The 56631-nt window shown below is 62.3% G+C and carries 52 protein-coding genes and 1 pseudogene (2 of these 53 running past the window's edge); 34 read left to right on the top strand and 19 right to left on the bottom strand.

Annotation, left to right across the window (positions count from 1 at the left end; translation table 11 throughout):
• The 8 genes and pseudogenes from EZI54_RS06430 to glsB form a co-directional block, all read left to right on the top strand.
• A protein-coding gene (locus EZI54_RS06430; RefSeq protein ID WP_131480188.1) for a TRAP transporter large permease crosses the window boundary here: on the top strand, positions 1-630 show its 3' portion. It extends 708 nt beyond the left edge of the window; the window shows 630 of its 1338 coding nt (coding positions 709-1338); its start codon lies off the left edge, out of view; the stop codon is at positions 628-630.
• A 22-nt stretch (positions 631-652) separates the two neighbouring features.
• On the top strand, positions 653-2014 hold the full coding sequence (locus EZI54_RS06435) for a malonyl-CoA decarboxylase (RefSeq protein ID WP_131480190.1): 1362 nt from the start codon (positions 653-655) through the stop codon (positions 2012-2014).
• The gene (locus EZI54_RS06440; RefSeq protein ID WP_131480192.1) at positions 2011-3540 is read left to right on the top strand and encodes a malonate--CoA ligase; all 1530 of its coding nucleotides are present in this window, start codon (positions 2011-2013) and stop codon (positions 3538-3540) included. Before EZI54_RS06435 ends, EZI54_RS06440 begins: the two co-directional genes overlap by 4 nt.
• A gap of 39 nt (positions 3541-3579) precedes the next feature.
• Positions 3580-3654, top strand: a pseudogene (locus EZI54_RS25040) (Asp/Glu racemase); the annotation flags it as partial.
• A gap of 244 nt (positions 3655-3898) precedes the next feature.
• Positions 3899-5644 (top strand): transporter substrate-binding domain-containing protein, encoded by a 1746-nt coding sequence (locus EZI54_RS06445; RefSeq protein ID WP_131480193.1) that lies wholly within the window; start codon positions 3899-3901, stop codon positions 5642-5644.
• Positions 5645-5683: 39 nt separating this feature from the next.
• A complete protein-coding gene (locus tag EZI54_RS06450) occupies positions 5684-7093 on the top strand; it encodes a sigma-54-dependent transcriptional regulator (RefSeq protein ID WP_131480195.1) in 1410 nt (469 codons plus the stop codon).
• A gap of 322 nt (positions 7094-7415) precedes the next feature.
• Positions 7416-8894, top strand: coding sequence for an alanine/glycine:cation symporter family protein (locus tag EZI54_RS06455; RefSeq protein WP_131480197.1), 1479 nt, complete (start codon positions 7416-7418; stop codon positions 8892-8894).
• A gap of 117 nt (positions 8895-9011) precedes the next feature.
• Positions 9012-9944, top strand: coding sequence for a glutaminase B (gene glsB / locus EZI54_RS06460; RefSeq protein ID WP_423226990.1), 933 nt, complete (start codon positions 9012-9014; stop codon positions 9942-9944).
• A gap of 16 nt (positions 9945-9960) precedes the next feature.
• On the opposite strand, the gene EZI54_RS06465 is transcribed toward glsB, so the two are convergent.
• Entirely contained in the window at positions 9961-10197 is a 237-nt protein-coding gene (locus tag EZI54_RS06465; RefSeq protein WP_242674364.1) for a LysR substrate-binding domain-containing protein, read from the bottom strand.
• A 30-nt stretch (positions 10198-10227) separates the two neighbouring features.
• Here EZI54_RS06465 and EZI54_RS06470 point away from each other — a divergent pair, with 30 nt between their 5' ends.
• Complete coding sequence (locus EZI54_RS06470) at positions 10228-10446, top strand: tautomerase family protein (protein WP_131480203.1); 219 nt, start codon at positions 10228-10230, stop codon at positions 10444-10446.
• Positions 10447-10494: 48 nt separating this feature from the next.
• Here the strand turns inward: EZI54_RS06470 and EZI54_RS06475 are convergent, their stop codons facing one another.
• Positions 10495-11850 (bottom strand): MFS transporter, encoded by a 1356-nt coding sequence (locus tag EZI54_RS06475; protein ID WP_131480205.1) that lies wholly within the window; start codon positions 11848-11850, stop codon positions 10495-10497.
• Positions 11851-12170: 320 nt separating this feature from the next.
• Between EZI54_RS06475 and EZI54_RS06480 the strand changes: the two genes are divergently transcribed.
• Positions 12171-12377: a YjfB family protein gene (locus EZI54_RS06480; RefSeq protein ID WP_165495696.1), complete on the top strand. Its 207-nt coding sequence runs from the start codon at positions 12171-12173 to the stop codon at positions 12375-12377.
• 69 nt (positions 12378-12446) lie between these two features.
• Here EZI54_RS06480 and putP read toward each other — a convergent pair whose 3' ends face one another.
• From putP to EZI54_RS06500, 4 genes are all read right to left on the bottom strand, one after another.
• Positions 12447-13940: a sodium/proline symporter PutP gene (gene putP, locus EZI54_RS06485; protein ID WP_131480209.1), complete on the bottom strand. Its 1494-nt coding sequence runs from the start codon at positions 13938-13940 to the stop codon at positions 12447-12449.
• 396 nt (positions 13941-14336) lie between these two features.
• Positions 14337-15182 (bottom strand): DUF72 domain-containing protein, encoded by an 846-nt coding sequence (locus EZI54_RS06490; RefSeq protein ID WP_131480211.1) that lies wholly within the window; start codon positions 15180-15182, stop codon positions 14337-14339.
• 79 nt (positions 15183-15261) lie between these two features.
• Positions 15262-15732: a DUF6942 family protein gene (locus tag EZI54_RS06495; RefSeq protein ID WP_131480213.1), complete on the bottom strand. Its 471-nt coding sequence runs from the start codon at positions 15730-15732 to the stop codon at positions 15262-15264.
• A 108-nt stretch (positions 15733-15840) separates the two neighbouring features.
• Entirely contained in the window at positions 15841-16758 is a 918-nt protein-coding gene (locus tag EZI54_RS06500) for a LysR family transcriptional regulator (protein ID WP_131480215.1), read from the bottom strand.
• Between the two features lie 110 nt (positions 16759-16868).
• On the opposite strand from EZI54_RS06500, the gene EZI54_RS06505 reads away from it, so the two are divergent.
• Positions 16869-17765 (top strand): DMT family transporter, encoded by an 897-nt coding sequence (locus EZI54_RS06505; RefSeq protein WP_131480217.1) that lies wholly within the window; start codon positions 16869-16871, stop codon positions 17763-17765.
• Between the two features lie 109 nt (positions 17766-17874).
• Positions 17875-19131: a dicarboxylate/amino acid:cation symporter gene (locus tag EZI54_RS06510; RefSeq protein ID WP_131480219.1), complete on the top strand. Its 1257-nt coding sequence runs from the start codon at positions 17875-17877 to the stop codon at positions 19129-19131.
• 114 nt (positions 19132-19245) lie between these two features.
• On the opposite strand, the gene EZI54_RS06515 is transcribed toward EZI54_RS06510, so the two are convergent.
• From EZI54_RS06515 to EZI54_RS06525, 3 genes are all read right to left on the bottom strand, one after another.
• Positions 19246-20706, bottom strand: a complete 1461-nt coding sequence (locus EZI54_RS06515) for an SLC13 family permease (RefSeq protein ID WP_131480221.1) — start codon at positions 20704-20706, stop codon at positions 19246-19248.
• A 128-nt stretch (positions 20707-20834) separates the two neighbouring features.
• Positions 20835-22370, bottom strand: coding sequence for a flavin-containing monooxygenase (locus EZI54_RS06520; protein ID WP_131480223.1), 1536 nt, complete (start codon positions 22368-22370; stop codon positions 20835-20837).
• 56 nt (positions 22371-22426) lie between these two features.
• Positions 22427-23344 carry a metal-dependent hydrolase gene (locus EZI54_RS06525; RefSeq protein ID WP_207389165.1) on the bottom strand — a complete coding sequence of 306 codons (918 nt, stop codon included), beginning with the start codon at positions 23342-23344 and terminating at the stop codon, positions 22427-22429.
• A gap of 291 nt (positions 23345-23635) precedes the next feature.
• Here EZI54_RS06525 and EZI54_RS06530 point away from each other — a divergent pair, with 291 nt between their 5' ends.
• On the top strand, positions 23636-24730 hold the full coding sequence (locus EZI54_RS06530; RefSeq protein ID WP_131480226.1) for a mechanosensitive ion channel family protein: 1095 nt from the start codon (positions 23636-23638) through the stop codon (positions 24728-24730).
• 187 nt (positions 24731-24917) lie between these two features.
• Here the strand turns inward: EZI54_RS06530 and EZI54_RS06535 are convergent, their stop codons facing one another.
• Positions 24918-25814, bottom strand: coding sequence for a ribokinase (locus tag EZI54_RS06535; protein WP_131480228.1), 897 nt, complete (start codon positions 25812-25814; stop codon positions 24918-24920).
• 197 nt (positions 25815-26011) lie between these two features.
• Between EZI54_RS06535 and efpL the strand changes: the two genes are divergently transcribed.
• The 7 genes from efpL to EZI54_RS06570 all read left to right on the top strand — a co-directional run bounded on the left by efpL (position 26012) and on the right by EZI54_RS06570 (position 33033).
• Entirely contained in the window at positions 26012-26578 is a 567-nt protein-coding gene (gene efpL / locus EZI54_RS06540) for an elongation factor P-like protein EfpL (protein WP_131480229.1), read from the top strand.
• Positions 26579-26853: 275 nt separating this feature from the next.
• Entirely contained in the window at positions 26854-27918 is a 1065-nt protein-coding gene (gene pstS / locus EZI54_RS06545; RefSeq protein ID WP_131480231.1) for a phosphate ABC transporter substrate-binding protein PstS, read from the top strand.
• A gap of 171 nt (positions 27919-28089) precedes the next feature.
• Positions 28090-29082, top strand: a complete 993-nt coding sequence (gene pstC / locus EZI54_RS06550; protein WP_423226988.1) for a phosphate ABC transporter permease subunit PstC — start codon at positions 28090-28092, stop codon at positions 29080-29082.
• A gap of 3 nt (positions 29083-29085) precedes the next feature.
• Entirely contained in the window at positions 29086-29925 is an 840-nt protein-coding gene (pstA, locus tag EZI54_RS06555; RefSeq protein ID WP_131480233.1) for a phosphate ABC transporter permease PstA, read from the top strand.
• 141 nt (positions 29926-30066) lie between these two features.
• Entirely contained in the window at positions 30067-30828 is a 762-nt protein-coding gene (pstB, locus tag EZI54_RS06560; RefSeq protein WP_242674369.1) for a phosphate ABC transporter ATP-binding protein PstB, read from the top strand.
• Positions 30829-30935: 107 nt separating this feature from the next.
• The gene (locus tag EZI54_RS06565) at positions 30936-31274 is read left to right on the top strand and encodes a zinc ribbon domain-containing protein YjdM (RefSeq protein WP_131480235.1); all 339 of its coding nucleotides are present in this window, start codon (positions 30936-30938) and stop codon (positions 31272-31274) included.
• 175 nt (positions 31275-31449) lie between these two features.
• The gene (locus EZI54_RS06570) at positions 31450-33033 is read left to right on the top strand and encodes a methyl-accepting chemotaxis protein (RefSeq protein ID WP_131480237.1); all 1584 of its coding nucleotides are present in this window, start codon (positions 31450-31452) and stop codon (positions 33031-33033) included.
• 114 nt (positions 33034-33147) lie between these two features.
• Here EZI54_RS06570 and EZI54_RS06575 read toward each other — a convergent pair whose 3' ends face one another.
• Positions 33148-35283 (bottom strand): PhoX family protein, encoded by a 2136-nt coding sequence (locus EZI54_RS06575; RefSeq protein WP_131480239.1) that lies wholly within the window; start codon positions 35281-35283, stop codon positions 33148-33150.
• Positions 35284-35674: 391 nt separating this feature from the next.
• Between EZI54_RS06575 and ftsH the strand changes: the two genes are divergently transcribed.
• Positions 35675-37558: an ATP-dependent zinc metalloprotease FtsH gene (gene ftsH / locus EZI54_RS06580; protein ID WP_131480241.1), complete on the top strand. Its 1884-nt coding sequence runs from the start codon at positions 35675-35677 to the stop codon at positions 37556-37558.
• A gap of 47 nt (positions 37559-37605) precedes the next feature.
• Here the strand turns inward: ftsH and idi are convergent, their stop codons facing one another.
• Positions 37606-38160 carry an isopentenyl-diphosphate Delta-isomerase gene (idi, locus tag EZI54_RS06585; protein ID WP_131480242.1) on the bottom strand — a complete coding sequence of 185 codons (555 nt, stop codon included), beginning with the start codon at positions 38158-38160 and terminating at the stop codon, positions 37606-37608.
• A gap of 359 nt (positions 38161-38519) precedes the next feature.
• Here idi and EZI54_RS06590 point away from each other — a divergent pair, with 359 nt between their 5' ends.
• The 3 genes from EZI54_RS06590 to EZI54_RS06600 are packed head-to-tail and all read left to right on the top strand — an operon-like array spanning position 38520 to position 41713.
• On the top strand, positions 38520-38726 hold the full coding sequence (locus EZI54_RS06590) for a DUF1656 domain-containing protein (RefSeq protein ID WP_131480244.1): 207 nt from the start codon (positions 38520-38522) through the stop codon (positions 38724-38726).
• A gap of 3 nt (positions 38727-38729) precedes the next feature.
• The gene (locus tag EZI54_RS06595) at positions 38730-39593 is read left to right on the top strand and encodes an efflux RND transporter periplasmic adaptor subunit (RefSeq protein ID WP_131480246.1); all 864 of its coding nucleotides are present in this window, start codon (positions 38730-38732) and stop codon (positions 39591-39593) included.
• An 11-nt stretch (positions 39594-39604) separates the two neighbouring features.
• Positions 39605-41713, top strand: a complete 2109-nt coding sequence (locus EZI54_RS06600) for an FUSC family protein (RefSeq protein ID WP_131480248.1) — start codon at positions 39605-39607, stop codon at positions 41711-41713.
• Positions 41714-41726: 13 nt separating this feature from the next.
• Here EZI54_RS06600 and EZI54_RS06605 read toward each other — a convergent pair whose 3' ends face one another.
• Complete coding sequence (locus EZI54_RS06605) at positions 41727-42434, bottom strand: lytic transglycosylase domain-containing protein (protein WP_131480250.1); 708 nt, start codon at positions 42432-42434, stop codon at positions 41727-41729.
• A 144-nt stretch (positions 42435-42578) separates the two neighbouring features.
• Between EZI54_RS06605 and EZI54_RS06610 the strand changes: the two genes are divergently transcribed.
• Positions 42579-43457, top strand: coding sequence for an AraC family transcriptional regulator (locus tag EZI54_RS06610; protein WP_131480252.1), 879 nt, complete (start codon positions 42579-42581; stop codon positions 43455-43457).
• Here EZI54_RS06610 and EZI54_RS06615 read toward each other — a convergent pair.
• Positions 43419-44006, bottom strand: a complete 588-nt coding sequence (locus tag EZI54_RS06615) for a LysE family translocator (RefSeq protein WP_131480314.1) — start codon at positions 44004-44006, stop codon at positions 43419-43421. The genes EZI54_RS06610 and EZI54_RS06615 overlap by 39 nt on opposite strands.
• 247 nt (positions 44007-44253) lie before the next feature.
• Between EZI54_RS06615 and EZI54_RS06620 the strand changes: the two genes are divergently transcribed.
• The 3 genes from EZI54_RS06620 to EZI54_RS06630 all read left to right on the top strand — a co-directional run bounded on the left by EZI54_RS06620 (position 44254) and on the right by EZI54_RS06630 (position 46276).
• Positions 44254-44682 (top strand): host attachment protein, encoded by a 429-nt coding sequence (locus EZI54_RS06620; protein WP_131480254.1) that lies wholly within the window; start codon positions 44254-44256, stop codon positions 44680-44682.
• Between the two features lie 154 nt (positions 44683-44836).
• On the top strand, positions 44837-45472 hold the full coding sequence (locus tag EZI54_RS06625; RefSeq protein ID WP_131480256.1) for a DUF1326 domain-containing protein: 636 nt from the start codon (positions 44837-44839) through the stop codon (positions 45470-45472).
• Positions 45473-45484: 12 nt separating this feature from the next.
• Positions 45485-46276, top strand: coding sequence for a DUF2182 domain-containing protein (locus tag EZI54_RS06630; protein ID WP_131480258.1), 792 nt, complete (start codon positions 45485-45487; stop codon positions 46274-46276).
• A 34-nt stretch (positions 46277-46310) separates the two neighbouring features.
• Here EZI54_RS06630 and nfsA read toward each other — a convergent pair whose 3' ends face one another.
• Positions 46311-47048: an oxygen-insensitive NADPH nitroreductase gene (gene nfsA, locus EZI54_RS06635; RefSeq protein WP_131480260.1), complete on the bottom strand. Its 738-nt coding sequence runs from the start codon at positions 47046-47048 to the stop codon at positions 46311-46313.
• A gap of 432 nt (positions 47049-47480) precedes the next feature.
• On the opposite strand from nfsA, the gene EZI54_RS06640 reads away from it, so the two are divergent.
• The 3 genes from EZI54_RS06640 to EZI54_RS06650 all read left to right on the top strand — a co-directional run bounded on the left by EZI54_RS06640 (position 47481) and on the right by EZI54_RS06650 (position 50083).
• A complete protein-coding gene (locus tag EZI54_RS06640; RefSeq protein ID WP_242674365.1) occupies positions 47481-49256 on the top strand; it encodes a methyl-accepting chemotaxis protein in 1776 nt (591 codons plus the stop codon).
• Positions 49257-49402: 146 nt separating this feature from the next.
• Positions 49403-49783, top strand: a complete 381-nt coding sequence (locus EZI54_RS06645) for a SpoIIAA family protein (protein ID WP_131480262.1) — start codon at positions 49403-49405, stop codon at positions 49781-49783.
• A gap of 120 nt (positions 49784-49903) precedes the next feature.
• The gene (locus EZI54_RS06650) at positions 49904-50083 is read left to right on the top strand and encodes a hypothetical protein (RefSeq protein ID WP_123635657.1); all 180 of its coding nucleotides are present in this window, start codon (positions 49904-49906) and stop codon (positions 50081-50083) included.
• On the opposite strand, the gene EZI54_RS06655 is transcribed toward EZI54_RS06650, so the two are convergent.
• The 4 genes from EZI54_RS06655 to EZI54_RS06670 all read right to left on the bottom strand — a co-directional run bounded on the left by EZI54_RS06655 (position 50071) and on the right by EZI54_RS06670 (position 55250).
• The gene (locus EZI54_RS06655) at positions 50071-51924 is read right to left on the bottom strand and encodes an ABCB family ABC transporter ATP-binding protein/permease (protein WP_131480264.1); all 1854 of its coding nucleotides are present in this window, start codon (positions 51922-51924) and stop codon (positions 50071-50073) included. The genes EZI54_RS06650 and EZI54_RS06655 overlap by 13 nt on opposite strands.
• A gap of 63 nt (positions 51925-51987) precedes the next feature.
• On the bottom strand, positions 51988-52422 hold the full coding sequence (locus EZI54_RS06660; protein WP_131480266.1) for a VOC family protein: 435 nt from the start codon (positions 52420-52422) through the stop codon (positions 51988-51990).
• A gap of 128 nt (positions 52423-52550) precedes the next feature.
• Complete coding sequence (locus tag EZI54_RS06665; protein WP_131480268.1) at positions 52551-54830, bottom strand: CehA/McbA family metallohydrolase; 2280 nt, start codon at positions 54828-54830, stop codon at positions 52551-52553.
• 219 nt (positions 54831-55049) lie between these two features.
• Positions 55050-55250 (bottom strand): hypothetical protein, encoded by a 201-nt coding sequence (locus EZI54_RS06670; RefSeq protein WP_131480270.1) that lies wholly within the window; start codon positions 55248-55250, stop codon positions 55050-55052.
• A 130-nt stretch (positions 55251-55380) separates the two neighbouring features.
• Between EZI54_RS06670 and EZI54_RS06675 the strand changes: the two genes are divergently transcribed.
• The 3 genes in view from EZI54_RS06675 to EZI54_RS06685 are tightly spaced (at most 6 nt apart) and all read left to right on the top strand, a layout consistent with a single transcriptional unit that may run on beyond the window.
• Positions 55381-55770 carry an encapsulin-associated ferritin-like protein gene (locus EZI54_RS06675; protein ID WP_131480272.1) on the top strand — a complete coding sequence of 130 codons (390 nt, stop codon included), beginning with the start codon at positions 55381-55383 and terminating at the stop codon, positions 55768-55770.
• 3 nt (positions 55771-55773) lie between these two features.
• Positions 55774-56580 carry a family 1 encapsulin nanocompartment shell protein gene (locus EZI54_RS06680; protein ID WP_131480274.1) on the top strand — a complete coding sequence of 269 codons (807 nt, stop codon included), beginning with the start codon at positions 55774-55776 and terminating at the stop codon, positions 56578-56580.
• A gap of 6 nt (positions 56581-56586) precedes the next feature.
• Positions 56587-56631 carry the beginning of an FAD-binding oxidoreductase gene (locus EZI54_RS06685; protein ID WP_131480276.1) on the top strand. 915 nt of this gene lie beyond the right edge of the window, so the window shows 45 of its 960 coding nt (coding positions 1-45); the start codon lies at positions 56587-56589; its stop codon lies off the right edge, out of view.

Consider the following 56631-nt stretch of genomic DNA (forward strand, 5'->3'; position numbering starts at 1 on the left):
GTGGTGTTTGGCATTCTGTTCGCGCTGTATGGGGGGATTGCAACGCCGTCTGAAGCTGCCGGCGTCGGGGCCTTCCTCTGTCTGCTGCTGGCCGTTCTGGTTTATCGCATGTGGCAGGCTGGGCCGATTGGCACCATCATGCGCGATGCCCTGCGCGAGAGCGTGATGATCATGCTGATCATCGCCACAGCTGAAATCTTTGCATTTGCGCTGTCGTCACTGTTTATCACGCAGACGGTGGCGCAGGCCATTGCCGACCTGGAAGTGAATCGCTGGCTGTTGATGGGCATCATCAACCTGTTCCTGCTGGTGGCCGGCTTCTTCCTGCCGCCGGTGGCCGTCATCGTGATGGCGGCGCCGATCCTGTTGCCGATCATCCTGGCTGCCAACTTCGACCCGTACTGGTTCGCCGTGATCCTGACAATCAACCTGGAGATCGGCCTGATTACCCCGCCGGTGGGTCTGAACCTCTTTATCATCAAGGGCATTGCGCCCGCTATCGCGCTGCGGGACATCCTGTTGGGCAGCTTGCCGTACGCCCTGTGCATGATTCTGGGCATCGTGCTGCTGTGCTTCTTCCCTGAGATTGCTCTGTGGCTGCCGAACCTGATCATGGGGCCCGGTTCCTGAGAACTTTGCAAAGGTCAGTCCAATGAATATGAGCTTCCTGCAAGAGCTTTTTACCAGCATCACCCAGCGTGATGCCCTCCAACGAAGGCTCGGGGCGAAGAAAAACCACAGTGATCATCACGACCTTGTCGCGGCTTGTGAGGAATTGCTGAACAGCGACGGCGAGGCGGCGAGCATTGTGTTGGCCAGTCGGGCGCTGGAGATTTACAGGGGTCTCTCCGGTGATGAGAAGAAGGCCTTCTTCGAGTGTCTGGCCAGACAGTTTGCGGCCGACCCCGACGCCATCGACCGGGCCTACCGGTTTTACCGGAAGGATCGGTCGAACCGGAACCTGGCGACGCTGTTTGAGGTTGCGGAGCCGCGGCGCCAGGAATTGCTGCGCCGCTTGAACCTGGCCCAGGGGGCAACCTACGAGCTGGTCCTGATGCGCCAGGACTTCCTCACGCTGATGAAGGAACACCCGGACTTCAAACCCCTCAATGCGGATTTCGTGCATCTGTTCGGCTCCTGGTTCAACCGGGGGTTCCTGGTGCTGAAACGCATCGACTGGAACACGCCAGCAGCCATCCTGGAAAAGATCATCCGCTATGAAGCTGTGCACAAGATCGAGGGTTGGGAGGATCTGAGGCGTCGCCTGGATGCCCGGGACCGGCGTTGTTTCGGGTTTTTCCACCCGGCGATCGGCGACGAGCCACTGATCTTCGTGGAGGTGGCCCTGACCAAGGGCCTGCCGGACAGGATCCAGCCGATCCTGGCGAATGATCAGTACGACATCGAGGACCCGGTACTGGCGGATTCCGCCGCTTTCTTCGGCATCAGCAACTGTCAGGTGGGACTGCGGGGCATTTCGTTCGGCAACTTCCTGATCAAGCAGGTGGTCCAGGAGTTGAAGCAGGAACTGCCGAATCTGAAGAACTTCGTCACCCTGTCGCCGTTGCCGATGTTCCGTGACTGGTTGGAAAAAACGTACCGGCAGGACCCGACCCAACTGACACCGGAAGCGCAAGCCGCACTCGCTCAGCTCGACGATCCCGACTGGGCCTCCGATGAGGCCAGGGCCGATCAGCTGAATGAAGTCATCCGGCCCCTGGCGGCGCGCTACCTGCTGAAGGAAAAGAACAGCGCCGGTCTGCCGCTGAACCCGGTGGCCCGTTTCCACCTTGGCAACGGCGCGGAGCTGCACCGGATCAATTGGCTGGGTGACGTTTCGGATCACGGCATGAGCCAGTCCGCGGGTCTGATGGTCAACTACCTGTACGTGATCGAGAACATCGAACGCAACAACGAGAAGTTTACGTCGAATGGCGAAATTGTCTGCTCATCCAGTGTCCGTGAGCTGAGTCGAAATGGCCGGAAACTGTTTCAGGGAGAACCGGAAAAATGAACCACAATCTCTTCGCTACCTTTGACGCCAAGATGCGGGCACGGGGCGGCTCCAATTTCATTACCACGCCGGATGGGAAAACCTATTCCTACGCCGAGGCCTTGGCCACGAGCGAACGGATTGCCGGCGCGCTGAAAGCATTGGGCGTCGAGCCCGGAGACCGGGTCGCTGTCCAGGTAGACAAAAGCCCGGAAGTGATCCTGCTGTATCTCGCCTGCCTGCGGGTTGGGGGCGTCTATCTCCCGCTGAACACGGGATACACCGCCGAAGAGGTGGGCTATTTCCTGGGGGACGCCGAGCCGGCCCTGTTTGTCTGTCGTCCCGAGGCACTGGCGGACGCACAGGCCATTGCGGACAAAACCGGCTGCCCCTGTGTGAAAACGCTGGGAACCGATGCGGACGGCTCGCTGATGGAAGAGGTTGCCCGGGCCGAGCCCTATTCGGGCATCGAACCCCGCGGGGAGGATGACCTGGCCGCCATCCTGTATACCTCCGGCACCACCGGGCGTTCCAAGGGCGCGATGCTGACTCACCGGAATCTGGGGTCCAATTGCGAGAGCCTGGCTGAGGCCTGGCGCTTCACCGATGCAGACCGGCTCATCCACGCGTTGCCGATCTTCCACACCCACGGCCTGTTCGTGGCGTGCAATGTGATCCTGATCTCCGGGGGCCGCCTGTATTTCATGCCGAAGTTCGACATCGACCAGATCATCGAAGCCATGCCGGACGGCACGGCGCTGATGGGGGTGCCGACGTTCTACACCCGGCTGCTGCAGGATGACCGGCTGACGCCTGAGCTGACCCGCAACATGCGGCTGTTCACATCGGGGTCGGCTCCGTTGACGGCAGAAACCCACCAGAAGTTCCAGCAGCGCACCGGTCACGCCATCCTGGAGCGTTACGGCATGACCGAGACCAACATGAATACGTCGAATCCCTACGACGGGCCCCGCATTGCGGGCACGGTGGGCATGCCGCTGCCCGGCGTCAGGATTCGCATCACCGACCCGGAGTCGGGCACCCACGAGCCGTTGCCGCAAGGCGAAATCGGGATGCTGGAGGTCAGTGGTCCCAACGTGTTCAAAGGGTACTGGCGGATGCCCGAGAAAACCCGGGCCGAGCTGCTTGATGACGGCTACTTCGTCACCGGCGACCTGGCCCTGATCGACGACCGGGGTTACGTGCAGATCGTCGGCCGGGACAAGGATCTGGTGATCTCCGGCGGTTTCAACGTCTATCCCAAAGAGGTGGAACAGGTCATCGACGAGATGGACGGCGTTGTGGAATCGGCGGTCATCGGAGTGCCGCATCCGGACTTCGGCGAAGGGGTAACGGCGGTGGTTGTGCTGGAGCCCAATGCCAGCGTGTCGGAAGCGGATGTGATCAGGAACCTGTCCGGTCACCTGGCCAAGTACAAACTGCCCAAGCTTGTGTTCTTTGTCGATGCCCTGCCGCGAAACACCATGGGCAAGGTGCAGAAGAAACAGCTTCGTGACGAGTACAAAGACATCTACACGAATGCCTGAGCGCGGTTATCGGGGATGAGCATGGTAAAAACCCGTTGAATCGGCCAGATCGTGCCGAGCTCCAATACCACCATGGAAGCTGAGGTGCCCGCCATGTTGCGGGCCCGTGCCGCTTCGATGGCCGTATTCGGGGCCGGCAGGTTGGTCTGCCCGGAGATCCCGCAACGCTGCCGTTGGTATCGTGTAGCGGACAGGACAGCGCAGCCGCTCTCACATTGACGTAAAGACTTCCCGTTGGTGTCGTCAGGCGATACCCTGCACAGCCTGTTGCGTCGGGGCGCCACGTTTAAGCCCGTTTCCGGGTGTCCCGCTCCATTTGTCGTAGACTGGCTGTTGTTTCGAAAGGGTGAGTGAACGGATGAGAGGCTTCTGTGGGAGGCGCGTTGCTGGTAGGTGGTCCTGGCTGCTGGCGGTGGTGTTGTTGGTCGCCCCGGCTCTCTCTGCCGGGGCCAGCCCGCTCGAGCGAAGCAAGCAGCCGATCGTGGTCGGCGGCGATCACTATCATCCACCCTATGAGTTCATTGACGAGAACGGCGAGCCGGCCGGTTACAACGTGGAACTGACTCGCGCCATTGCCGAAGTGATGGGTATCGATGTCCGGATTGAGCTGGGTGAATGGTCCGAGATGCGGAAGAAGCTGGCCAACGGCGACATCGATGTGCTGCAGGGCATGTCCTATTCCGAGGAGCGCGCCAAGACGTTCGACTTCTCGCCACCCCATGCGATCGTGAATCAGTCGATTTTTGCGCGACGCGGCGATCCGGCGGTGGATGTCGACGGTCTGCGGGGGAAGACGGTGATCGTCCAGCGGGGCGACATCATGGAAGACTACCTCAAGGAACATCATGTCGGCGCGCACCTCGTTCCGGTCGACACCCATGCCGACGCGCTGCGCATGCTGGCTTCCGGCAAGGGGGACTATGCGCTCGTGGCGAACCTGCCGGCCCTTTACCTGACCCGTCAACTGGGGCTTTCGAACATCGTGCCGGTCGCCCGGCCGTTTTCGCTGTGGTACGGCTACGCCGTCCGTAAGGGGAATTCCGATCTTCTGGCCCAGTTTTCCGAAGGGCTGGCCATTCTCAAGAATACCGGACGGTACCAGGAGATCTACGATAAGTGGCTCGGGCCGCTGGAGGATGCCGGCCAGTTCCCCTGGAAGCGTGTCGGTCTCATTGGGGCCGCCGTGTCCGGTGCGTTGCTGCTCATCCTCGGCACGATCGTGATCTGGAACCGGACGCTCCGACGCGAGGTCGAAAGTCGTTCCCAGGCCCTGCGTGAGCAACAGCAGCAGCTCATCCAGGCCGACAAGATGGCCTCCCTGGGCATCCTGGTTTCGGGCGTCGCCCATGAGATCAACAACCCCAGTAGCCTGCTGTTACTGAACCTGCCGGCCCTGCGAGATATCTATGCCGATTGTCTCGAAGTGCTTGACGCCCACTACCACGAGCACGGTGACTTCACGGTGGGTGGGCTCGACTACTCCCGGATGCGGGACGAGATCCCATTGATGCTTGACGAGATGCTCGAAGGCAGTCAGCGCATCAAGCGGATTGTCGGCGATCTCAAGGATTTCTCCCGCCAGGGCTCGGCCGAACTCAGGGAAACACTGGATCTCAACGCGGTGGTCCATACCGCCATACGGCTTGTGGAGAACTCGATCCGCAAGGCAACGGACCATTTTGATACCCGCTACGAAGCCGACCTGCCTTCGGTGACCGGCAATACCCAGCGCATCGAGCAGGTCGTGATCAACCTGGTCCTCAATGCCTGCCAGGCGCTTGAAAGCACGCAGCAGGGTATTCGCATAAGGACGTTTCGGCAGGTGGATGACGCGGGGCATGTGTGGGTGTGCCTGGAGGTGGCGGATCAGGGGTGCGGGATGGACCCCGATGTGGTCGGACGCGTGACCGATCCCTTCTTCACGACGAAGCGCGATCAGGGAGGCACCGGGCTAGGCCTGTCCGTGTCGGCCGGTATCGTGCTGGAGCATCAGGGGACCCTGACCTTTGACTCGACGCCGGGCGGCGGAACGACAGCCCGGGTGTCCCTGCCGGCCGCCGACCGGCATGCTGGCGCCGCGGTCGCTCCCCCGGCACCGCGATAGACTTCCCCACTGGACTAACAGCCACCGGAGCTGCATTTGATGACGAAGAACCTGTACCCCTCATTCGGTATCCTGCTGGTGGATGACGAGCCGTCCTTCCTGCGCAGTCTTGGCATCGCGCTGGAACGGGGAGGCGGCATCAACAACGTCTTCCGCTGCCAGGACAGCCGCGATGTGCTGGGCATACTCGAGCGGGAGCGCATCGGCCTGGTGACTCTTGACCTGACAATGCCCCATGTGAGCGGTGAGAAGCTGCTCATGCGGATCGTCGAGGACCATCCCGATGTCGGCGTCATTGTCATCAGCGGACTCAACCAGGTGGAGACGGCGGTCCGGTGCATCAAGCAGGGAGCGTTCGACTATTTCGTCAAGACGGACGAGCAGGATCGCCTGATCGAGGGCATCCGGCGGGCCATCCGGTTGCAGGAGTTGCGCGAGGAGAACCAGGCGCTCCGACAGCGGGTGCTCTCGGATACCCTGGAGCATCCCGAGGTATTTGCACCGATCGTCACCGACGACAAGGGCATGCGGGCGTTGTTCAAGTACCTGGAGTCGGTGGCCTCCAGCAGCGAACCGGTCCTGATCTGTGGGGAGAGCGGCACCGGCAAGGAACTCTTCGCGCAGGCGGTTCATACGTTGAGCCGGCGCAAGGGGCCGCTCGTCAGCGTCAATGTCGCCGGGCTCGATGACAACATGTTTGCCGATACCCTGTTTGGCCACCAGCGGGGTGCCTTTACCGGGGCCGAAAATGCGCGGGCGGGTATGATCGAACAGGCGGCCGAAGGGACCCTGTTCCTGGACGAAATAGGCGATCTGAGCGTCGCATCGCAGGTCAAGCTGTTACGGCTGTTGCAGGAGGGGGAATATTATCCGTTGGGGAGTGATCGTCCCAAGCGCCTGCGTGCCCGGGTCGTGGTCGCGACGCACCAGGATCTGGCGCAGAAACAGTCGAGCGGCGAGTTTCGCAAGGATCTCTACTATCGTCTGCGCACCCACCCGGTCCATGTGCCACCGCTGCGCCAGCGTAAACGGGACATTCCGCTCCTGCTGGAGCATTTCCTGGAGGAAGCCGCCGAGGCCCTGGGCAAGGTCAAACCCACCGTGCCCCGCCAACTGCCCGTGTTGCTGTCGAACTATGATTTTCCCGGGAATGTCCGGGAGCTCCGGGCGATCGTGTATGACGCCATGAGCGTCCACCAATCGCGGATGCTGTCGATGGAGGTGTTCAAGCGGGCGATTCACTTCAATAGCGATGAGTCGGCAACCGGCGTCATCGAACCTCAATCCGTCTTCGTAGCCGATGCGCCACTGCCAACGCTCGACAGTGTGGCTGACCTGCTGGTCGATGAAGCGATGGCCCGGGCCGAGGGCAACCAGTCGATCGCTTCGCGACTGCTTGGCATCTCACAGCCCGCGTTGAGCAAACGGCTCCGGAAACGGCGTTCCTGACCCGGCTGCGCGAACCCCTATAACCCGGTTAACGCCTATAACCTTTGCGCTGTTTTTAATGCTTTGATTTTAAAGGGTAAATATAGGGGTGGTGGCTGGCGCTGTCCGCAGGTTATAACACTTCCTTCCCGCTTCTGGCGGCCTTCCATGTCATCTTTTCTTTGAAATACAAAAGGTTGGGATCTATCTGGCTGGGTGGCATCGTGCTTGCTACCCACCCCGGACTCTCTGGCAGCGGTCACCGGTAGGGCTAACGCCCCGGACCCGGATGTTTCGCTGGCGGGGAGCACACGCTGACAACAACAAAACGTGGAGACTCCTGATGTTGGAATTGCTCAACGATATTCTCTGGGGCAAGGTGCTCATCGCCATGCTGATCGCCGTGGGCATTGGCTTTACGGTTGAATCGCGCTTCGTACAGTTTCGCTACTTTGGACGGATGTTCCGCATCCTCGGGTCGAGCCAGGCCTTCAGTCGGGGAAAGGACGGCCATCTCAGTTCTTTCCAGGCACTGCTGCTGTCGGTCGCCGGTCGTGTGGGCGGAGGCAATATCGCCGGTGTCGCCGTCGCCATTACCCTGGGTGGCCCCGGGGCGGTCTTCTGGATGTGGCTCGTGGGCCTGATGGGCATGGCCACCAGCTTTCTCGAATGCACACTGGCCCAGACCTATAAACAGGCGGAGCCGGATGGCTCGTACCGTGGTGGGCCGGCCTATTACATCGTCAAGGGCATGGGCAAGCGCTGGACCTGGCTCGCCGTCCTGTACTCCATCCTGCTGCTGGTGACGTTCGGCTTTGGCTTCACCGCCCTGCAGTCCTACTCCATTGCCGTCTCCTTCGAGGATGCGTTCGGCATACCGGCGCTGTTTACCGGTATCGGCATGGCAATCCTGGTTGGCCTCATTATCTTCGGCGGGGTCAAGCGCATCGCCAGGGTTGCCGAGGTACTGGTCCCGGTGATGGCCCTGGGTTACCTGATGATTGCCGTGGTCGTGCTGGCCACGAACATCGCCGACGTACCGGCCATGCTGCTGCTGATCGTCAAGAGTGCGTTCGGGTTACAGCCGGCGGTGGGTGGCGGCATCGGCGCCGCGATTCTGATGGGCGTCAAGCGCGGCCTGTTCTCCAACGAGGCCGGCCTGGGGAGTGCGCCGAACGTGGCCGCCGTGGCCCATGTCCCGCACCCGGCAAACCAGGGTGGGGTCCAGGCCTTCTCGGTGTTCATCGACACCCTGGTCCTGTGCACATGCACCGCATTGATCATCCTGCTGGGCACGACCTATGACCCTGGCCATGGCGCCGACATTGGCGGCATAGCGCTGACCCAGGCCTCCCTGGCCAGCCACGTGGGCGAATGGGGCCGGGATTTCGTCAGTATCGCGCTGCTGCTGTTTGGCTTCAGCACCATCCTCTACAACTATTACCTGGGGGAAAACAGCCTGAACTTCTTCAGTCCGGAGAACCGTAAGCTTTTCAATGTGTTCCGGGTGGCTGTCATCGTGCTGTGTGGCTGGGGTGCCACCACGGACCTGCATACCGTGTTCGGTTTCGCCGACGTCACCATGGGGCTCCTGGCACTGGTCAACCTGTTCGCCCTGATCATGCTGATGCGGCCTGGGCTGCGGATCATGCGGGACTTTGACCGTCAATCACGCTCCGGCGAGTCGGAGCCGGTTTTCGAAGCCTCTCAGTTTGCCGATCTGGACCTGGATCCCAAGGCCTGGCCTGCCGACAACGGCCGTGGCCGTCGATCTGAATCCGGATATGCGCCCGGTGACGCCGCCGCGCTGGACTACCGATAAGGGACGCGCGCCCCGCTTGCCAGTCGGCTGGCGGGGCAGGCGTTCGCCTGTGGCGGGTAAGGTCGATGACTTGGGGCCGGACGGTAAGGAGTGGTGATGACGGGAGCATCAGACAACGTGCAGGCGTGGCTGGACGAGATCAATCACGCGGCGCGGACCCGACTCGGTCAGGGACAGGTGGCGGATTACATCCCCGCATTGGCCGAGCGTGATGCCAACCGTTTCGGCATCGCGGTCTGCACCAATGATGGCCGGGTTTTCGCGGCGGGCGATGCGCGCATGCCCTTTTCCGTGCAGAGCATTTCGAAAATCTTCCTGCTGACCCTGGCATTGCAGGTGTACGGCAACCGGCTCTGGGAGCGGGTGGGGATGAACCCATCCGGCATGCCCTTCAATTCCCTGACGCAACTGGAGGCGGAGAAGGGGATTCCCCGTAACCCGTTCATCAATGCCGGGGCGCTGGTCGTTGCGGATCACTTTGTCAGTGCCTATGCGACGCCTGCACAGCATATCCAGGATGTGGCCCGGAGCCTTTCGGGCAATGCCGGCATCCTGATTGACCAGCGTGTGCTGGCGTCGGAGTGGAAGCACCGGTCCAGGAACGCCGCAACCGCCTACCTGATGAAGTCATTCGGCAACATCGCCAACGAGGTGGACGATGTCCTCCGGGCCTACTTCGCGTGCTGTGCGCTCGAGATGAGTTGCGTGGACCTGGCGCGGGCACTGAACTACCTCGCGGCAGGCGGATACGCCCACTGCCTGCAACAGCAACTGATCGCACCGGACCTGGCCCGCAGGATGAACTCCCTGCTTTTTACGTCGGGTATGTACGACGCCGCCGGTGAGTTTGCCTATCGCGTCGGTCTGCCCGCCAAGAGCGGCGTGGGTGGTGGCATCGTCGCCGTGGTGCCGGGGCGGTTTTCCGTCTGCGCCTGGTCCCCGGCGCTCGATCGGAACGGCAATTCGATAGCGGCGCAGTATGCGTTGGAGCGATTGTCGGACTACCTGCCGTCGTCCGCGGTCGTTACCGGGGCGCCGCTGACGGTGTAATGGATTCAAGCTCCTGTCATGGGGCCTGCCTTCGATCGCCGCTCCCGGAACGATCCTCATAGACCGTGACCAGCCAGTCCACGAAAACCCTCACACGCGGTGACAGCTGTCGGCGGTGGGGGTAGACCGCGTGGATCGGCATGGCCGGTTTCTCCCACCCTGTCAGGACTTCGACCAGTTCTCCCTTTGCCAGCGTCTGCTCGACATGGAAGCGGGGAAGCTGGATGAGGCCGCACCCGCGCAGGCCACTCACCACGTAGTCTCGAAACCGAAGGAGATGACCATGCCGTTTGCCAACTATAAGTTCCCCGAAGGCATTCTCGATCATGCCCGCAAGGAGGAAATCATCCATCGCACGACCGATCTGTTTGTCGAGTATTTCGGCGAGGAGGTTCGACCCTACACGATGGTGCTCGTGGAAGAGGTCAATGACGGCGGCTGGGGTCGCGCCGACGAGACCCTGACCCTTGAGAAGATGGGAATGGCGCCCCCGGTATCCTGACCCGATAGCGGTAATCCGGAGGCAGGTGTACGCCTGCCTCCGGCCGAATCAGCTTCGGTGCCGGCCGCTTTTATGTCCATGACGGGGCTTGGAACCCAGCAACGGCGCATTGGCCGATTCGCGCAACTGCACCAGTGGAATCAACGCTATCCCGGCGGCGATCATCAGGTAGAACGCCGGAATATAATTGTTGTCGGTGACTGAAATCAGCCAGGTAATGAGAAACGGGGCCGTGCCACCGAACAGGGCCGTCGACAGGTTATAGGAAATGGTGAAGCCCCCGTTACGGACGTTGGTCCGGAAGATCGCGGGCAGCGTCGAAGGCATGACGCCTGACAGGAACACCACGAAGAAGCCCACAATGGCAAGACCGGCGAACGCCAGCCAGAGGCTATTCAGCGACATCAGGTAGAATGCCGGTATCGCGAACACGATCAGGCCGCCACACGCCACGTAAAGCAGCGGTTTGCGCCCGATCCGGTCGGACAGCCGGCCAAGCGGGGTGACCAGTACCAGCATTCCCAGCAGGATACCCAGTGACAGCAACACGGAGTTGAATTCGCTGATGCCGAGTTGCGAGGTAAAGTAACTCGGCATGTATTTAAGGACCGTGTAGTAGGCGACGTTCAGCACGACCACCAGGCCCAGGCAGAGCAGCATGGTGCGCCAGTGATGCCGGAACAGTGACCGGAACGGCGTTTTCTCCACTTCCCCGGAATCCTGGAGTTCCCGGAAAGCCGGGCTGTCCTCCAGTCTCAGGCGCAGCCAGAGACCAAAGATCCCCAGGGGCGCGGCCATCAGGAAGGGGACGCGCCAGCCCCAGCTGTGCATGGCTTCCTCGCTCAGGGTCCCGTCCAGCACCAGCGCCAGGAGGGCGGCGAAGGAATAGCCCGTCAGCGTGCCAAACTCCAGGAAACTGGCCAGGAAACCGCGTCGATTATCCGGCGCGTACTCGACGATAAAGGTCGCGGCGCTGCCATATTCGCCCCCGGTGGAGAAACCCTGGATCATACGCAGGGCGACCAGCAGCACCGGCGACCAGATGCCGACGGACTCGTAGCTCGGCAAAACGCCGACCAGGGCCGTGCCCACCGACATGAGCAGGATCGTGGCAATCAGGACACCGCTACGCCCGATCCGGTCCCCGAGGGGACCAAAGAAGAGGCTGCCGAAAGGACGCGCCACAAAGGCGGAAGCAAATACGGCAAACGAGGACAGCAGTGCCGCGGTCGAACTCTCCGTGGGGAAAAAGACATGCCCGATGGTTGTCGCAAAATATCCGTAGACGCCGAAATCGAACCACTCCAGCGCGTTACCGGTGGCGGCCCCGGCAATCGCCCGGCGCATCACGGAATCGTCAATTTCACTGCTTAGGTCTTCCTCCAGAACCTCTGACTCGCTCATGCGGAATCCCTCCCGAAAGGTCGCCTGCTCACAGCGCAACACATCACTCCGGGGCGTGCAAATTACCATTGATGGCTTGAGTTCGCCTCGCTCAAGTTGCGGCTTAAAACCTGCCGCTCCTGGCGTCCTGAACCGGCGTAGGAAAGGCCGATTCCCAAAAAATGCGGTCATCGGGGAGTCATGCCGTCCATATCGATATAGCGATCGCTGAGGCAGTCGATGTGTCGGACCGACCTATGATCGGGGTGTGTACGGTGATAGCTTGAGTGTCTCAAGGGCGTGACACACGATGGTGCGAGATGGAATCAGGAGGGCCAGTTATGGACGTTGCTTCCATGGCCAGTTTCAGTACACAGCTTAGCCAGAGCCGGTTGCAGGAGCAGGTGCAGATCAGCGTACTGAAGTCCGCCCAGGATATGGCTCAGGCCGGTGCGCTTCAGCTACTGGAGAGTGTAACGGCCAGTGCGCCGGTGATGGCGACCAGCGCCAATCCGAATATCGGGCGCCGGATCGATATTCGTGTCTAGCGCACCCGTCAACCCGGATAGAAAAAGCCCCATGGCGCTTGCGCGCCATGGGGCTTCCTTACGCCGGGATTATCGGCTCTCGAGAGGCCGGAACTCGCCTTCGGTCTGGGTCACCAGGCTCACCACGTAGATGGCGATCCAGGCGGCAATGAAGCCCGGAATGATCTCGTAGACGCCGGGGCCGCCCATGAAGCTGCCGTTCAGGCCCAGGGAAATCCAGATGATGACCGTCACCGCGCCGACGATCAGACCGGCCACCGCGCCGGCGCCAGACATGCGCTTCCAGGTCAGTGACAGGATCATCAGCGGACCGAAGGCGGCACCGAAGCCGGCCCAGGCGTTACTGACCAGTCCCAGGACCTTGGAGTTCGGGTCACCAGCGATGAAGGCGGCGACAATACCCACCAGCAGGACGCACACACGGCCCACCAGGACGCTTTCCTTCTCGGAAGCCTCCTTGTGCAGGAACAGGCGGTAGAAGTCCTCGGTCAGCGAAGAGGACGACACCAGCAACTGACTGGAAATGGTACTCATGATGGCTGCCAGCAGGGCGGCGTAGAGGAAACCGGTAACCAGCGGATGGAACAGCAGGTCGGCCAGGACGATGAAGATGGTTTCGGCATCCCCAACATCCAGGCCGTTACGAACCGCATAGGCGCGGCCAAAAATACCCAGGCTGATGGCGCCGATCAGGGAAATGGCCATCCAGGTCATGCCGATATTCCGTGCCTTGGGGACTTCCTCGACCGAGCGTACGGCCATGAAGCGCACGATGATGTGGGGCTGGCCGAAATAACCCAGTCCCCACGTCACCGCCGACAGGAAGCCGACGAACGTAAGCCCGTGTGTCCACGACAGGAAGTTCGGGTCGACCGTGGCCAGGGTTTCCGAGGCCTGGCTGAAACCGCCGCCACCGCTGCCGAAGAGAACCACCGCGGGCATGATGATCAGCGCCAGCATCATGATGCAGCCCTGGACGAAGTCGGTGAGGCTCACGGCGAGGAAGCCGCCAACCACCGTATAGGTCAGTACGATACCCAGGGTCAGCCAGATACCGATGGAGTAGTCGCTGATGGCCGACGAATCGACGAGAGAGCCGAACGCACTCATGAACAGCTTGCCGCCAGCCACCAGACCGGATGCCGTATACACCGCAAAGAAAACCACGATGACGATGGCCGACACGGTCCGCAGCGCCATGGCTTTGGTGGGAAAACGGTTGGCGAGGAACTCCGGGATGGTCAGGCTGTTGTCGTAGCGCTCGGTTTGTTCGCGCAGCCGGGGGGCGACCACAATCCAGTTGATGAAGGCCCCCACGAACAGGCCAATACCGATCCAGGCCTCAACCAGACCTGTCGCGTACAGTGCCCCCGGCAGACCCAGGAGCAGCCAGCCACTCATATCCGAGGCGCCGGCCGACAGGGCCGCGACGGCGGGGCTGAGCTGTCGCCCGCCCAGCATGTATTCTTCTGATGACGATGTGGATTTGCGCCAGGCATAAAAGCCAATGGCGAGCATGAGGACAAAATAGAGTAGCAGACTGATCCATACGCCTATTGCCATGGGGTTCCTCCAGTTATTATTCGGCCGGTCCGCCCCGGCCCCGTGGGTGCGCCCGCTTTCTACCGGAAGCCTGTCTCCCATTCAAGAGGTACGTTGCGCGACGATGATGGGGGCAAAGCTGGCGACATTGCGCGGCTTGCGAAACTGCCCGGGCGGGTGCTAATTCGTTTCCGGGAAGCATCGGTAAATGATTGTTCCTACTTAGTTGTAGTCGCCCGACGCCATTAGCTCAACACGAAATGGCGCGGGAGTATGGTCCAAACGGTCTGTTTGATGGACGATGAACTGTTGTTGGTGGGAAAGGATGCCCGGGCAGTGCGCCATGCCCGGCTTGGCTGGCATATGGCAGGCACACCTACCTGGGCACCGGCATGACGCCGTCAGCCTGTCGCCGGGCTAGAACAGGCCCATCTGGGGCTGTTCGCCTCCAAGCTCCAACGCGTCCAACTGCGGCAGGCGCCGTTTGAGAAGGTCGCTCCAGAGCGCGGCCAGGGAAAGGGCGTCGCCATTATCCGGCATGTGCATGAAGACGTAAGGTCGCTGACCGTCCTCGATCCAGCCGGCCACCTTCTCCACCCAGGGCGCCAGGAACGGACGGTTGGCCTCCAGGTCCGGATGGCCGACATAGCGGATCACCGGCGGCGCGTCGACCGGCAGCACGTGCACCGGCAGGCGCGGTTTCTTGCGCTGGGCATGCACGATGGTCTCGTTCTCCGGCTGGGCGCTGAACAGGGCCCGGCTGTCCAGGCAGACGCGGGCAAGCCGGCGCTCCCGCAGTCCCCGGTTCAGGGTCTTTTCGGCGTCTCCCTTGCTGAAGAACGCCATATGGCGCACCTCGACCGCGCAGGTCAGCGGTTCGGGCAGGCCGTCGATAAAATGCCATAGCCGGTCCAGATGCTCCGGCCCGAAGGCGGCGGGCAGTTGCAGGAGAAACGGGCCCAACACATCCTCCAGTGGTGCGATGATCTCCAGGAAGCTGCGTATTTCGGCAGTCGGGCCGGCGAGGAGCTGGTCGTGGCTGATCGCCTTCGGAAACTTGAACAGGAACCGGAAATCGTCCGGAACCTGCGCCCGCCACTGGGCACACTGGGCCAGGCTGGGCGTGGCGTAAAAAGAGGTGTTGCCTTCCACCGTGTTGAGGACCTGACTGTAGCGCTCAAGCGGACTGCCTCCGGGTGGAAGCTGGGTGTTCCACTTGGGATCAGACCATTGGGGACTGCCGAGGTAATACGGGCGTGTCATGGTACAGGTGTCATGAAGGTGGCCGGGGTTGAGGGGCTATTCTACCGATGTGGCCGGCAGGATCGACCCGGGAAGCGATTCATCGTTCGTAGAATGCCTGCTCGCTCAGTGCGGCGCGGATCTGTCCCACCACGGCATTGCTGAGTTGGCGGTAATCCGGGTAGGGCGTCAGCAGGAGCTTCCTGCCGGGATCAAGGGCCACTTCCGGGCAACCCGCGAGCGGTTCGGCGTTGTGGACCAGTGTCCCGAACCGCAGCAGGTTGTCTTTCCCGCCAATCCAGTGCCAGGTGTGTCCGTCGATCAGTTCGGGGGCAAAGCACAGAGCGGTCTGCCGGAACAGGCCGGTGTCCCGGAACGCTCGCCAGTCTCCGGCGGTGGGGCTGGCAATCTTGGCCAGCAGGGTGACGATCTTGCGCCAGTGATTGGAGTTGGCGGCGATGAGATCGCCCGCGTTCGGATCAACGGCCAACTGCTCCAGCCCATTCGGTCGATGAGGCAAGTAGAGGACCAGGCGCGGTTGGGTTGTTCCCAGGTAATCAGCGTTGGTCATGTTGCGTCCAGTCCTTCGATAAACCGATGCAGGCAGGGATTGGGGTTGTTGGCGTTCCAGTAGACCCCCTGTTCAGCAGCGTCCTGTTGTCGACGATCGGTTCGGTGGTCACGCTGTCCCTCTGTCTGTACTGGCTGGGGTGAGGCGAGCGACCGCCAGGTGATCGATCAGCGCCTGGGCAAAGGGTGAGGGTGTGGCACGCGGATTGGTGCAGATTTTCAGATCCCGTTGGGCCCAGTCTTCCTTCACTTCGATGAGCGAGAGTGGTTGGTGGCCAAACAGCCTCACCGCTTCCCGCGGCACCAGCCCGATCCCCACGCCGGCTGCGACCATGCGGCAAACCGCCTCGAAACTCTTCACCTGCACCCGGACGTTCAGGTGCGCACCGAGGCTTGAAGCCATGTTCATGGTGAACGTATGAATGGCCGACCCGGCATGCAGCATGACGAACGGTTCAGACAACACGTCCGCGAATGACAGTGTACGGGCGCCGCCCAGACTGTGTCGCTGCGCCGTGATCAGCACCAACCGGTCTTCCCGATAGGGCACCAGGGTGACGTCCTGGTGATCGTCGTGCTCCGCCACGATGCCGATCTCGGCGTCGCCCCGGGCTACGCCCGCGAGGATATCGCCGCTGGTCTGCTCCTCCAGGTTCACGCTGATCTGCGGGTGCTGGCTGAGAAACGCGGCCAGATCGTTGGGCAGGTAGCTGTGGATGGCGTGGGTGTTGGCCCATAGCCGCACATGCCCCTGGATGCCTTCGGCATAGGGCGCCAGGTCGGAGTGCATCTGCTCAAGCTTGGCGAACACTTGGCGGGCATGGCGCAGGAAAATCTCGCCGGCCCGGGTCAACTGCACGCCCCGGGCCTTGCGTTGCAGCAGTGTGGTACCCAGCGACCCTTCCAGAATCTTGATCCGGTGGCTCGCCGACGAAGGGGCCAGGAACACACGTTCGGCACCGTGGGTGAGGCTCTGGCATTCGGCCACCGCGATGAACAGCCGTAGATCGGTCAGGTTGTATTTCATGATGATAATTCGAAATAAACGAAGGGACGTGTGCTGAAAACGCAATTCTATCAGGCTTTGACGCGGCATAAGATTCAATTTCTTGAATCTTTGAAGGGCGAGTGGTTTTGATGCGTAGGCAGGTTTCGCCCCGGCAACTGGGTGTCGGGCTGGCGGTGTTGGCCGCTTTCTGTTTTTCGTTCAAGGCGATTTTCGTCAAACTCGCCTATCAGGCGGCGCCCGTCGACGCGGTGACACTGCTGTCATTGCGGATGATCTTCTCACTGCCGCTGTTTCTGATCAGTGGCTGGGCCTACCTGCGCAATGGTCCGAAGCTGGGCATCCGGGACTGGATGCTGCTGATTTTTCTCGGGCTGGCAGGCTATTACGGCGCCTCGATCCTGGACTTCCTGGGGTTACAGTACATCTCGGCCGGGTTGGAGCGGGTCATCCTATTTACCTACCCGACCATCACCATCCTGATCGGCCTGCTGTTCCTGAACAAACACGTCAGTGCCAGACTGATCGCCGCCCTGGTGCTGTGCTATGCCGGCGTCAGCCTGGTGTTTGTCAGCGACACGCAACTGGCGGAAGACAGCCGTGCACCCTGGATCGGCGCGGGTCTGGTGTTCGCCTCGGCGCTGTCATACGCCTGCTACAATGCTTTTGCGGAAGCGTCCATCGCCAAGCTGGGGGCGGCCCGGTTCTCGGTTTTGGCGCTGGTGGTGTCGATCCTTGCGGCGCAGGTCCATTTCCTGGCCACGAACCCGGTAAGCGACCTGGTCCAGCCGTGGTCCATCTATGGTTATTGTGCCGCGATGGCGGTTTTCTCGACGGTCATGCCGATCTTCTTCCAGTCCGGGGCGATCCAGCGCATCGGGGCCGGGCCCACGGTCCTGGTGGGCATGTTGGGGCCGGTGATGACGATCTTCTTCAGCTGGCTGCTGCTGGCCGAGCCCATCACCGGCGTGCAGATGGGCGGGACGGTCCTGGTGCTGCTGGGCGTGTACCTGATCCGACGGGCGTAAGCCCGACGACTTCAGGGCGCTGCGGTTTACGCTATTGGGCGTATCCCTCAGAATCAGGGCAGGCCAGCGATGCCGCCGATCCTCCATCCACTCTTGACCGGAGACCCGAATGAGAGCCCTGCTCAACGCGTACCTGACCTCCTCGCTGATTCTTCGCGTCAGTATTGCGCTTGTGCTGGGTCTTGTTGTCGGGCTGGTGGGTGGTCAACCAGTGGCGGAGTGGCTGGCGCCGCTGGGGGAGTTACTGCTGCGCCTGTTGAAGTTCCTGATCGTGCCGATCGTCCTGTTCACCCTGATGACGGGCATCAACCAGGCCAACATTGGCAGCATGGGACGCATTGGCCGCAAACTGCTTGGCTACTATGTGGTGACGTCGGCCCTGGCCATCGTGGTTGGATTGATTGTTGCCTCGATATTGGCACCTGGAAGCGGCATGACACTGGATGAGAATGCCAGCGTGGACGTGCCGGAAAACCCGGGGTTCGTGAAGGTGCTGCTGGGTATCGTGCCGACCAATATCGTGAGCGCGTTCAGCGAGCCGAACCTGCTGGGGATCATCTTTACGGCGATCGTATTCGGGATCGCATTGCTGAAACTTCGCGAGAGCCGGGATCATGCGGACCTGGGTAACCAGCTCTATCGCGTGATCGAGGCGCTCAATGCCGTGACACTGAAGGTGATGGCCGGGGTGCTCCAGTATGTGCCGATCGGCGTTTTTGCCATCGTGGCGAAGACGGCGGGTGCCCAGGGCATCAACACCATCCTGGCGCTGGGGGATATGGTGCTGGTGCTGTACATCGCGCTGGCCGTGCATCTTGTGTTCTATTGCGGTCTGATGCGGGTGTTTGGCGTGCGGTTGGCCGGCTTCTTCCGCGAGGCCCGCACACCGATGGCCACGGCCTTTGCCACCCAGAGCAGTTCCGGCACCTTGCCCCTGACCCTCGACGCGGCGCGTCGGATGGGCGTTCCCCAGAACATCTACGGGTTCAGCCTGCCCCTCGGCGCCACCATCAACATGGACGGCGCCGCCATCCGGATCGCCATTTCCGCCGTGTTTGCGGCCAATGTGGTCGGCGTGCCCCTCGACCTGATGCCCATGATCGAGATCGTACTGATCGGCACCCTGACCTCCATCGGGACGGCCGGTGTTCCCGGCGCGGGGATCGTCATGATTGCGACGGTGTTTTCCCAGGTGGGACTGCCGATTGAAACCGTCGCCCTGCTGGCCTCGATTGATGCGCTTGTAGGCATGGGGGCGACTGGGCTCAACGTGACGGGCGATCTGGTGGGCACGGCCATTATCTCGCGGACCGAGCGCAAGTATCAGCCGGCTGCCGCGGAAGCGGAACCCGAGGCTGTCAGTTAATTCCGATTGGAGTCGCTTATGGAGCCGGACATCCTGAGGTGGTACGCCAACCCCATCACCCTGGTCCGGCTACGGCGCGACGCCCTGGCGAGCGGCGTTTCCGCCCGCTGACCGTTAGCCCAGGACCAGCCCCATCAGTGTATAGGTCAGCAACGTGACCACCACGATGCCGATCAGGTTCAATACAAACCCGGCATGGATCATGTCGCCAATCCGCATGTGCCCGCTGCCGAAGACGATCGCATTCGGCGGCGTCGCCACCGGCATCATGAAGGCGCAACTGGCCGCGATGGCTGCGGGCACGGCCAGCAGGTAGGGGGCAGCGTCCTGTGATATGGCGAGGGCCCCCATCAGGGGCATGAAGGCGGCTGTTGTTGCGGTGTTGCTGGTGACTTCCGTCAGGAAAATGATGACGGTGACGACCAGTGCGATCATCAGTATCGATGGCAGCACACCAATGACCGACAGGCTTTCGGCGATCCACTGGGCCAGGCCGGAACTGCTGATCACACCCGCCAGGGCCAGCCCCCCGCCGAACAGCAGTAACACGCCCCAGGGAATCTCCCGGGCGGTTTCCCAGTTCATCAGGAAGGTGCCCGTCTCGCGTTCGGCGGGTACCAGGAACAGGGCCACAGCCGCGGCGATCGCGATGACCGTGTCGTCCAGCCAGGGCAGCAGGCTGCCTGAGAGTAGCGGCTGGAATATCCAGGCGGCCGCGGTGATGGCAAAGACGGCCAGGACCCGTTTCTCGCCGCGTCCCATCCTGCCGAGATCGCGCAGTTGTTCCCGAATGAGCGCGCCGCTGTCCCGGCTGCTGTCGTCGCGGAATCCTCCGCGGGTAAGCCACCACCAGATGGCGGCCAGCATGGCGATGGAGACCGGCACGCCAATGATCATCCACTGGGCGAAACCGATATCCATATTGTGGTCTTCGGACAGGTAAGCAGCGAGCAACGCGTTGGGCGGCGTGCCGATCAGCGTGGCGATACCGCCGATGCTGGCGGCATAGGCGATGGCCAGGAGCAGCCGGGTGGCAAAGCGGCGATTGGCGTCCTCGTCGTCACCCTCGCGCATATTGATCACCGACAGGCCGATGGGCAGCATCATGATGCTGGTGGCCGTGTTGGACACCCACATGCTGAGGAAGGCGGTCGCCAGCATGAAACCGCCGATCTGGCGCCTGGGCTGACTGCCCACGGCATTCAGGATCCTTAATGCGATTCGCCGGTGCAGGTTCCAGCGCTGCATCGCCAGGCCAATGGTGAAGCCGCCCAGGAACAGGAAGATGATCGGATTGGCGTAGGGCGTGGTGGCGTCCTTGACCGAGCCGAGATCCAGCGCGGGAATGAGTCCGATGGGAATCAGTGCGGTGGCCGGAATCGGAATGGTTTCCGTGGACCACCAGGTGGCCATGAGCAGCATCAGGCCGAGGGCCCGCCAGGCTTCGGTCGACATACCGCCCGGCGCTGGCAGTATCAGGGGGATGAGCAGCAACAGCGGCCCGACGATAAATCCGATGACCTGGGCCCGGCGCAGCCCTGAACGCGTCTGGTCGTTTGCTCCATGAGCTGCCATGAGATCCCTTCTCCCGGAGGAACGTCGCCGACTGATCCATTAAAGGTTGCAGAGTCCCACGGCGGGCGCAAGCTCAGGACGGTTACCGGGTTGTCATGCCGACGCCGGAGGCTCCCGGCTCTGGGGCGCTAGCTGTACACTTCCTCCGGCCGGTGCGTCCTCGACCGGGAAGACTGACGGGGTGGTCGGTCCGCGCCGGCTTTGCGGAAGTTGATGTCGTAATCCTTCAGTTCGAAGACGCTCAGGCGCCGCTTCAACGCCTTCAGCGACCACGGCCACGCGGCGAAGTTGCGGCCGTTCTGGTCCAGGTAGTAGCTGCGGCAACCACCGGCATTGAAAACTGTGGTCTGCAGGTGCTTCTGGACCTTCCGGTTGTGCTTCCTGAGGACCTCGGACCTGATGGTCAGCTTGCTGATGGCCCTGCGCTTGATCTTCCAGAGACCGTCGATGATGTAGTCCAGTTGGGCTTCGGCCAGGCTGATGAACGAGTCGTAGACCAGCACGTTGGGGCCCAGGATCAGGAAGGCGTTGGGCACATTCTCGATGGTGGCGCCCAGGTAGGCTTCCGGCGAGCTGTCTTTCCAAAGGTCCGCCAGGCGTTGGCCCCTGTCGTTGAAGACCCGGCTGCCGATAGGCGGGTGGGAGACATCGAATCCGGTGCCCCAGATGATCACGTCCACCTCCCGGCGTTCGCCGTTGGCGGCGATCACGGTGTCGCCGTCCACGGCCACCAGGCCGCTGGGGATCAGCGACGTGTTACCCGACTGTAGGGCGGGGTAATAGTCGTTGGCGAACAGGATGCGCTTGCAGCCCAGCAGGAAATTCGGCGTCACCGCCCTGCGCAGGGCTGGATCGCTGATCTGCAGGCGCAGGATCTGTTTGGCCGCCTCGTTCACGGGCCTGAGCACCTGCGGGTTGCGCAGCCCGAAATTGATCACATTCAGCGAGCCGGCCACGGCCCTGCGCCAGCCCTGCTGGATCACCGGGAACCGCTCGATTGCCCATTGGGCAGTCTCGCCCAGCGGCAGGTCCGGTTTGGGCAGCACCCAGGGTGCGGTGCGCTGGAACACGTGGAGTTCCCTGGCTTTCGGCTGGATCTTGGGTATGAACTGGATGGCGGACGCACCGGTGCCGATCACGGCGATGCGCTTGCCGGCCAGGTCGTAGTCGTGATCCCACCGGGCGGAGTGGAACATCCTGCCCTTGAACGTTTCCAGTCCGGGAATCGGTGGTGTCTGCGGCTCGGTTATGGGGCCGGTGGCAAACACGACCGTTTTCGCCAGGTACCGGCCGCTGCTGGTGTCCAGGCACCAGAGATGACGATCCTTGTCCCATACCGCCTGCTCCAGCTCGCAGTCGAACTCGATCAGGGGCGTGATATCGAAGTCGTCGCTGACGGTTTCCAGGTAGTCCAGGATCTCGGGCTGCCTGGCAAACAGACGGCTCCAGCGGCTGCTCGGCGCAAACGAATAGGAGTAGAGCGAGGAGGGCACGTCACAGCCGCAGCCGGGGTAGGTGTTCTCCCGCCAGGTGCCGCCCACGCGGCTGGCCTTCTCGATGATCCTGAAGTTGAGGTAGCCGGTCTGCTTCAGCTTGATGGCGGCCGCAAGGCCGGAGATGCCGGCGCCGACAATAAACGTATCGTAGATGGATCCGGTGGTCATATTCAGAAGGTTCCGGTGTGTTGTTGGGACTGGGTGCCGGATGAAGGACCGTCCGCTCAGGCGCGGACGGGCGGCACCACTTCCTTGACGAGGTACGGTGCCAGCAGGCCGGTATCCGGATTCAGCAGGCGTTCCTTGTAGTAGGCCAGGTAGCCGGAGGTGTCGTGGTCATTGGGATGGAAGTCCGGGCGCAGGTAATCGAAGACGTGGCTGATGGTGCTGCCGTAGACGCCGTCCTGGCGCCCCATGATCAGCCCGACGCTGCGCCGCGCGTCTTTCCAGAAGCGGCGGCTGAACAGGTTGCGTGGCCGGCGCAGGACGGGAATGCCCACGCCGCCCAGCGCCACCAGGAACCAGATGGTGAACAGCGCCATGGCGAAGCCGCTGACGCGCAGGGCGTAGTTGCCGTTCAGGGTCTGGTAGACGTCGAAGGCGATGTCCTTGTGCTCGGACTCTTCCAGCATGTGCCACATCCACAGGGCACGCTGCTTCTCGTCGTGGGATTCGAAGAAGTAGTCTTCGTGCTTCATGAAGAATTCCGCCAGCACCGCGGTGAAGTGCTCGATTCCCGCCATCAGCGACAGCTTCAGCGGTTGCGGGAAGCGACGGAAACCGTAGTCGAAGACGTTCTGCGCCAGGAAGCGGTATAGGGATACCGGGTAGCGATGCATCCGGAGAATGTCGTTCCATTCTTCGTGCACCTTCGAATGCAGCGCCTCCTGGCCAATCAGCGCCGTCACCCGCTGCCTGAGTACCGGATCGGTCAGGAAGTCCCTGTGGTAACGGGCGGTCTCGATCACCAGATCCTCGCCGTAGGTCAGGAAGATCGACAGCGCCGAGAAGTAGCCGCTCGCCAGTTCGGCGTTGAGGTAGAAGTTGGTGTCCACGTCCTTGCCGTCGAACCGGAAGTTCATGTGACGAATGGGAATGGAGGGCTGCCCGGCGGTATTCCCGGCCTGGGTTGTTGTCGGCATTTTGAGTGCTGCGGCTGTCATCGGGATAACCTGTCGTTGATGCAATTGGAATGGGGTGGTCGCCTTGCCAATAAAGGCACACTAGGCAGCTAACCCCTTGCTATCAGATTAGTTTTGTCATTTGTTCGGATTCAATTCGGACCACCGGGCGGGAAAGGGAAGGTGTTGGCGGCTATCCGGAGTGGTTAGTTGAGCGCTTGTTCGGATTCTGTCGGCCCGGCGCCGACGGGATGCTTTCGCTCACGGGGCTCATGGGTTAGTTTTGCAATACATGGTTCTCGGATCCCGGTCATGCTGAAAGCTCTGGAAACTGGTCTGCAGGCATGGCTCTTGCCGGGCCTGACCTCGTTGGCGGCAGTGGCAGCCACCTACGTGGTCTACCGGCTGTCGCTCGCACTGATTCGCCACTTTACCGATTCCCGAACCGTTCCCCGCCTGTTCCTCGATGCCGCCGCCCGGGCGCTGGGTGTCGTGTCCTGCCTGCTGGTGCTCAACGGGATGCTCAGCGCCGTTCCCGGCGATCTTCCGTTGCTGGCTGGCCTCCAGCAAATGGCGACGCTGCTGTTGATCCTGGCATTGACCTGGGCGGCAGTGCGCCTGACGTCGGCCATTGGGGAGGTGATCGTCCACCTGAATCCGGTGTTGGAAGGGCAGTGGAAACGGGCCCGGAAGGTGGAGACGCAAACCCGCTTCCTGGTGCGTTGCCTGAATGTGTTGATCGTGATTCTGGGTCTGGGCGCGGCGCTGATGACGTTTGAATCCGTCCGACAGCTCGGCGCCAGCCTGCTGGCCTCGGCGGGTGTGGGCGGCATCATTTTGGGCTTTGCCGCGCGGCCGGTGCTCAGCAATCTGCTGGCAGGGATGCAGATCGCTTTAACCCAGCCCTTCCGGATCGATGACGTGCTGTACGTTCAGGGCGAATGGTGTTGGGTGGAAGAGGTGACCGCCACCTACGTGGTGCTGCGGGTCTGGGATCTAAGACGCCTGATCGTGCCCCTGCAATGGTTTATCGAAAACCCGTTCCAGAACTGGTCCCGCAACACGGCTGACATGCTCGGCACGGTTTTTATCTGGGTGGACTACACCATGCCGATTGACCCCTTGCGAACCGAGTTTGGTCGTTTGCTGAGGGCATCCAAGCAGTGGGATGGCAATGTGGAGCTGGTCCAGGTGACGGATTCGAGCGACCAGGCCATGCAAATCCGCTTTCTGATGAGTGCGCCGGATTCCAGTCAGAGCTGGGAGTTGCGCTGTATCGTGCGCGAAGGTCTGGTGACCTATATCCAGCAGGCGTATCCGGAGCAGTTGCCTCGTGTGCGGGCACGCCTGGTGGACACCGATGCGATGTCGTCCGGCTCGCCCTCCGATGACGACCGTTCAGGATAGGGCGATCACAGGTCCATGAGCGCTGCCATGCGCTTGTTGGCCATACACGTTCCAGATCCGGGCCGGATACGAACGCCATGACCCGGACGACTGCGACATCGATGGCTTCCCCGTAGGCCCGCCCATACCTCCTGACGGCGGTCCTGTTGCCGGGCGCCGCTACGGCCCTGGCTTTTTACCGATCCAGTCAAGGCACGTTCGACGCCAGGAAGGTCTCGACCTCGGCAAGCGTCGGGATGGCGCTGGCTGCACCGGCACGCGTGACGCACAGGGCGGCGGCCGCACTGGCCCGGCGCAGCGCCATCTCCGGTGCCTGTCCGGCTGCCAGGTCCGCTAGACAGAACCCGATAAAGGTATCGCCGGCGGCGGTCGTGTCCACGGCGTCGACGCTGAACGCGGGGGCCCGGTACCGGCCTTCCGGCGTCACGTAGACGACACCGTCCCGGCCCAGCGTCAGCAGGATGCGGAGCCGGGGATAGTCGTTGTGCAGACGGGCCTCGGCGGCGGCGACGGTGGACGCCCCGGTCAGGTCCATCGCTTCGCCCTCATTGACGATCAGCAGGTCGACCCGGTCGAGCAGGGGCGCGATGTCCCGGCTCACCATGGGGGCCGGATTGAAGGCCACGCGGACACCGCGCTCCGTGGCCAGATCCATGGCATCCGACAGGCCATTGGTCTCGTTCTGCAGGAGCAGCCAGTCACCCGAACCGCCCCGGACCAGGGCCTGTTCAATCTGCGAACGTGTCAAGCTGTGATTCGCGCCGGGATACAGCAGGATCGCGTTTTCCGCCTCCCGGGTCACCTGGATGATGGCATGGCCACTGGCTTCCTGGCGTCGGGCAATGGCCGAAGTTTCCACCCCGGCTTCAATCAGTGTCTGGAGGATCCAGGCGTCCGCTTCGCCAATGGCACCGATGTGTCTGACCTCGGCGCCCGCCCTGGCCAAGGCGATCGACTGGTTGGCGCCCTTGCCGCCCAGAAGGGCACGATAGCCGGAAGACGAGAGCGTTTCGCCGGGGCGGACAAAATGCCGGACCCGATAGACGTGATCGAGGTTGATGGAGCCCAGGTTGTAGATGGTCATGGCGGCGTTTCCTTTGACTGACTGGATTCACCGATGGTGGGCGGTTTGGCGGGCGCTCGCAACGGTCTGTTTTGATGGCACCTGACCGCAGGCCCACTCTCCGGCGTCAACCGTCCGGTTGACGAAGCACTCGCCCGGTGCCGGTCTTCGTGGTATATCGGTTGCGCACATTTCCATTTCAGTTCGGAACCAGAGCCATGCCAAGAGCCAGTGAAATCAAGAAGAATTCCGCCGTTGAATACCAGGGCAACGTCTATTTCGTGAAGGACATCGAGCGCTCAGTGCCCCAGGGGCGTGCCGGCGGGAGCCTCTACCGGATGCGCATGTACGATGTGGTCACGGGCAGCAAGATCGACGAGACCTTCAAGGACTCCGACATGTTGAACCTGGCCGACCTGGTGCGTCGTCCGGCAACCTTTTCCTACGCCGACGGCGACGAGTACGTCTTCATGGATTCCGAGGACTTCAGCCAGTACAGCCTCAATCGCGAAGCCATTGCCGACGAGCTGCTGTTCATCAGTGAAGATACCCAGGGCCTGATGGTGATCCTGGTGAGTGACGCGCCGGTATCCCTCGCGCTGCCGCCGACGGTGGAACTGGTGATCGAGGAAACCGATCCGTCCGTCAAGGGCGGTTCGGCGACCGCACGGACCAAGCCCGCCCGTCTGACTACCGGGCTGGTCGTGCAGGTGCCCGAGCATATCTCCACCGGGGACCGCATCCGGATCAACGTCGAGGAGCGCAAGTTCCTCAGCCGGGCCTGACACCCGCGCGACAGTCGGGCTCCGGTTCCCGCCGGAGCCCGCTTTCCCCCAGCTCTCACCCGCCTCTCTGAGCGTCCGTTTTTCCGTCGATACCATCAGACGCAAGCCCCAAAAAGTGTCGCTATTTGCTCTAGGTCATCTACCGACCCGGGCTGTCATCTTTCTGTCACATTGTCGTCACCATACTGTCACACGATCTGACGAAGCTGGTCCCGACTCACAGCACGAGTACTGCGAAAAACGCGTCCTTCATAAAACGATTCAAGGAGAAAACGATGCTCAAGCTGATTTCACGGGGCCTGATGGTTGCAACGGCAACATTCGCCCTGAGCACGGCCGCTGCGGCGGACGTCAACGAAATTTCCGGCGCTGGCGCCACCTTCCCTTACCCGGTGTATGGCAAGTGGGCGAGCGCCTACCAGAAGGAAACCGGTGTCAAGTTCAACTACCAGGCCATCGGCTCTGGCGGCGGCATCAAGCAGATCTCTGCCAAGACCGTCGACTTCGGTGCCTCCGATGCGCCGCTGACTCCGGAAAAACTGGATGAAATCGGCCTGATGCAGTTCCCGATGGTCATGGGCGGTGTGGTACCGGTTGTCCACATCGACGGCATCAAGGCCGGTGACCTGAAACTGTCCGGGGAAGCCCTGGCCGACATCTTCATGGGCAAGGTGAAGAAGTGGAACGATTCCGAAATTGCCGAGCTGAACCCGGACCTGAACCTGCCGGACAAGGCCATCACCGTTGTTCACCGTTCTGACGGTTCCGGCACCACCTGGATCTTCACCAACTACCTGAGCAAGGTTTCCAGCGACTGGAAAAACGAGATCGGTAACGAGAAAGCCGTCAAGTGGCCGGCCGGTGTCGGCGGCAAGGGCAATCAGGGTGTGGCGTCCTATGTTGACCGCATCAACGGTTCCATCGGCTACGTCGAGTACGCCTATGCCCTGCAGAACAAGATGGCCTACGCCCAGCTGGAAAACCACGACGGCAACTACGTGTCGCCGACCGCCGAGAACTTCCAGGCCGCGGCTGCCGGCGCTGACTGGGCTAACGCGGATGGCTTCTACATGGTCCTGACCGATCAGCCGGGCGCCAACAGCTGGCCGATCACCGGTGCCACGTTCATCCTGGTCTACAAGCAGGCGTCCAAGCCGGAAGTGACCCAGGCGGTCCTGAAGTTCTTCGACTGGAGCTACGCCAACGGCGACGACATGGCCAACAAACTGGACTACGTGCCGATGCCGGACAGCGTTGTGAAGCTGGTCGAGAAGACCTGGGCCAAGGAAATCAAAGGCTCCAACGGCAACGATGTCTGGACCGTAAGCATGTCCAACTGATCGGGTGACCTCACCCACGACAGGGCCGGGTGGAGGCGAGAGCGCCACCCGGTCCGGTCACCACGAACGCAACAGGTCGCCGCGAGGGGCCTGTGCGTTTTTTGCAATCAGCGATCCCAATAGCGGTCGCGTATTAACCGGCCAGACGGTCTGGTCGATGGAGGACACCGAGTGAGCACAGAACTGACAACGGACGGTTCGATCCCGGCGACGGACGCCCGGACCGGTCGCACCGGGCACCTGGCCGACAAGGCCTTCCGCGGTCTGACCCAGTTCTTCGCCCTGCTGGTGGCACTCTCTGTCCTCGGCGTGTTTATCACGCTGCTTGTCGGGGCCTGGCCGGCCCTTGAACAATACGGCTTCTTCAATTTCCTGACCACCAATGACTGGAACCCCGTCACGGATGTCTACGGTGCGGTGGCCCCGATCTACGGCACATTGGTGACGTCATTGCTGGCACTGCTGATCGGCGTACCGGTCAGTTTCGGCATTGCCCTGTTTATTACTGAGCTGGCGCCGGTCTGGCTCAAACGCCCGATCGGTGTGGCTATCGAATTGCTGGCAGCGGTCCCCAGCATCATCTACGGGATGTGGGGCCTGTTTGTCTTTGCGCCCTGGTTTTCCGAGAACGTGCAGCCCTGGATGACCGACAACCTGGGCGACTGGCCACTCATTGGCGGGCTGTTCCAGGGGCCGCCGATGGGTATCGGCATGTTCACCGCCGGGCTGATCCTGGCGATCATGATCATCCCGTTCATGGCTGCGGTCATGCGCGATGTGTTCGAGACCGTACCGCCGGTCTACAAGGAATCCGCGTACGGCCTGGGCGGAACCACCTGGGAAGTGGTCTGGAAGGTGGTGTTGCCCTACACCAAGATCGGCGTTGTCGGTGGCATCATGCTGGGGCTGGGCCGGGCGCTGGGCGAAACCATGGCCGTCACCTTTGTCATCGGCAACTCCCACAATGTCTCCGGCTCCCTGTTCATGCCCGGTAACACGATTTCGTCCACGCTGGCCAACGAGTTCACCGAAGCGGACGGGGCCATTTACACCTCGTCGCTGATCTCCCTCGGCCTGGTCCTGTTCCTGCTGACCTTCGTGGTGCTGGCTATCGCCAAGCTCATGCTGATCCGCCTGAAGGCCAAAGAAGGGAAAGCGAGCTGAACCATGAATTCCTCCCTGTATCTGCGTCGCCGTCTGATCAACGCTTTCAACCTGACCGTTTCGGTCCTGACCACACTGTTCGGCCTGTTCTGGCTGGGGTGGCTGCTGTGGACCCTGTTCAGTAACGGGCTGCAATGGATCAACCTGGACCTGTTCACCCAGTCCACGCCGCCCCCGGGAGAGGCGGGCGGCCTGGCCAACGCCATTGTCGGCAGCCTGATGCTGACCGGCCTCGGGGTGCTGATCGGGGCGCCGGCGGGTGTCCTGGCGGGTACCTTCCTGTGTGAATTCGGGCGGTCCTCGCGCTTTGCCAGCGTGGTGCGGTTCGTCAACGACATCCTGCTGAGTGCACCGTCAATCATTATCGGTGTATTCATCTATGGCGTTGTGGTGGTGAGCACCGGGCACTTCTCCGGCTGGGCCGGCGGTCTGGCTCTGGCGCTTATTGTTCTGCCGGTTGTCGTCCGCACCACCGAAGACATGTTGCACCTGGTGCCGGACCAGATGCGCGAGGCGGCTGCCGCATTGGGTGCGCCCCAGTGGAAGGTGGTCAGCGCCATCGTCTATCGGGCCGCGGCCCGGGGCATTGCCACCGGCATCCTGCTGGGGATTGCCCGTATCAGCGGCGAGACCGCGCCGCTGCTGTTTACCGCCCTCAACAACCAGTTCTGGACGACCGACATGTCCCAGCCCATGTCGAACCTGCCTGTGGTGATCTTCCAGTTTGCCATGAGCCCCTATGACGACTGGCAGCACCTGGCCTGGGCCGGTTCACTGCTGATCACGGTCACCATCCTGCTTCTCAATATCATTGCCCGCATCTGGCTGCGGGAAGGCAAATAAAGGTACGTATCCATGGCACTTTATCCCGGAATGTCTGCAATGAAAGCCGGGCCGCTGGACAGCGGCACAACCGGTCAGTACCAGATGTCGGCACCGGACTCGGTGGCCGCGTCCGCATCGGAGCCGGTGAGCGTCGATACCATGCTGGATTCATCCAAGATCACGGTCCGTGACCTGAACTTCCACTATGGCAAGTTCCACGCCCTGAAAGACATCAACATCCGCATCCCGGAAAAGAAAGTGACGGCGTTCATCGGGCCGTCCGGCTGCGGCAAGTCGACGCTGCTGCGGACGATGAACCGCATCTACGAGCTGTATCCGGACCAGCGGGCCTCCGGAGAGATCCTGCTGGACGGCTGCAACGTGCTGGATCGCAAGCAGGATCTGAACCTGCTGCGGGCGAAAGTCGGTATGGTGTTCCAGAAGCCGACGCCGTTCCCCATGTCTGTCTTCGACAACGTGGCCTTTGGCGTGAAGCTCTACGAGCGCCTGTCCCGAGTGGACATGGAGGAGCGCGTTGAATGGGCCTTGCGCAAGGCCGCGCTGTGGGATGAAGTGAAGGACAAACTGCACCAGGGCGGCACGCGCCTGTCCGGTGGCCAGCAGCAGCGGCTGTGCATCGCCCGCGGTATCGCGGTGAAGCCCGAGGTGTTGCTGCTGGATGAACCCGCTTCCGCGCTGGACCCGATCTCCACCCTCAAGATCGAGGAGCTGATCAACGAGCTCAAGGACGACTACACCATCGTGATCGTCACCCACAACATGCAGCAGGCCTCGCGGGTGTCCGACTACACCGCCTTCATGTACCTGGGCGAGCTGGTGGAGTTCGACGACACCACCACGATCTTCACAGCACCGGCCAACAAGCAGACGGAAGACTACATCACCGGTCGTTACGGCTGACCGCCCATTCATTGTCGATTGGGGCAGGGCGGAGATCGCGAATTTGGGAGCTAATCAGGGGCTCCTTTGCTATGATCTCCGCCTTTCAAATCCTGCAGGCCATTACCATGTCACAGCTCCCTCCCTGTCCCCAGTGCCAGTCTGAATACACCTACGAGGACGGCGTCCAGCTCGTGTGCCCCGAGTGCGGCCATGAATGGACCGAAGCCGAACAGGCTGACGCCGACACCGGTCCGGTGATCCGCGATGCCAACGGCAATACGCTGCAGGATGGTGACACCGTGACCGTCATCAAGGATCTCAAGGTGAAAGGCTCCAGCCTGGTGGTGAAAGTCGGCACCAAGGTCAAGAACATCCGTTTGGTGGATGGCGACCACGACATCGACTGCAAGATCGATGGCGTGGGTGCGATGAAGCTGAAGTCGGAGTTCGTCAAGAAAGCTTGACCCGGGCAAAGATGTCCATCGGCGCCGGGCTTGGACTGTTTTTTCAGCGGGATCAACCGGCTACCGGTATCACGTTGTAACCTGACTGTCATTTATTGCGGACACACTGGCCCCTCCAGATCGTACTCGGGTCAGGGACTGCCCGAGGCATATTGTTGTTGCCACGAGGTCTGCCATGAAAATCCGCAACCAGCTCCGCCTTGTCATGGCGGTGACCCTGGTCAGTCTGCTCGCCGTGATGGCGCTGTCCGGCCATACCCTCTTGAACCTGCGTCAGGACTACCAGCATTTCCAGGCGCTGGAATCCGTGGAGAAGGCGATTCTCCAGATTGAGGCCCAGGGGCTGGCCACCTCCCGGGACGACCCGATCCTGGTCGATGAAACCCGGCCGCATTTCGAAAAGACGGACGCGGTCGTGGGGCCGCTGTTCAAGACACTGGACGACAGCCTCCAGACGGACGACGCCCGGCAGTCGCTGGCGAACATCAAGGCCCATTGGGACAGCTATTACGATGGCTGGATGACCGCCCTGGACATTGCCCAGGACAGTCCCGCGGATGCCCTGTCGATTCCGGATGTGCTCTACAATCAGCATCTCAAACCGGCCGTGGATGGCCTGAACGCCCTGGCTGTCGACGTCCGCTCCGAGGCGAATGCGGCGAGCGCCCGGATCGAGCAGGCCATGGAGCGCATTGTCTGGATCGTCATTACGCCGCTGGTGGGCGCGGTCATCCTCATCGCCCTGTTCCAGGGCTGGGTCGGACGCCGTCTGCGGCGCAATATCGATCATGTCTCCGCCGCCGTCGACCGGCTCCAGCAGGGGGACCTGAGTCAGCGACTCCCGCACCAGAACGACGAGATCGGCGAGATCTGTCAGCGCATCAACACCTTTGTCGATCAGGTGGAGCGGCTGGTGGAGGCCATCGGCATGGCGGTGACGGAAACCCGGACCTCCGTCCACGACCTGGTGGATCGCTCTGACTCGGTAAACGCCAATGCCCAGGCCCAGGAAGATCGCCTGAACCGGATTGGCAGCGCCATGGGCGATATGGATGACAAGGGGCACAACATGGCCGCCTTTGCCCAACAGGCCATGGCCCAGGTGGAGGAAACGCGGAACCTTGTCGAACAGGGGAACCGGGCTGGCGAAGACACGGTCCAGGTCCTGCAGCGGGTGTCCGAACGGGTGGAAACCGCGGCAAGCCGACTCGATGCCCTGGACGGCGAGTTGCGTCAGATCGATCAGGTCCTGGACGTTATCGGCGCCATCACCGAACAGACCAACCTGTTGGCCCTGAACGCCTCGATTGAAGCGGCCCGGGCCGGGGAACACGGTCGTGGCTTCGCGGTGGTCGCTGACGAGGTGCGCCAGCTTTCCAGGAAAACCGCCAGTTCCACCTCCAATATCCACAACCTGATCCGTACGATCGGCAGCCACACCGAGGAAGTCCTGGCCGCCATGGGGGACGCCCGGGACGCCAGCCGTCAGGGGCTGGCGTCCGGCGATGAGATGGATCGTATCCTGGGCAACATCGATGCGGCTATCCGGGAAACCAGTGGCATGGTCGAGCGTATGGTCGCCACGACCGAGGATCAGGCCGGCGCCAGCGCGGACGTGGTGCAGAGCATGCACGCCATGGACGACCTCCGGCGCGCAACCGGCGAGGAGATCCAGGCCACCGGCACGGCCATTGGCCGGCTCGGCGACGTTGCTGACCAACTGGTTGTCGCCATGGGCGTTTACGGCCGGGTCCAGTAGGGCCTCCAGCCTCGCGGCGGTTGACGGGGGCTGCACGGGCTCTCTTCGTTAAATGGGCACAAAAAAACCGGAGCCGAGGCCCCGGTTTTCTCATTTCAGCGTGTGGCAGTCGGCTTACACGCCCACCTGGCCGCCATCGGCTTTCTGGATCACGACCGTGGATGCCCGCGGTCGAACGGTGCCGGAAGTGACGGCAGTCGCATCGCTACTGGACGGCCAGTTGCCCGGGTGCTGCACGTTGATGAACAGTGCGGTCTTGTCCGGTGTGGTGAAGATACCGGTGATCTCGCAGCCATTCGGACCCACCGCAAAGCGCTTGAGGTTGCTCTGATCCTGCTGATCGACGACCGATGGGCTGTTGCTGTTGCCGGAGACCGACGAGGGCACGACGGCCAGCAGCTGGTCGTTGGTGTAGTCTGCCACGGCGTTGCCGCCATTGTCGGTCTCGACCCAGAGGATACCCTCTTCACCATCACGCTGGTCGTAGAACAGGCCATCCGGGCTGGCGAACTGGTTCAGTTCGGTCAGGCCTGACGGATTGTCGTTGCCGGTCACGGCACCACCGAAGACGAAAATTTCCCACTCAAACGTGGTCGAGGAGGCGGTGCCTTCCTGCCAGCGGATGATCTGGCCGTTTTCGTTGTCGGCGCGCGGGTTGGGGGCGTTGACCGGTGCGGTGGCATAGCCAACACCCAGGTCATCGATGTCTGTGCCGCTGTTTGTGTAAGTGGCGGCAACGCCCTCAGCGGTACGCTTGGAGTTGTTGGTCAGCGTCATGTACACATCGCCGCTGGCCGGATCAACCGCGCCCCATTCCGGACGGTCCATCGGGGTCGCGCCCATGATATCGGCCGCGTCACAGGTATTAATGATCACGCCGGCCAGGTCATCGGCGGCCAGGCCCAGGGCCGCAGCCAGGGTGCCACCGGCCGGGGTTTCCGCGTCCGGTGTCAGTGGCAGCCATTCGCCCGTGCCGTCGGCATTGAACTTGGCCACGTACAGGGTCCCTTCGTCCATGTACTTGCTGCCGATGGCCATGCGGTCATAGGTGCCGCCGACATTGTTGGCATCCGACGCGCTCCAGACGGCATCGGAAACAAACTTGTAGATGTATTCGTTGCGGGAGTCGTGACTGGAGTAGAACACCACCGGCTCGCCTTCCACCAGTTTACCCGGCCAGCAGCCTTCGTGGCGGAAACGGCCCAGGTGAGTGCGCTTCATCGCTTCGCCGGTGTACGGGTCGATCTCGACGATGTAGCCGAAGGTGCGCGGCTCGTTGCGGTAATCGTCTGCAGCGGTGGCGCCTGAGGGCGTGGCGTCAAAGCGGCCGAACTCGTCATTGACTTCGGAGCCGTCACCGGCCGCGGTTTCCCAGCCGTAGCGACCGCCGCTGGACTCGATCCCCAGTCGATCGTCATCGTTGTAACGGCTGGCGGTCTTGACGAAGTAACCCGGCCAGTTTTCCTCACAGGTCAGGTAGGTGCCCCACGGGGTGTAGCCGGCTGCACAGTTGTTGTTGGTGCCGCGGGTTTTGGTGCCGTCCGTTGAGTACTTGGTGATGACGTAATCGCTGCCGGCGACCGGGCCGGCCAGGCCGATTTCGGTGGCCGACGTGATGCGACGGTTGTAGGGCGAGTTCTCAACGTGGCTCCAGCTGCCGTCAGAGGCTTTCTTGACTTCAACCAGCGTGACGCCGTGCGCGTTGATCTCGGTACGTACTTCATCGGCCGGGCGTGGGCTGGTGGTGGTCGGGCCGCCTTGCGGTTCCCACAGCGCGGCCTGATCGATGTATTCGTTGTTCAACGCCAGGATAAAATTGCTGGAGGCGGTGTCTTCAGCCAGCGGGAAGTGGTACATGCCGTCGTGGTGCATGCCGACGCTGTTTTCCTGGATGGTTGGTGTAAAGGCCAGCGACTCGCTCCAGCCGCTGATGCTGTCGTTCAGTGCGGTGCCCCAGGGAATCAGGATCTGGGCGGTGTAGCCGGGCGGTACGACGATGGCGTCCGTCTTGGAGCCGAGGATGGCGTCAAACCCGAGGGTTAGCGGCTGTTTGGTGGACCCGTCGTTGTCATCATCATCGTCGCTGCAGCCGGCCAGGCTCAGGCCAAAGCCGCCCAGCATGGTGGCTGCGGCAATCTGGAGGCTGCCACGCATCACATCCCTGCGCTTCAGGCGGCGGTCCAGCACCGACGAGAAGGGCTCGTTGGTGCTCTGGTTCAAGAGTTCGTGGGTTTCGATTTCCTTGCTCATGCGTTTATTTCCCCATCAGGTTTTATCCAGGCGTCGGGCGGTTATGCCCTGTCATCCGAGTAGGGAGGTTATCGACGATAAATGACAGGATGGTTAAGGATTTACGAAAGTGACGGCTGTGCCGGAAAAAGGCGTCAGTTGGCGGTCGTCTGTCGCGTGCCACGGCATGAACCTCGGCGCCTGGCGACGCCGTGCGGTTGAGCACAGCATGAACGCCCTGGCGCCGGCGATGCGCTGGCCGGCTTCCGGGAGACGGTGCAGGGGTTTCCCTTGGGGTGAGTGCCATCGCCGCTCACACGTGATGTGGGGGCAGGGGCAGCCCCGGCCTGACCTGTCATTTGCTTGATTCAGGTCATACTGGTGAGCTGCCGGTCGTTCTATCGTTGAACCTATGGCGACTCTACCTTCACCTCCCAGAAATCAGCCCTATCTCTGGTACGCGCTGGCATTCCTGTTCGCGATGTTGTTCCTGAGGGACTACTTGCAGGGAAGCAGCGACGTCCGGACGATTCCCTACAGCGAGTTCCAGCAGGCGCTGGCGGACGGTCAGGTTGCGAGCGTGGTGGTCGGCGGTGATCGTATCCGCGGAGAGTACAAGTCCCCCCAGGAAGGCGCCTCGAAGTTCACGACGATTCCCGTACCGTCGGATTTGCGCGCCGATCTCGAGAAGGCGGGTGTCGAGTACAGCGCCACCCGGGACCAGACCTGGTTTACCCAGGTTCTCTCCTGGCTACTGCCGATGGCCCTGTTCCTCGGAGTTTGGCTGTTCGTGATTCGACGCCTGGCGGGAGGCGCCGGTGGTGGCGGTATGGGCAGCTTCATGCAGGTGGGTAAGAGTCGCGCCAAGATCTATGTGGAAACCGACACGCGTGTCGGCTTCGACGATGTGGCCGGCGTGGATGAAGCCAAGGAGGAATTGCAGGAAATCATCGAATTCCTCAAGGACCCCAAACGCTACGGCAGTCTGGGCGCCCATATTCCCAAAGGAGTCCTGCTGGTTGGTCCGCCGGGCACCGGCAAGACGTTGCTGGCCCGCGCCGTCGCCGGCGAGGCAGCGGTGCCGTTCTTCTCCATCAGCGGTTCGGAATTTGTCGAGATGTTCGTGGGTGTCGGCGCCGCCCGGGTTCGCGACCTGTTCGAGCAGGCGCGCCAGAAAGCACCGGCCATTATCTTTATCGATGAACTGGATGCCCTCGGCCGGGCGCGCGGGGCCTTTAACCCCGGCGGTGGCCACGACGAGCGGGAGCAGACCCTTAACCAGTTGCTGGTGGAGCTGGACGGCTTCGACCCCAGCGAGGGCCTGGTGCTGCTGGCGGCCACCAACCGGCCGGAGATTCTCGATCCGGCGCTGCTGCGGGCGGGGCGCTTCGATCGGCAGGTACTGGTGGACCGGCCGGACAAGCGCGGCCGGGTGCAGATCCTGAAAGTCCATGCCAAGAAAATCCTGCTGGATCCGCTGGTGTCGCTGGAGCAGGTGGCGGCCCTGACCACGGGCTTTACCGGCGCGGACCTGGCCAACCTGGTCAACGAGGCGGCTCTGCTGGCAACGCGTCGCCGGGCCACGCAGGTCACCATGGAAGACTTCACCCAGGCTATCGAAAGGATTGTGGCCGGACTGGAGAAAAAGAACCGCATCCTCAATGCGCGGGAGCGGGCCATTGTCGCCCACCATGAAATGGGCCACGCCCTGATGGCGTTGATGCTGCCGGGTGTCGACCCGGTTCACAAGGTTTCGATTATCCCGCGTGGCATTGGTGCCCTGGGCTACACCCTGCAACGGCCCACTGAAGACCGCTTCCTGATGACCCGGGAAGAGCTGGAGAACAAGATTGCCGTCTTGCTGGGTGGTCGCGCCGCTGAAAAACTGATCTTCGAGCACTTGTCCACCGGTGCGGCCGACGATCTTGCCAAGGCCACCGACATTGCCCGCAGCATGGTGGCCCGTTATGGCATGGACGAAAACCTGGGCTACGTCACCTACGATACGGAACGACCCAACCTGCTCGGCCAGTATGGCGCCTCCGGTGAGCGACCGTTCAGCGAGCACAGCGCGGAAGCCATCGACGAGGCCGTTCGCGAGATCATCCAGAGCGTGTTCGAGCGTACCTACCAGGCCTTAGCCGATCACCGGACCATGCTGGAGACCTGTGCGAAGGAGCTGTTGGCCCACGAGACCCTGGAAACCGAAGACCTGGAACGCCTCACGGCGGGGTTGCCCGGACATCCCGTCGCGAAGCAGAAGGATTCAGCGGACTCCCTGAAAGCGTCGGACTGACCCTCTTCGTCGAAATCCTGCGCGTCCTGGCCATCGGACCAGCAACATCAGGCGAGGCCTGGCCAGCTTTCGGTAATGCCTTCGGCCTGCAGGCGCTGCAATTGGGCAACCATCCACGGGCTGAATGCCCAGGGGGTTGCGGCAACGGCAGTGAGCAGATCCCCCGAGCTTACCCAGCGGCTGTCCATCACCTCGCTGGGCCGCAGGTGGAGATCGCCGGCGCAGCGGGCCGAAAACACCGGGCAAAACTCGTTTTCCACAATGCCGGAGGCGTCCTGGGCCCGGTAGGCGAAGTCCGGCAGCAGGAGCGTGACGTCGTGGATTTCAACTCCCAACTCGTACCTGCAGCGCCGTCTTGCGGCATCGGCGGGCGCCTCGTCGGGCAGCGGGTGACCGCAGGCGGAATTGGTCCAGACGCCGGGCCAGGCCACTTTGCTCAGGGCACGGCGGGTCAGTAAGAGCTCACCTTCGTCGTTGAGCAGGTAACTGGAGAAGGCGAGGTGCAGCGGCGTGTCGGTGGTATGGACCGTGGCCTTGGGCGCGGTCCCGATCGGTCGGTGCTGGCTGTCCAGCAGGACCACCGGTTCGTCGTTGTCTGTCATGAGTACTCCAGGTCATACACAGCGCGGATCGGCGACCCGTTCCCGGGCAGTCGGTCGCCGATCCGTATTGGCCTACCTTAACCGGCCTGCGCCGATTAGGGTATGGGGGCTTGCCACAGGATGGTGGACGCCGGCCATGGAGAGGCGGCAACCAGGTCGATGCTGGAAATCACGGACCGGCTGCCCCGGTCGATGACTGGAATCCTGCCGTGATAACCTCCAGAATCGGATCATTATCGTATCCAATCCCCGGGATGCGTTTGATTTGACTATCCTTCCAGGGGAGTTCCGATCGCCGGGAGTGCGTTTCGGACGATTCACTCTGACTTTCTTCCGGTAACCATGGAGATCCGGTGCCCATGCTGCATGAACTGGGTTTTGGCGGAATGCTGTTCAGTCCACTGGTGGTGTTTGCGCCCATCGCCTTTGCGCTGACGCTCGTCACGCGCCTGGTTCTTCACCAGTTGGACCTGCGTCGGCTGATCTGGAAGGAAGCGTGGTTCGACGTCGGGCTTTTTGTCTGTTTCCTGGCGGCGGTTGTCTTTCTGTACGGAAAATGGACCTGACACATGGGAAAGCTGTTACGTGTAGGGACGACCCTTCTGGTGGTCGCCGTGGCTATCGCCGCCGGCACCTGGGTCTGGAACCACTATCTGTATTCACCCTGGACCCGTGACGGCCGGATTCGGGCGGACGTCATCACCATTGCGCCGGATGTGTCCGGCTGGGTCACGGACCTGGCCGTCGGCAACCATCAGGCTGTCAACAAAGGCGATGTGCTGTTCAGCATCGACAACACGCGCTACAAGGCTGCCATCGCCGAAGCCAAGGCCAGAGTGGATCAGAAGCGGATTGCCTGGGAACTGGCCAAACACCAGTACAAGCGGCGTCAGCAGCTGTCCGGGCGTCAGGCCATCAGCGAAGAGGATCTGGACACCTACCGCATCAAGTCGGAGTCCGCCAAGGCGGCCTATGACCTGGCCCAGGCCCAGCTGTATGCCGCCCAGATCGACCTTGAACGCACCGAAGTGGTGGCGCCGGATGACGGCACCATCAGCAACCTGGGCCTGCGGGAAGGCAACTACGTGCCCCGGGGCAATTCTGTGCTCTCGCTGATCAAGACGGGCTCCTTCTACGTGACCGGCTACTTCGAGGAAACCAAGCTGCAACGGGTACACCCCGGCCAGGCGGCCCGGATCAGGCTGATGGGTGGCGGGCAGACCCTGACCGGTACCGTGACCAGCATTGCCAGGGGCATTGCCGACAGCAACACCAGCAGCAACAATCAACTGCTGCCGCAGGTTCAACAGGCGTTCAACTGGGTGCGGCTGGCCCAGCGCATCCCGGTCGATATCGCCCTGGACCCGGTGCCGGACGACGTCAATATCAGCGCCGGGATGACCGTCTCCATCTACCTCGGCGACGACCAGTAGGGGCCTGGCCCATGGCGCTGCATCCCGCCCTCGCCCAGTTGCTGATGCCGGAGCGGCGTGCGGTCATCTTTGCCCTGAAAGGGGTGATCTCGATGGCCCTGGCGCTGTTTGTGTCCATGTACCTGCAACTGGACCGGCCGTACTGGGCGCTGGTCTCGGCGGTGTTCCTGCAGATCCGGCCGGAGAGCGGCCTGGTGATCGAGAAGGCCATCTGCCAGATCGTCGGGTCGGCGGCCGGAGGTGGAGTCGGTATCCTGATCCTGGCGTTCCTGTCGGGCTATCCGGTACTGGCGCTGGGGTGTCTAACCGTATGGATCGGGCTCAATTCGGCCGCGGCCTCCATGGTCCACAGCATCAACTACATCTATGCCTTTGCCATGGCGGGCATGACCGCCGGCCTGGTGGTCGTGCTGGTGATGGCCAATGCCAGTGCCGCCGACAGCCAAGTGGTGTTTGCCATCGCCCAGGCCCGTATCAGCGAGATTACCGTGGGGGCCATCTGCGCCATGCTGGTCAGCCAGCTGCTGTGGCCGGTGAAGGTCAAGGACAGCCTGCGCGCCCAGGCCCGATCGGCCATCAACGACACGCTGGAATACATCACCGTGGAGCTGGATCCGGACAGCTCCCACGAGCAGCGCCACAAGCATGCCGACCAGATCCTGGAAACCCTGGTGGCGGTGAACGACGATTCCAGCGCCGTGGCGTACGAAGGCCCCGAAGGACCGGGGCGGGGCCGGGCCGCGAGCCTGTTGTGCAACCGCATCCTGTCGCTGCTGGCGGTGACGCAGATTATCGGTCGATTCCGGCGCAACCATGCCGAACTGGTCTCGCCCGCCTTTGCCGAGCTGCTCGCGCTCATGCGCCGGCAGCTCACGCAAATCGCCGAGACCGACAGTTACGAAGAGGGCTATCGCCTGGCCCAGCAACTACGCCGCCAGCTTAAGCAGCTGCGTGACCAGCAGGAAGGGGAGGAGGCCATCGTCTCACGCCTCAGCCAGACGGCGCTGGAGATGGTGGGCGATCTGGTGGTGGTACTGCGCGCCTACAATGCGCTGGAGAATCGCGACCAGACACTGCTCAATGCGCCGCGCCTGAAGACCCACCGCGATCCGCTGGTGGGCGCCGTCAACGGGTTGCGGACGGCTGCGGTGTTCCTGATCGGGGCCATCGTCTGGGTACAGACGGCCAGCCAGGCCGCAATCATGCTGATGATCATGCCGGTTGTCTTCTCCGTGATGTTCTCGCGTTTCTCGCTCGTTGCCCTGTCCGTCATCCTGCCGCGGGTACTGATCGGCACCATGGTGTCGATTCCCGTGGCACTGCTGTTCGGTCTGGGCCTGTTGTCCCACAGCAGCGGCGACTTCGAGATGCTGGTGCTGGTCCTGGCCGGGCCCTACTTCGTCGGCCTGTTGGTATTGGCGAGCCGGCCCACGCTGCCTTACGGGCTGGGTTTCTGCATTCCGTTTACCATCATCACCCAACCCAGCAACAACATGACCTTCAGCGCGGATACCGCCGTCAGTACCGCGCTGGGGCTGTTTGTCGGTATTAGCGTGCTGTACTGGGTGTTCAAGCTCATCTCGCCGCCGGACAGCCAGTTGCTGCAACGTCGCCTGATCCACGCCACCGCTAGGGATCTGTTGGACATCGACAATCACCAACATCCGGAGAACTGGTTCAACGGCCGGATGGGGGAACGCCTGCTGCGGATCGCCAATTTCGACCAGGGCACCGGCACCAGCGACCGCTACATGACCGACCTGGGCTTCACCGGACTGAATCTGGGGCACGTGTCCATCCGCCTGCGCCGGCTGATCCAGAGTCACCGTTCCGCATCGGTCAACCTGCGCCTGCGGGAATGGCAGAAGGCGTTGTCGAAAACCTACCTGAAGAGCTCGAAGGGCCAGTTCCATCCGCAGTTCAGGGAAGCCAGTGCCAACCTGCTGCGTGCCATTGAAGAGGCCGCTGAACCCAATCAGCAGACGGCCATCATCGAAGGCATGTTCGAGCGCCTGGCCCTGACGTTTGAGCGCACCGCCCGCACCGTGGCGCGGGCGACTGGAAAACCGGCTCCACAAGCGAAGCGAGGGCAGGACGCCGCTGCGGCCCCGGGGCGTTGATGTCAGATGGGCATCAGGGGCTGGTGGCGTAGCGGTCCCGCAGGATTCCGACCCGCTTCACGTAGGCCTGGGTTTCGGCGTAGGGCGGTATGCCGTCGTAACGGGTGACGGCCCCGGGGCCGGCGTTATAGGCGGCCGTCGCCAGGCGCACGTCGCCATTGAATCGCTTGAGCATTTCCGCGAGGTAGTGAACCCCGCCGCGAATGTTGTCGGCCGCGGCCAGGGCATTGCCGACACCCAGCTCCCGGGCGGTGGCCGGCATCAGCTGCATCAGCCCCTGGGCGCCACGCGGGGAGACGGCATCCGGGCGGAAGGCGGACTCGGCGTGGATGACCGCCCGTACCAGCGATGGATCGACACCGTATGTCGATGCCGCCTCGCGGATTTCCGTGCGATAGGGTGAGCGATACAGCGGCGTGGTGTGCCAGTCGACGGTGGAATTCGGATCGCAGGCATAGCAGTAGAAGTGGATGACGTGGACGTCGGCGTTCCTGGGGCGTTCTTCGGTATAGGCCACCACGCCGTTTTCGTCCTTGTAGCGGTAGACGACCTGGTCACCGGAGGAAGCCCGCCGGTCGTTGCGGCCGCTTTTGACGTTGGTGAATTCCACTGACCCGTCCGGATGGACAATGCGCTTGATGCCGTCCGCCCGCAGGGGCGCGGCCACAATGAGCAACAGGAAGGCCAGCACAGCCAGGGGGGTGTGAATGTCGCGTCTCATTATCCGACGTTCTTGTTGATCCAGCGATAGCATGTATTGCCGATATGATAGCGTGTTGAGCGCGCAGGGAAATCCTCCCCTTTGTCGTAGATGTGTTACGTTTTGAATTCCGGGACCCGCGGGGTCCACCGAAAGGATTCTGCCATGAGTCAAAAGACGGCTGCCCAACCCATTTTCTGGCGGGACGAGCGTATGCCCCATGTGGAGCTGCGTTGCGTCGAGGACGGTCGCCAGGTCTGCTATGCGCCGCATTCCCATGCCCAGTGGTCGATGGGCGCCATCACCGGTGGCCAGAGTACCTTCGACTACGCGACCCGGTTGGAAACAATCTCCGAAGGCACCCTGGTGTTCATGAACCCGGAATGGGTGCACGCCTGCAACCCGATTGCCGATCAGCCCTGGGCCTACCTGATGCTGTATGTGGACAGGGACTGGCTGGCGGCATTGCGCCATGAACTGGGCCTGCTGGCCTCTTCCGCATGGGTGGATCTGCAGGTGTCGGCCTCGCGCGATCCCGTCCTGTATGAAGGGTATCGGGCCATGGCGGCGTGCCTGTTGGAACCCGGGGCGACGCTGCTGGAAAAGCAGTCACGGGTGGTCAGTCTGTTGTCCAGCGTCATGCTGGCCCTCGCCGAGAGTCCGTCCGGTGTCGCGGTGGCGGGTCAATCTCCCGCACCGCCGGGTCGTTTACGGGAGGTGGCCGTCTACATCGACGACCACTGCGCCGACGAGATCGCACTGGAGCAGTTGTGTGAGCAGGCCGGCTGCACGGCCGGGCATTTGATCCGTTCGTTCCGGCAATATTTCGGTCTCACGCCGCACGCCTACCAGATCAATCAGCGCATCCGGCTCGGCCAGCAGGCCCTGAAAGCCGGGCAGCCGATTGCCGATGCGGCCCTGATGGCCGGGTTTGCCGACCAGCCGCATTTCCAGCGGGTCTTCAAGCGCCTGGTCGCCGCAACGCCCCGCCAGTACGTCACGAGGTCAGTCCAGCAACAGGACCAGGCAGCTTCCCGCAAGTAGCGCCGCCAGGCTGCGATTGATGGCCTGTAGCACCCGCGGCCGGCGTACATGCTCGCGCAGGAAACGCCCGGCGCAGACCCAGCTCCCCAGCGACAGCCAGCAGATCGGCAGGTAGAGACCGGCAAACAGCAGGATCTCGCCGCTTGCCGAGCCGCTGGTGTAGGCACTGATCCCGGAAGCCGAGGCCAGCCAGGCCTTGGGGTTGAGCCACTGCATGGCGGCGCCGGTCCAGAAGCCGGGGGGACGGGCCTCTCCTGTTTCCGGCAGGTGGCCATCGTCTCGGGCCAGTCGATAGCTCAGGTACAGCAGGAAGGCGATGCCCGCCCAGGTCAGCCCGTCGCTCAACGCCGGATAGCGCAGCAACAGGGAGTGCAGGCCGGCTCCGACCGCCAGGAACAGCACGATAAAACCAAGTGTCGCACCGGTGACGAACACCAGTCCGCGCCGCAGGCGATAGCGCATGCCGCTGCTCAGGCAGACGATGTTCACCGGTCCCGGCGAGATGGACGCGGCGAGGGCGAAGGCAGACATCGGCAGGATCAGGGACAGGGTCATAGCAGGCTCCGTGGATAAAGAAGGGGCAGTCTGCCCGGTCGGGCCACGGGCGTATTGAACGAAATTGATGCGAGGGGCCGTACGAAAGATGGCGGCGACGTGACGGTCTGGTAGGGCCGGGCGTCGGGGCCTTTAAGCCCGTGGCGCCGATGCGATAGGCTCAGGGTAGTGGTGGTCTGCACCCGCCGCTGGGGCGTGGCCATCACGATATTCATGGCCAACGGCTTGCCGAGGAGGCTTTATGGAAAAGACCTGGATTGTCGTCGCGGACAGTGCCCATGCCCGCATCCTTGCCACGACGCAGCGCAACAACGTGCCGGCTGAGATAACCAGCCTCGAGCATGAAGACAGCCGCCTGAAGGAACAGGAACTGGTTGCCGATAAGCCGGGCCGCACCAATGATCGTATGGGACAGGCCCAGCATCCCATGGACGAGCCGAACTATCGCGCCCAGGAACAGGCAACCTTTGCCAGCAATATTGTTGAAACGCTGGAAGAGGGGCGTCAGCAGGGCCGGTTCGACCACTTGGTGTTGGTTGCGGCGCCGGACTTCCTGGGTGTCCTGCGCCATTCGTTGAGCAAGCCCCTGAAGCAGATGGTTAGCCAGAGTCTGGACAAGAACCTGGTGGACAAGGACGAAGAAATCATTCGTCGGCAGCTGTTCCACTGACTGGTGTCGACAAGGTCATAATCGTCCGGTCTATCCGCAGACTGTTGGCTGCACATTCGTCTAAGCCGGGAGTTGGCAGCGCTGGCTCCCGGTGCCCGGGCGCGTTTAGTCTTGTCTTAGAGGCGGCGTTGCTGAAGAGATAGGGGTAACGACTATGAATAAGACGGATTGGCGCATACGGGGATTCGAGTACATTAACTGCAATTGTGATTTCGGTTGTCCATGCCAGTTCAACGGGCGACCGACCCACGGCGACTGCAAAGCCTTCGGTGCTTTCCACATCGACGACGGTCATTTCGGCGAGACCCGCCTGGACAACCTGAATTTCGCGGTCACCTTCAAGTGGCCCGGTGCGATCCACGAAGGCAATGGGGATGCCCAGGTGTTCATCGATGAGGGTGCCAGCCAGGACCAGCGTGACGCCTTGATGGCAATTCTCTCGGGTGAGACGTCGGAACCGGGTGCCACCTTCTTCAATGTCTTTGCCAGCACACTGACCCACATGCACGATCCGGTGTTCTGCCGCATCGACATCGACGGTGATGTCGACGCGCGGAAGGCAACGGTGCGCGTGGGTGACATGATTGAGTCTGAAGGGCAACCCATTATCAATCCGATCACCGGTCAAGAGCACCGGGCGCGGATCGACCTGCCCAACGGTTTCGAGTATGCGGTGGCCGAGGTGGCCAGCGGGCGTACCAATGCCCGGGCGGGGATTCCACTGGAACTGGATGCCAGTCACAGCCACTTCTCACGGCTGGATATTGGTCCCACCGGCGTGATCCGCTAAGCGGCGGCGGTCATGAGTCCGCTCCGGACGGATCCGGTGGCGTTGTCACACCGGTTGGATCGGGCCTCTGTATGGACGCTGGCCGCCCTGGCGCTGGTGGTCCTGTTGTCCTGGTGGTACCTGGTCGACAGGGCGGCGGGCATGGACGCCGGCATGACCATGGGCGGGATGTTGACCTTCCATCCCTGGACGCCGGCCTACGCCGTGGTCATGGGGCTGATGTGGTCCATCATGATGATGGCGATGATGCTGCCCAGCGCAACGCCGATGATCCTTCTATACCGACGGGTGGCCCTGCACAACCGGTTACCGCGTATTGGCCTTGGAACCCTGCTGTTCGCAGCCGGCTACATCATCGTCTGGCTGTGCTTCAGCGTCATCGCCACGGGGTCACAATGGGCCCTGGAGCAGTGGGCCATCCTGTCACCCTCGATGCGCAGCCAGAGCGGGCTGTTCAGCGGCCTGGTCCTGATCCTTGCCGGGCTCTATCAGTGGTCGCCCTGGAAGACGGCCTGCCTGGCCCACTGTCGCGGGCCGGCAGCCTTCGTGATGCACCACTGGCGGCCGGGCACCGCCGGTGCACTGCGCATGGGGCTGGCCCATGGCGCTTACTGCCTGGGCTGTTGCTGGGCCCTGATGGCCCTGTTGTTCGTGGGCGGTGTCATGGATCTGCTGGTGATCGCCGGACTGACCGTGCTGGTGCTGCTGGAGAAGGTGTTGCCCGGCGGTGACTGGCTGGCCAAAGGGGTGGGCGCCCTGGTGGCGGTGGTTGGCGGTTGGCTGTTGCTCGGCAATCTGGTTTGAGGCAACGGCGAACGCCATTGCCTCAACATCGGCCTTACTTTAATCCAAAACCCCTGTCCCGCAGGAAGCCCTGCATATGGGGGCGCAGCTTGGCGGTAAACAGAGGCTTGAGCTGCTCCGACCAGGTGGTGTCCCGAGTGCCGCCCGTGCGGTTACGGTAATAGCCCCGCATGGTCTCGTCGAATCCCGCAATCAGTGCCTCGTCGCCCTCGTCCCGGTAGGTGTCTTCCTTGAGGATGGACGCCAGGGGCAGGCGTGGTTTGACCTCGGGATCCTGGTCCGGATACCCCAGGCACATGCCGAACACCGGATACACGTGTTCCGGCAGTTCCAGCAGCTCGCTCACCTCCGCCGGGTTGTCGCGGATGCCGCCGATGTAGCACAGACCCAACCCGGCCGATTCCGCGGCGATGGCGATATTCTGCGCCATCAGCGCCGTGTCGATGCTGGCCACCAGAAACTGCTCCGTCATCCCCCGGATCACATCGGCTCCCGCCCGCGCGGCGGCTTCCGTAGGGCGCTTCATATCCGCGCAGAACACCAGGAAATCGGAACTGTCGTGGACATAGGCCTGGCCACCCGCCAGTTCGGCCAGCTTGGCGCGTTTTTCCGGGTTCACCACGTGGATGATGGTGTAGGCCTGAACGTGGTTGGAGGTGGCGGCGCCCTGGCCGGCCCGGATGCAGGCTTCGAACAGGTCACGGGGAATGCGCTCGCCGGTGAACTTGCGGATCGAGCGGTGGGATTGCAGGAGTTCAATGGTTGGATTCATGGGACCTCTGGGTGTTTGGTGTTCGTCAAAAGCCGGCCGGGTAACGCGATCCACTGGCGTTTGTGTTGATCCGGGCAAAGTCGGATTGAAGTAACGCCAGGACCGGCCGATAGGAAACTAAACGGTTTTAACATGGATGGTGGCACTGCCTACAAAAATAAAATGCAAATCCTCTGAATTGAATTGTTAAATCGATCACAACTCTGTTGACCTGAATCCGACGGTGCTCTGTACTGAGTCACCCAGAATACGTCCCTGAACCATGTCGGGTGGCCAATGGCCCGCGGATTTTTTCAGAGTCGACCCAAAACAAGAACGGAGAATACCGGTGAATCTCAGTCTGTCGTGGCGCCAGAAATTCCTGGCCCTGATTGTTGTTACCCGATTGGTTTCCTGGCGGTCGGCGCGGCCATCTACTGGGGCATTACCTCTGTGTCGTCGTCCTACCGGATGACCTATGACCTGGTCAGCTACCAGAACCAGGCCAGTGAGCTGCTCACGGACTGGAACTCGATCGAAAAGGACCTGGCGTCATTCAGGGAGGGGGAGCAGGCGGGCGCCAAGCGGGAACTGGAGGCTTTCGAAGCCGATGCGCAAGCGCTCGGGAACCGCGCCAAAAAGCTGGGAGATGACGACATTGTCAGTGCGGCCGGGCAGATTGTCAGCGCCGCAGACGCCTACGTGGCGCAGCGGCGGGACTGGATCGACAATGTTTCGGATCTCGGTCTCAACGACGAGACCGGTATACGCAAGGCGTTGTCTGCGGCCTTCGCCGGCCTGAAGGGATTGCAACTCAGCCTGTTCGACGAAAGCATTGCCGAAATCGCCCGGACCCAGAAAGGCTACTTCGCGGATCGCGATATGTCCTTTGCCAAGCCCGCCGAGCAGGCGGTCAAGCGGCTGGAGTTTATGGTCAAGCAGTATGACTGGCAGGAGGGTGTCGTGGGCGAGAAGGTCGCGGCCTACCGCAAGGCATACGACAAGGCCGCCTCGAAAATGGAAGCGATTACGGCCGCGGATACGGCGGCCACGGCCGCAGGCAACCAGTTGCAGGAGGCGATCCGGAGCCAGGACGACGCGCTCCGGAACGGGCCGATTGCGGCCGCCATCAAGCGGGCGGCCTCTGCCGAGTCGTCGGCCAAGACGGTTGGTCTTGGCGTCCTCGCCATCGTCGCGCCGATCCTGGTGCTGATCCTGTTCGTTATCTCCCGCACCCTGGTCAACCGGCTGCAGGGCGTGGTGGAGATGCTGCAGCGGGTGTCTGACGGCGACCTGACCCGCAAGCTCGAGATGGGGCGCAATGACAAGGACGAGTTCAACCGGCTGGCCATTGCCACCAACCAGATGATCGACAACATCGGCCGGCTGATGCGGGACTCTATCGAAAGCACCAACAACCTGATCGAAGTGCGTGGCGAACTGGACAAGAGCATGGCGCGCCTGGCGCAAAACAGCGAGGCGGTGGAGTCGCAGACGGTCCAGGCTGCTACCGCGAGCCAGCAGATTTCTGTCACCCTGACCGACGTGGCCGAGCGGACCTCCCAGGTGGGCGTGTCCACCCAGAGAGCCAACGAATCCGCCCAGTCCGGCGCCCGGGTCGTGGAGGAGAGCGTCAATGCCATGCAGCGCCTGTCCAACCTGATCCAGGACACCCACAGCGGCGTGCAGAGCCTGAACCAGTCCTGCACCAAGGTCACCGGCATCATCGACGTGATCAACGGGCTGGCGGAGCAGACCAACCTGCTGGCCCTGAACGCGGCCATCGAAGCGGCCCGGGCCGGCGAGGCGGGGCGCGGCTTCTCGGTGGTGGCCGATGAAGTCCGGACCCTGGCCAGCAAGACGGTGGAGGCGACGGACAATATCACCCGCATCATCGACGAGCTCAACAAGCAGACCGCCAACATGGATTCGCTCACCCAGCACGGGCTCAAGTTGGCCCGGGAGAGCGAAGAAAGTGCAGGCCAGATTGCCGGTGCCATGGGCTCGGTGACCGAGTCGATCCAGACGCTGAATGCGGAAATGGACCAAGTGGTGGTCGCCGTGGAAGAAATCTCCACCACCACCGACGACATTGCCCAGAAGATGGAAGAGATCCGCCAGCAAAGCAGCGAAACCCAGTCCATCGGCAGCGAGCTGGGCACCCAGAACCAGCGCCTGTCGGAATACGCCGACCGGCTGTCCTCGAGTACCCGCCGCTTCACGGTCTGAGATGACCGGGGCCGGCGCGCCGTATTGGTGCCGCCGGTCCGTCAATCCTGCCGGAACCTGTCCTGAATCAAGGCGCACCTTTCATGATCCTGTCAGTCTAACGAATAGATCGCTCTTTCATTCGTGACTGCACGGGAGACATCACCATGGATATGAAACGGCACGGCCTGGCCATTGGCATCGATCGGGTGGGGGACCAGTTCTTCCTGTCCTTCAAGGCCCAGGGTAAGCTCACTCATGAAGACTATCTGACCATCACGCCGATGATCGATTCGGCGCTGGCGGCGGTGGAGAAACCCCACGTCAAAGCGCTGTTCGACGCCACCGAACTGGAAGGCTGGGAGCTGCGCGCGGCCTGGGACGACTTCAACCTGGGCCTGAAACACGGCAACCAGTTCGACAAGATTGCGGTGTTTGGCGACAAGCGCTGGCGCGATCACCTGGCCAAGATCGCCGCCTGGTTTATTTCCGGGGATCTGAAATTCTTCCACACCGAAGAAGAGGCCATTGCCTGGCTGAACGAATAAGCCGGGTCAACCTGGCGTCTTCGGAAGCCTTTACCCCTGTGGGGCGGCGTGTTGGAATGGATCGGGCAGGGCAACGTTTGTGCCCGATCCTGACCGTCCCGAATACGGGAGACCGTTTTCATGACCAACCTGCTGATTATCCTGGCGGTGCTGTTTGGCGCGCTGTTCGTCCTGGTACCGCTGGTGGAGAAGTACGCGCCGCGCAGTGACGGGCGCGATTTCAGCCGCATCCGGCGGTGGATCTTCCCGCTGATGGCGCTGCTCATCGTCGCCCAGATGCTGCGCTACTACTTCGGTTGAGACCGGTTGGGCGCCGGGCCGACCGCTTCCATCGATGCGGACGGGCGGTCCGTCTCCGTATCCTCATGCTGCTGGTGCCAGAGCCGACTGTAGAGCCCACCGGCTCGGATCAGCGACGCGTGATTCCCCGTCTCGACAATCTCCCCCTGATCCATCACCAGGATCGTGTCTGCGTCGCGGATGGTTGAGAGGCGATGGGCGATCACCAGCGTGGTGCGGCTGCGGCTGACCTCATCCAGGGCGCCGAGAATCGCCTGTTCCGAGAGTGAATCCAGTGACGACGTGGCTTCGTCAAGGATCAGCAGCGGCGGATCCTTCAGGATCACCCGGGCAATGGCCACTCGCTGTTTTTCGCCACCGGACAGCTTGAGACCCCGTTCGCCGACCCGCGTCTCGTAACCGTCCGGCAGGCTCTCGATGAACCGGTCCAGGTGCGCCAGCCGCGCCGCGCGGTAGACGTCGTCCCGATCCGCGCCGGGGCGGCCGTAGGCGAGGTTGCTGTAGAGCGTGTCGTTGAACAGCACCGTGTCCTGCGGCACCACGCCGATCGCCCGGCGCAGGCTGTCCTGGGTGACGTGGCGAATGTCCTCGCCGTCAATCGTGATGGCGCCGCTGTCCACATCGAAAAAGCGGAACAGCAGGCGCGCCAGGGTCGACTTGCCGGCACCGCTGGCGCCCACCACCGCGACGCGATGGCCCGCGGGAATCGTGAAATCGATGTCCCGCAGAATCGGGCGGTCCGGTCGATAGGCGAAGCCCACGTGTTCGAAGCGAACCTCCGCGCCATCGGGCGCCAGCGGTTGGGCATCCGGTGCGTCGGTCACCGTCGGCGCCTGCTCCAGCAGACTGAACAGACGCTCCACGTTGACCAGTGCCTGACGAATCTCCCGGTACACAAACCCCAGCGCGTTGAGGGGAATAAACAGCTGGATCAGGTAGGCGTTGACCATCGTGAAATCGCCCAACGTCATGGCGCCGCTGGCCACATCGCCGACGGCCATCCCCATGATCACGATCAGCGCCACGCCGATAATCAGGGCCTGTCCGGCGTTGAGGGTGGCCAGGGATAACCGGTTCTTGAGCCGGGCCTGTTCCCAGGCTTCCAGATCCTCGTCGTAGGTTCGTGCCTCGAACGTCTCGTTGTTGAAGTACTTGACCGTTTCGTAGTTGAGCAAGCTGTCGATGGCGCGGGCGTTGGAGGCGTTGTCCCGGGCGTTGGACTCGCGCACGAAGCCGGTCCGCCATTCGGTCACCTTGATGGAAAACACCACGTAGACCACCACCGCAATGATGATGGCGACCACGTAGGCCGGTCGGAACGCCACCAGAAGGATGCCCGCCACCATCACAATCTCCAGGATGGTCGGCACGATGTTGAACAGGGTGAAGCGCAGCAGGAAGCTGATACCGCTGCTGCCTCGCTCCATGTCCCGGGCCAGGCCGCCGGTCTTGCGGTCCAGGTGGAAGGCCAGTTCCCGGGCGTGCAGGTGTTCGAACACCTTCAGGGACACCCGGCGCATGGCCCGTTCCGCCACCCGGGCAAACACCGCATCGCGCACCTCGTTGAACAGGGTGCCGCCGAAGCGCAGCAGGCCGTAGCCGATCACCAGCACCACCGGAATCCACAGTACCGTGTTTCCGGAGCGGCTGGCGTCCAGGTAATCGACGATGTATTTCAGTGCGATCGGCGTGGCCACCGTCGCCAGCTTGGCAATCACCAGGCAGCCGGCGGCCAGGATCACCCGGCCCCGGAATTCCATCAGGTAGGGCCAGAGACCGGCGATTACGCGCCAGTCGGGCTTGTGGTTTGCGGGGTAGTCGTTATCGGCGTAGGTGCGCAAGAGAGCGGGATCCTGTGATCGGGCGTGGTCGTGTGGTCAAGGGTGTCCCGTCAGGATACGGCATCAACGGGCAAACAGTTCGCTGTCGATGTCCCGGAAGCCCTTGAACTCCAGGGCGTTGCCGCTGGGGTCGGAAAAGAACAGCGTGCCCTGTTCGCCGGGTTGGCCCTGGAAGCGGACGTAGGGCTCGATGATGAAACGGTCGATCACCTGGCGCGTCTGTTCCGCAAACCGCTCCCAGTCCTCGAACGTCAGCACCACACCGAAATGCGGTACCGGCACGCCGTGGCCGTCGACCGGATTGGCGATCGCCTGCACGCTGCCGTCCTTGCCCAGAGCCGGGTTCAGATGGGTCACCACCTGATGGCCAAACACATTGAAATCGATCCAGTGGTCCGAGCTGCGGCCCTCCGGGAAGCCGAGTTTCCTGCCGTAGAACTCACGGGCCTCGTCGATATCCCGGACCTGGATGGCCAAGTGGAATGGAGTGAGGGGCATGGTGGTCTCCCTGAAAACATTGGCGGAGCTTTCAGGTTAGGTCTGCGGAGGGGGCTTGGCAATCGGTCAGGCGGGGTACCGACACAGGGGCGCTCGAAACGCCCCTGTGTCGGTGGTGCCCGCGTCGATCAGCTCTCTTCCGGCGCCGGGCGATGCTGCATGGCGTTGATCCAGATCGGGTTGGAGAAGGCTTTCTTGCCGTCCGCATCTTCAACAACCACGGCGTAGAAGGTGTCCAAGTCCACCGTAATGTCGAATTCGGCACGGCCCTGATTCGGTTTGTTCTCGAACGTCCGTTCGTCCACGACCTGGCCGCCCTGGCCAATCAGTTGGATGGATTTCAGGCCGTTGGCGGCCTCCAGATCAAACCCGAGCGTGGTGGATTCGCCCTGCTTGAAGGTGAAGTCATCGCCGAAGGCGTGATCCGGGTAGATCAGCGGGCCGAAGCTCACGAACGCATGGCCGTCACGCAGCGCCGCCACAAAGTTCTGTGCGTCCACCGCACCCGGAACCCGGGCATAAGCCCGCACGGCACCGGAACGATGCTGCCAGACGTCGTGCACGTCCGACCCAGCGCTCAGGTAAATGCGCTCGCCGTGGCTCCAGTGATCCCAGGCCTTGTGCAGGGTCTTCTCGTATTCGCCCTCGATGTTGATTTCCATCAGGTCGAACCGCGGGAAGTAGCCCCCGGTGGCGGTGCCGTTCTCCACGTTGGTGTAGTAGCCGTACTTGATGTACGGGTGGTTCATCTGGATCGCTTCCGCGCCCAGGGCTTCCCGCTGACCCACGATGTCCTGGATGGAGGCGGTGCCGGAGTTGATGCGGTAGTCCGCGTCCGGATCGATGGGGTAGGGGTTGAAGTGCCCCCAGGACGCGGAAATCTCGATGGACGGGATAAACGGCACGTCGCGGCTGGCCGCCAGTTTCGCGGCTTCGTGCAGGTTGCGCGTGGTGTCGTGGTCCAGCAACAGCATCAGGTCCAGCCCCGCCGACAGCTCGGAGCGGATGACGTATTCCGGTGGCGTGAAGCCATCCAGTACGTCGGAATGGTGGTGCATGTCCGCCGAATACCAGTGACGGTCGTTCGGTGCGGTGGTCTGGGTGACGGTGACGGCCTGATCGGTGGTTTCGCCCGAATCGACATGAACCTTCACGTTGGTCGGCTGGCTCAGGAAGTTTTCGCCATACGCCACTTCAAACACGTAGTCGCCCGGCGCGATGGGGATTTCCCGCTGACCCACCCGCTTGAGATCGGTGAAGTAGGTTTCCTTGCCGAGGAAGCCAACCAGTGGTTTCTGGCCTTCCTTGATCTTCAGGAGCGCGTCCCGCGGCTCGCCGGTCTGGGCATCCGTGACGTTGAAGTGGACGGTGCCGGGGGCTTTAACGCCGTCAAAGTCGACGGTCTGTTGGCCGTCGGCCGTCACCATGACATCGACCGGCGCGCTGTCCGCATAGCTGCGTGCGGTGGCGTAGAGCCGGTATTCGCCGGTGGGCAGTTGCAGGTTGTAGTGGCCTTCGTGGCCCATCGCCCAGGTGTAGGGCTTGCCGTTTTTCTCAACCACGACGACGGGATCGGCCACCGTGTCGCCATCGGCGGTTTCCACCTCTCCGGACACCTCGCCGGCGGCCACGCCCTTGCGCTGGATCGCCGATTCCACCGCCCGCGCGATGCTGCCGTCCGGCAGGACCTGAACCCAGCCCTCGAAGGTCCGGGATTCGCCCGGCGCCAGATCGTGTTTCTGGTAGAGGTCGCGGGCGTCGTAGTCGATGTAGTTCATGTAGGGGGCATGGAGGATGAACCCCCAGTCCTCGTCGTAGGCCGCGGACCAGTCGGCGAATGCCGCGTCCGTGGGGCCTTCCTCGGTGCCGTGCATGCCCGCCGGTCCGAACAGGTGCCCGCCGTCCGGCCACATGACATACCCGGAGAGGATGTCTTTGTAGGCCTTGTCGCTGTCGTTGGCCATCTCGGTCACGACGTGGATCTGATCGGCGCCGGCTTCGAGCGTGTAGGTGGTGGTCAGTTCCACGCCTTCCCAGTCCCGTTGGACTTTAACAACGCCGCGCTCCGGGCCGCTTTCCACGATCGTGAAATCCTGGTGCGTGGTGGGCCAGCTGGACCAGTTGTTGGGGATGAAGTCGATCAGCGAGACCTTGTCCCGCGCCGGCTTGCCGTCGTGGACCGGCGCCGCATCGATGATGCCACCGGGCGCCACGCCCCAGGGTGGTGCCGAGTCCACGGCAATGGAGGCGACCAGGTGGTCGTTCTGAAGCTGTATGTCCTGTTGGGCTGTGGCGTCTCCGTTCCGTAGCGGGGTCGGGCCACGCGTGACCGACACATCGGCCGTGGCGTACCCGGTTACCAGGGCGAGGCCCAGGGACAGGGCCGTCGTCTTGATTGCATTGGGCATGGAATCTCCTTCTAGCCATTCAGAATGCGTTTCTGGGTGTTTCTTATCCTTTTGTATGAGTCTGGATCGGAAGCAGGGTACGAGGCATTGAACAAGCGTTCAATGTTGACAAGTGCAAAATTGAACAATGGTTCAATGCGATTTTCCGGAGGCAACGACAACAAGCGCAACCCGCATGGGGTCATCCGTCCTCGCATAGTGGCGCATATCGCCGGGTGTTTAGCGGGCTTGTAATTGCCCCTTTGCGGTGTTGCGGGGCTTCGGTTCGTCACCGGCCTTCTCGCCCCTGTCGATCTCGGTGGTACTGACCCTGTTGCCGGGACTCAGGAGTGTCCCCCTGATGGCCGTGGCGATACCGTTTGTGGTGGTGATCTTCCTGGGGCTGATCTGGCGTGAGCCGGAACCGGCCAGCCCCGGCATCCTCCCTCGACGCGTTCCCCGTCTGGTCGACGGGTCGCCTGTGTCACCTTGTAATCGGCGATCAGTACCATAAGGTCAGTACTAGGTACTAATCTGATGACAGTCATCCACCCAAGTTACGGAGAATGCAATGGCCGGTGCGAGCGAGAGTTATCACGAACCCATCGAGATGCTGTCCGAAAAAACCAAGGAGATGCATCGTGCCCTGGTGTCGGTCCAGGAAGAGCTGGAAGCCGTCGACTGGTACCAGCAGCGGGCGGATGCCAGTACCGATGAAGAGCTGAAAGGCCTGTTGCTGCACAACATGCGGGAAGAGATCGAACATGCCTGCATGGTATTGGAGTGGCTACGCCGCAACAGCCCGGACTTCGCCAAGCAGATGGACATCTACCTGTATACCGACAAGCCCATCCTGGATGCGGAGGAAGCCGAGTCGAGCCTGGAAGAGCCCCCGGTCGGGAATGGGACTCGCCGGGCACTGAGTCATTTCACCATTGGCACGATGAAGGGGGGAGTCTAAAGCATGAACTACCTCAACCGGGATAACGCCTCATTCTCGAAAGACATCTGGGACCAGATCGACAGCACCGCCATCAATGCCGCACGGGAAATCCTGACCGGCCGGCGCTTCCTGGAGGTGGACGGCCCTTATGGTGTGGGCCTGACCGCCATCGAAGTTGGCGAGGAAGGCTACTGCCGCCAGCCCGCCCCCGATGAAGCCGGGGCCGTGCTCAGCCGCTCTGTGGCCATCCCGATGCTGCGCAAGAGCTTCGGCCTCAGCGTGCGCCGCATACAGGGTTACGAGGCGATGGGCCAGCCGCTGGACCTGCGCTCGGTGGAAGACGCCGCCGAAGCCGTCGCTCGGCGCGAGGAAGAGTTCATCTACTACGGCCAGCCAGACTTCGGTCTGGAAGGCCTGATGACCGCCAAGGGCCGCAACGAGGTGAAGTCCGCCGACTGGACCAAGGTGGAGCAGGCGCTCAACGACGTGCTGTCGGCCGTCGACGAGCTGGACAAGAAAGGCTTTCACGGGCCTTACGCCCTGGCGCTGCCTCCGAGTTGGTACAACCAGCTGTTCCGCCGCTACGAAGGCAGCGACATGCTTCAGCTCGAGCACCTCAAGCGTCTGTGCGAACTGGGCGTGTTCAAGGCGGAAATCGAGGGCGCCGTGCTGGTGGATGCCCGGGTCGGGCGCATCATCATCGGCCAGGACCTGATGACCGGCTACTCGTCCAACGATGGCATCCATCACCAGATGTTCACCAGCGAGAGCCTGGTGCTGCGCGTGGAGGAGCCGGGCGCCATCTGCACGCTGGTCCGGAAGAAGTAAGCCGCCATGGCCAGCCCGTCCGACATCCGCCGGGCCCGGCAGCTCGCCCAG

Source organism: Marinobacter halodurans, assembly GCF_004327985.1.
Taxonomy (GTDB): Bacteria; Pseudomonadota; Gammaproteobacteria; order Pseudomonadales; family Oleiphilaceae; genus Marinobacter_A; species Marinobacter_A halodurans.

What these genes read in the sequence shown, in the direction of transcription:
- EZI54_RS06435 (WP_131480190.1), top strand. Translation starts at nt 653, where the DNA reads ATGAATATGAGCTTCCTGCAAGAGCTTTTTACCAGCATCACCCAGCGT.
- EZI54_RS06440 (WP_131480192.1), top strand. Translation starts at nt 2,011, where the DNA reads ATGAACCACAATCTCTTCGCTACCTTTGACGCCAAGATGCGGGCACGG.
- EZI54_RS06445 (WP_131480193.1), top strand. Translation starts at nt 3,899, where the DNA reads ATGAGAGGCTTCTGTGGGAGGCGCGTTGCTGGTAGGTGGTCCTGGCTG.
- EZI54_RS06450 (WP_131480195.1), top strand. Translation starts at nt 5,684, where the DNA reads ATGACGAAGAACCTGTACCCCTCATTCGGTATCCTGCTGGTGGATGAC.
- EZI54_RS06455 (WP_131480197.1), top strand. Translation starts at nt 7,416, where the DNA reads ATGTTGGAATTGCTCAACGATATTCTCTGGGGCAAGGTGCTCATCGCC.
- EZI54_RS06470 (WP_131480203.1), top strand. Translation starts at nt 10,228, where the DNA reads ATGCCGTTTGCCAACTATAAGTTCCCCGAAGGCATTCTCGATCATGCC.
- EZI54_RS06475 (WP_131480205.1), bottom strand. Translation starts at nt 11,850, where the DNA reads ATGAGCGAGTCAGAGGTTCTGGAGGAAGACCTAAGCAGTGAAATTGAC.
- EZI54_RS06480 (WP_165495696.1), top strand. Translation starts at nt 12,171, where the DNA reads ATGGACGTTGCTTCCATGGCCAGTTTCAGTACACAGCTTAGCCAGAGC.
- putP (WP_131480209.1), bottom strand. Translation starts at nt 13,940, where the DNA reads ATGGCAATAGGCGTATGGATCAGTCTGCTACTCTATTTTGTCCTCATG.
- EZI54_RS06490 (WP_131480211.1), bottom strand. Translation starts at nt 15,182, where the DNA reads ATGACACGCCCGTATTACCTCGGCAGTCCCCAATGGTCTGATCCCAAG.
- EZI54_RS06495 (WP_131480213.1), bottom strand. Translation starts at nt 15,732, where the DNA reads ATGACCAACGCTGATTACCTGGGAACAACCCAACCGCGCCTGGTCCTC.
- EZI54_RS06500 (WP_131480215.1), bottom strand. Translation starts at nt 16,758, where the DNA reads ATGAAATACAACCTGACCGATCTACGGCTGTTCATCGCGGTGGCCGAA.
- EZI54_RS06505 (WP_131480217.1), top strand. Translation starts at nt 16,869, where the DNA reads ATGCGTAGGCAGGTTTCGCCCCGGCAACTGGGTGTCGGGCTGGCGGTG.
- EZI54_RS06510 (WP_131480219.1), top strand. Translation starts at nt 17,875, where the DNA reads ATGAGAGCCCTGCTCAACGCGTACCTGACCTCCTCGCTGATTCTTCGC.
- EZI54_RS06515 (WP_131480221.1), bottom strand. Translation starts at nt 20,706, where the DNA reads ATGGCAGCTCATGGAGCAAACGACCAGACGCGTTCAGGGCTGCGCCGG.
- EZI54_RS06520 (WP_131480223.1), bottom strand. Translation starts at nt 22,370, where the DNA reads ATGACCACCGGATCCATCTACGATACGTTTATTGTCGGCGCCGGCATC.
- EZI54_RS06525 (WP_207389165.1), bottom strand. Translation starts at nt 23,344, where the DNA reads ATGCCGACAACAACCCAGGCCGGGAATACCGCCGGGCAGCCCTCCATT.
- EZI54_RS06530 (WP_131480226.1), top strand. Translation starts at nt 23,636, where the DNA reads ATGCTGAAAGCTCTGGAAACTGGTCTGCAGGCATGGCTCTTGCCGGGC.
- EZI54_RS06535 (WP_131480228.1), bottom strand. Translation starts at nt 25,814, where the DNA reads ATGACCATCTACAACCTGGGCTCCATCAACCTCGATCACGTCTATCGG.
- efpL (WP_131480229.1), top strand. Translation starts at nt 26,012, where the DNA reads ATGCCAAGAGCCAGTGAAATCAAGAAGAATTCCGCCGTTGAATACCAG.
- pstS (WP_131480231.1), top strand. Translation starts at nt 26,854, where the DNA reads ATGCTCAAGCTGATTTCACGGGGCCTGATGGTTGCAACGGCAACATTC.
- pstA (WP_131480233.1), top strand. Translation starts at nt 29,086, where the DNA reads ATGAATTCCTCCCTGTATCTGCGTCGCCGTCTGATCAACGCTTTCAAC.
- pstB (WP_242674369.1), top strand. Translation starts at nt 30,067, where the DNA reads ATGCTGGATTCATCCAAGATCACGGTCCGTGACCTGAACTTCCACTAT.
- EZI54_RS06565 (WP_131480235.1), top strand. Translation starts at nt 30,936, where the DNA reads ATGTCACAGCTCCCTCCCTGTCCCCAGTGCCAGTCTGAATACACCTAC.
- EZI54_RS06570 (WP_131480237.1), top strand. Translation starts at nt 31,450, where the DNA reads ATGAAAATCCGCAACCAGCTCCGCCTTGTCATGGCGGTGACCCTGGTC.
- EZI54_RS06575 (WP_131480239.1), bottom strand. Translation starts at nt 35,283, where the DNA reads ATGAGCAAGGAAATCGAAACCCACGAACTCTTGAACCAGAGCACCAAC.
- ftsH (WP_131480241.1), top strand. Translation starts at nt 35,675, where the DNA reads ATGGCGACTCTACCTTCACCTCCCAGAAATCAGCCCTATCTCTGGTAC.
- idi (WP_131480242.1), bottom strand. Translation starts at nt 38,160, where the DNA reads ATGACAGACAACGACGAACCGGTGGTCCTGCTGGACAGCCAGCACCGA.
- EZI54_RS06590 (WP_131480244.1), top strand. Translation starts at nt 38,520, where the DNA reads ATGCTGCATGAACTGGGTTTTGGCGGAATGCTGTTCAGTCCACTGGTG.
- EZI54_RS06595 (WP_131480246.1), top strand. Translation starts at nt 38,730, where the DNA reads ATGGGAAAGCTGTTACGTGTAGGGACGACCCTTCTGGTGGTCGCCGTG.
- EZI54_RS06600 (WP_131480248.1), top strand. Translation starts at nt 39,605, where the DNA reads ATGGCGCTGCATCCCGCCCTCGCCCAGTTGCTGATGCCGGAGCGGCGT.
- EZI54_RS06605 (WP_131480250.1), bottom strand. Translation starts at nt 42,434, where the DNA reads ATGAGACGCGACATTCACACCCCCCTGGCTGTGCTGGCCTTCCTGTTG.
- EZI54_RS06610 (WP_131480252.1), top strand. Translation starts at nt 42,579, where the DNA reads ATGAGTCAAAAGACGGCTGCCCAACCCATTTTCTGGCGGGACGAGCGT.
- EZI54_RS06620 (WP_131480254.1), top strand. Translation starts at nt 44,254, where the DNA reads ATGGAAAAGACCTGGATTGTCGTCGCGGACAGTGCCCATGCCCGCATC.
- EZI54_RS06625 (WP_131480256.1), top strand. Translation starts at nt 44,837, where the DNA reads ATGAATAAGACGGATTGGCGCATACGGGGATTCGAGTACATTAACTGC.
- EZI54_RS06630 (WP_131480258.1), top strand. Translation starts at nt 45,485, where the DNA reads ATGAGTCCGCTCCGGACGGATCCGGTGGCGTTGTCACACCGGTTGGAT.
- nfsA (WP_131480260.1), bottom strand. Translation starts at nt 47,048, where the DNA reads ATGAATCCAACCATTGAACTCCTGCAATCCCACCGCTCGATCCGCAAG.
- EZI54_RS06645 (WP_131480262.1), top strand. Translation starts at nt 49,403, where the DNA reads ATGGATATGAAACGGCACGGCCTGGCCATTGGCATCGATCGGGTGGGG.
- EZI54_RS06650 (WP_123635657.1), top strand. Translation starts at nt 49,904, where the DNA reads ATGACCAACCTGCTGATTATCCTGGCGGTGCTGTTTGGCGCGCTGTTC.
- EZI54_RS06660 (WP_131480266.1), bottom strand. Translation starts at nt 52,422, where the DNA reads ATGCCCCTCACTCCATTCCACTTGGCCATCCAGGTCCGGGATATCGAC.
- EZI54_RS06665 (WP_131480268.1), bottom strand. Translation starts at nt 54,830, where the DNA reads ATGCCCAATGCAATCAAGACGACGGCCCTGTCCCTGGGCCTCGCCCTG.
- EZI54_RS06670 (WP_131480270.1), bottom strand. Translation starts at nt 55,250, where the DNA reads ATGCCGGGGCTGGCCGGTTCCGGCTCACGCCAGATCAGCCCCAGGAAG.
- EZI54_RS06675 (WP_131480272.1), top strand. Translation starts at nt 55,381, where the DNA reads ATGGCCGGTGCGAGCGAGAGTTATCACGAACCCATCGAGATGCTGTCC.
- EZI54_RS06680 (WP_131480274.1), top strand. Translation starts at nt 55,774, where the DNA reads ATGAACTACCTCAACCGGGATAACGCCTCATTCTCGAAAGACATCTGG.